This is a genomic window from Zeaxanthinibacter sp. PT1 (assembly GCF_028464225.1).
Lineage (GTDB): Bacteria > Bacteroidota > Bacteroidia > Flavobacteriales > Flavobacteriaceae > Zeaxanthinibacter.
In genome coordinates this window covers 1-55480 of record NZ_JAQPCN010000006.1, presented here as the reverse complement: position 1 = coordinate 55480, position 55480 = coordinate 1, and the positions used below count along the sequence as shown (strand labels likewise).

General features: G+C 44.9%; 65 protein-coding genes (1 of these 65 cut by a window edge). 48 read left to right on the top strand and 17 right to left on the bottom strand.

All coding sequences use genetic code 11. The features are described 5' to 3' along the window. Positions 1-394, bottom strand: the start of a protein-coding gene (locus tag PP178_RS13810; protein WP_272594944.1) for a SusC/RagA family TonB-linked outer membrane protein. It extends 2756 nt beyond the left edge of the window; the window shows 394 of its 3150 coding nt (coding positions 1-394); it begins with the start codon at positions 392-394; its stop codon lies off the left edge, out of view. A 456-nt stretch (positions 395-850) separates the two neighbouring features. On the opposite strand from PP178_RS13810, the gene rpsL reads away from it, so the two are divergent. The 38 genes from rpsL to ctlX all read left to right on the top strand — a co-directional run bounded on the left by rpsL (position 851) and on the right by ctlX (position 25637). Continuing rightward, positions 851-1225, top strand: coding sequence for a 30S ribosomal protein S12 (gene rpsL / locus PP178_RS13805; protein WP_013305196.1), 375 nt, complete (start codon positions 851-853; stop codon positions 1223-1225). 22 nt (positions 1226-1247) lie between these two features. After that, entirely contained in the window at positions 1248-1724 is a 477-nt protein-coding gene (gene rpsG, locus PP178_RS13800) for a 30S ribosomal protein S7 (RefSeq protein WP_272594942.1), read from the top strand. Positions 1725-1732: 8 nt separating this feature from the next. Beyond that, on the top strand, positions 1733-3859 hold the full coding sequence (gene fusA / locus PP178_RS13795; protein ID WP_272594941.1) for an elongation factor G: 2127 nt from the start codon (positions 1733-1735) through the stop codon (positions 3857-3859). 11 nt (positions 3860-3870) lie between these two features. Then, the gene (rpsJ, locus tag PP178_RS13790; protein WP_013073266.1) at positions 3871-4176 is read left to right on the top strand and encodes a 30S ribosomal protein S10; all 306 of its coding nucleotides are present in this window, start codon (positions 3871-3873) and stop codon (positions 4174-4176) included. Between the two features lie 167 nt (positions 4177-4343). After that, entirely contained in the window at positions 4344-4964 is a 621-nt protein-coding gene (rplC, locus tag PP178_RS13785; RefSeq protein WP_272594940.1) for a 50S ribosomal protein L3, read from the top strand. Then, complete coding sequence (gene rplD / locus PP178_RS13780) at positions 4964-5596, top strand: 50S ribosomal protein L4 (RefSeq protein WP_272594939.1); 633 nt, start codon at positions 4964-4966, stop codon at positions 5594-5596. The genes rplC and rplD overlap by 1 nt, the downstream gene beginning before the upstream one ends. Positions 5597-5600: 4 nt before the next feature. After that, positions 5601-5891 (top strand): 50S ribosomal protein L23, encoded by a 291-nt coding sequence (gene rplW, locus PP178_RS13775; protein WP_272594938.1) that lies wholly within the window; start codon positions 5601-5603, stop codon positions 5889-5891. A 9-nt stretch (positions 5892-5900) separates the two neighbouring features. Then, the gene (gene rplB, locus PP178_RS13770) at positions 5901-6725 is read left to right on the top strand and encodes a 50S ribosomal protein L2 (protein ID WP_272594937.1); all 825 of its coding nucleotides are present in this window, start codon (positions 5901-5903) and stop codon (positions 6723-6725) included. A 12-nt stretch (positions 6726-6737) separates the two neighbouring features. Beyond that, complete coding sequence (gene rpsS / locus PP178_RS13765) at positions 6738-7016, top strand: 30S ribosomal protein S19 (protein ID WP_133644603.1); 279 nt, start codon at positions 6738-6740, stop codon at positions 7014-7016. A 3-nt stretch (positions 7017-7019) separates the two neighbouring features. After that, the gene (rplV, locus tag PP178_RS13760; protein WP_272594936.1) at positions 7020-7427 is read left to right on the top strand and encodes a 50S ribosomal protein L22; all 408 of its coding nucleotides are present in this window, start codon (positions 7020-7022) and stop codon (positions 7425-7427) included. A 1-nt stretch (position 7428) separates the two neighbouring features. Then, a complete protein-coding gene (gene rpsC, locus PP178_RS13755; protein ID WP_133644605.1) occupies positions 7429-8145 on the top strand; it encodes a 30S ribosomal protein S3 in 717 nt (238 codons plus the stop codon). 19 nt (positions 8146-8164) lie between these two features. Next, a complete protein-coding gene (rplP, locus tag PP178_RS13750; RefSeq protein ID WP_272594935.1) occupies positions 8165-8587 on the top strand; it encodes a 50S ribosomal protein L16 in 423 nt (140 codons plus the stop codon). A gap of 18 nt (positions 8588-8605) precedes the next feature. After that, positions 8606-8797, top strand: a complete 192-nt coding sequence (gene rpmC, locus PP178_RS13745) for a 50S ribosomal protein L29 (protein WP_133645065.1) — start codon at positions 8606-8608, stop codon at positions 8795-8797. Between the two features lie 13 nt (positions 8798-8810). Continuing rightward, positions 8811-9068, top strand: coding sequence for a 30S ribosomal protein S17 (gene rpsQ, locus PP178_RS13740; RefSeq protein ID WP_133644607.1), 258 nt, complete (start codon positions 8811-8813; stop codon positions 9066-9068). A gap of 1 nt (position 9069) precedes the next feature. Beyond that, a complete protein-coding gene (gene rplN, locus PP178_RS13735; protein WP_129605547.1) occupies positions 9070-9438 on the top strand; it encodes a 50S ribosomal protein L14 in 369 nt (122 codons plus the stop codon). A 71-nt stretch (positions 9439-9509) separates the two neighbouring features. Then, on the top strand, positions 9510-9821 hold the full coding sequence (gene rplX / locus PP178_RS13730; RefSeq protein ID WP_133644608.1) for a 50S ribosomal protein L24: 312 nt from the start codon (positions 9510-9512) through the stop codon (positions 9819-9821). Positions 9822-9823: 2 nt separating this feature from the next. After that, the gene (gene rplE, locus PP178_RS13725) at positions 9824-10375 is read left to right on the top strand and encodes a 50S ribosomal protein L5 (protein WP_272594934.1); all 552 of its coding nucleotides are present in this window, start codon (positions 9824-9826) and stop codon (positions 10373-10375) included. A 1-nt stretch (position 10376) separates the two neighbouring features. Then, a complete protein-coding gene (rpsN, locus tag PP178_RS13720) occupies positions 10377-10646 on the top strand; it encodes a 30S ribosomal protein S14 (RefSeq protein ID WP_272594933.1) in 270 nt (89 codons plus the stop codon). A gap of 18 nt (positions 10647-10664) precedes the next feature. Continuing rightward, positions 10665-11063 (top strand): 30S ribosomal protein S8, encoded by a 399-nt coding sequence (gene rpsH / locus PP178_RS13715; protein WP_272594932.1) that lies wholly within the window; start codon positions 10665-10667, stop codon positions 11061-11063. Positions 11064-11084: 21 nt separating this feature from the next. Then, entirely contained in the window at positions 11085-11627 is a 543-nt protein-coding gene (gene rplF / locus PP178_RS13710; RefSeq protein ID WP_272594931.1) for a 50S ribosomal protein L6, read from the top strand. 10 nt (positions 11628-11637) lie between these two features. Then, complete coding sequence (rplR, locus tag PP178_RS13705; RefSeq protein ID WP_272594930.1) at positions 11638-11991, top strand: 50S ribosomal protein L18; 354 nt, start codon at positions 11638-11640, stop codon at positions 11989-11991. A gap of 8 nt (positions 11992-11999) precedes the next feature. Then, a complete protein-coding gene (gene rpsE / locus PP178_RS13700) occupies positions 12000-12524 on the top strand; it encodes a 30S ribosomal protein S5 (RefSeq protein ID WP_133644614.1) in 525 nt (174 codons plus the stop codon). A gap of 11 nt (positions 12525-12535) precedes the next feature. After that, entirely contained in the window at positions 12536-12715 is a 180-nt protein-coding gene (rpmD, locus tag PP178_RS13695; protein WP_272594929.1) for a 50S ribosomal protein L30, read from the top strand. A gap of 13 nt (positions 12716-12728) precedes the next feature. Continuing rightward, on the top strand, positions 12729-13181 hold the full coding sequence (rplO, locus tag PP178_RS13690) for a 50S ribosomal protein L15 (protein ID WP_272594928.1): 453 nt from the start codon (positions 12729-12731) through the stop codon (positions 13179-13181). Positions 13182-13192: 11 nt separating this feature from the next. Then, complete coding sequence (secY, locus tag PP178_RS13685) at positions 13193-14536, top strand: preprotein translocase subunit SecY (RefSeq protein WP_272594927.1); 1344 nt, start codon at positions 13193-13195, stop codon at positions 14534-14536. 4 nt (positions 14537-14540) lie between these two features. Continuing rightward, entirely contained in the window at positions 14541-14756 is a 216-nt protein-coding gene (infA, locus tag PP178_RS13680) for a translation initiation factor IF-1 (protein WP_088341556.1), read from the top strand. A 12-nt stretch (positions 14757-14768) separates the two neighbouring features. Further along, positions 14769-14885, top strand: coding sequence for a type B 50S ribosomal protein L36 (gene ykgO, locus PP178_RS13675; protein ID WP_013621733.1), 117 nt, complete (start codon positions 14769-14771; stop codon positions 14883-14885). Between the two features lie 2 nt (positions 14886-14887). After that, positions 14888-15262 (top strand): 30S ribosomal protein S13, encoded by a 375-nt coding sequence (gene rpsM, locus PP178_RS13670; protein ID WP_272594926.1) that lies wholly within the window; start codon positions 14888-14890, stop codon positions 15260-15262. A gap of 11 nt (positions 15263-15273) precedes the next feature. Next, positions 15274-15678, top strand: a complete 405-nt coding sequence (gene rpsK / locus PP178_RS13665) for a 30S ribosomal protein S11 (protein ID WP_133644619.1) — start codon at positions 15274-15276, stop codon at positions 15676-15678. Positions 15679-15779: 101 nt separating this feature from the next. Beyond that, complete coding sequence (rpsD, locus tag PP178_RS13660; protein ID WP_272594922.1) at positions 15780-16385, top strand: 30S ribosomal protein S4; 606 nt, start codon at positions 15780-15782, stop codon at positions 16383-16385. A gap of 18 nt (positions 16386-16403) precedes the next feature. After that, positions 16404-17396, top strand: coding sequence for a DNA-directed RNA polymerase subunit alpha (locus PP178_RS13655; protein WP_133644621.1), 993 nt, complete (start codon positions 16404-16406; stop codon positions 17394-17396). 53 nt (positions 17397-17449) lie between these two features. Beyond that, positions 17450-17953 (top strand): 50S ribosomal protein L17, encoded by a 504-nt coding sequence (gene rplQ, locus PP178_RS13650; protein ID WP_272594921.1) that lies wholly within the window; start codon positions 17450-17452, stop codon positions 17951-17953. A 95-nt stretch (positions 17954-18048) separates the two neighbouring features. Continuing rightward, positions 18049-19176 (top strand): glutamine-hydrolyzing carbamoyl-phosphate synthase small subunit, encoded by a 1128-nt coding sequence (carA, locus tag PP178_RS13645; RefSeq protein ID WP_272594920.1) that lies wholly within the window; start codon positions 18049-18051, stop codon positions 19174-19176. A 101-nt stretch (positions 19177-19277) separates the two neighbouring features. Continuing rightward, entirely contained in the window at positions 19278-20570 is a 1293-nt protein-coding gene (eno, locus tag PP178_RS13640; RefSeq protein ID WP_272594919.1) for a phosphopyruvate hydratase, read from the top strand. Positions 20571-20723: 153 nt separating this feature from the next. Further along, positions 20724-22271, top strand: a complete 1548-nt coding sequence (locus PP178_RS13635) for a glycogen synthase (RefSeq protein WP_272594918.1) — start codon at positions 20724-20726, stop codon at positions 22269-22271. A gap of 119 nt (positions 22272-22390) precedes the next feature. Further along, the gene (locus tag PP178_RS13630; RefSeq protein ID WP_272594917.1) at positions 22391-23674 is read left to right on the top strand and encodes a citrate synthase; all 1284 of its coding nucleotides are present in this window, start codon (positions 22391-22393) and stop codon (positions 23672-23674) included. 15 nt (positions 23675-23689) lie between these two features. Further along, positions 23690-24604: a dimethylarginine dimethylaminohydrolase family protein gene (locus PP178_RS13625; RefSeq protein ID WP_272594916.1), complete on the top strand. Its 915-nt coding sequence runs from the start codon at positions 23690-23692 to the stop codon at positions 24602-24604. A 97-nt stretch (positions 24605-24701) separates the two neighbouring features. Beyond that, positions 24702-25637, top strand: a complete 936-nt coding sequence (gene ctlX / locus PP178_RS13620) for a citrulline utilization hydrolase CtlX (RefSeq protein ID WP_272594915.1) — start codon at positions 24702-24704, stop codon at positions 25635-25637. A 34-nt stretch (positions 25638-25671) separates the two neighbouring features. Here the strand turns inward: ctlX and PP178_RS13615 are convergent, their stop codons facing one another. Then, entirely contained in the window at positions 25672-27120 is a 1449-nt protein-coding gene (locus tag PP178_RS13615; RefSeq protein WP_272594914.1) for an SDR family oxidoreductase, read from the bottom strand. Between the two features lie 40 nt (positions 27121-27160). Beyond that, the gene (locus tag PP178_RS13610; protein WP_272594913.1) at positions 27161-27586 is read right to left on the bottom strand and encodes a hypothetical protein; all 426 of its coding nucleotides are present in this window, start codon (positions 27584-27586) and stop codon (positions 27161-27163) included. Positions 27587-27693: 107 nt separating this feature from the next. Between PP178_RS13610 and argS the strand changes: the two genes are divergently transcribed. After that, positions 27694-29475 carry an arginine--tRNA ligase gene (gene argS, locus PP178_RS13605; RefSeq protein ID WP_272594912.1) on the top strand — a complete coding sequence of 594 codons (1782 nt, stop codon included), beginning with the start codon at positions 27694-27696 and terminating at the stop codon, positions 29473-29475. An 89-nt stretch (positions 29476-29564) separates the two neighbouring features. Here the strand turns inward: argS and PP178_RS13600 are convergent, their stop codons facing one another. The 3 genes from PP178_RS13600 to PP178_RS13590 form a co-directional block, all read right to left on the bottom strand. Then, the gene (locus PP178_RS13600; protein WP_272594911.1) at positions 29565-32123 is read right to left on the bottom strand and encodes a carboxypeptidase-like regulatory domain-containing protein; all 2559 of its coding nucleotides are present in this window, start codon (positions 32121-32123) and stop codon (positions 29565-29567) included. Then, positions 32104-33033, bottom strand: a complete 930-nt coding sequence (locus tag PP178_RS13595) for a FecR family protein (RefSeq protein ID WP_272594910.1) — start codon at positions 33031-33033, stop codon at positions 32104-32106. Before PP178_RS13595 ends, PP178_RS13600 begins: the two co-directional genes overlap by 20 nt. A gap of 219 nt (positions 33034-33252) precedes the next feature. Beyond that, the gene (locus PP178_RS13590; RefSeq protein ID WP_272594909.1) at positions 33253-33771 is read right to left on the bottom strand and encodes an RNA polymerase sigma factor; all 519 of its coding nucleotides are present in this window, start codon (positions 33769-33771) and stop codon (positions 33253-33255) included. A gap of 185 nt (positions 33772-33956) precedes the next feature. Between PP178_RS13590 and PP178_RS13585 the strand changes: the two genes are divergently transcribed. The 4 genes from PP178_RS13585 (at position 33957) to PP178_RS13570 (ending at position 40500) form a co-directional block, all read left to right on the top strand. After that, on the top strand, positions 33957-35720 hold the full coding sequence (locus tag PP178_RS13585; protein ID WP_272594908.1) for a hypothetical protein: 1764 nt from the start codon (positions 33957-33959) through the stop codon (positions 35718-35720). Positions 35721-35854: 134 nt separating this feature from the next. Then, positions 35855-37186, top strand: coding sequence for a signal recognition particle protein (gene ffh / locus PP178_RS13580; protein ID WP_272594907.1), 1332 nt, complete (start codon positions 35855-35857; stop codon positions 37184-37186). Between the two features lie 291 nt (positions 37187-37477). After that, positions 37478-38362, top strand: coding sequence for a bifunctional 5,10-methylenetetrahydrofolate dehydrogenase/5,10-methenyltetrahydrofolate cyclohydrolase (locus tag PP178_RS13575; RefSeq protein ID WP_272594906.1), 885 nt, complete (start codon positions 37478-37480; stop codon positions 38360-38362). A 95-nt stretch (positions 38363-38457) separates the two neighbouring features. Then, positions 38458-40500, top strand: a complete 2043-nt coding sequence (locus PP178_RS13570) for a M13 family metallopeptidase (RefSeq protein ID WP_272594905.1) — start codon at positions 38458-38460, stop codon at positions 40498-40500. Between the two features lie 43 nt (positions 40501-40543). Here PP178_RS13570 and PP178_RS13565 read toward each other — a convergent pair whose 3' ends face one another. The 8 genes from PP178_RS13565 to PP178_RS13530 all read right to left on the bottom strand — a co-directional run bounded on the left by PP178_RS13565 (position 40544) and on the right by PP178_RS13530 (position 47006). Continuing rightward, on the bottom strand, positions 40544-40690 hold the full coding sequence (locus tag PP178_RS13565) for a hypothetical protein (RefSeq protein ID WP_272594904.1): 147 nt from the start codon (positions 40688-40690) through the stop codon (positions 40544-40546). A gap of 403 nt (positions 40691-41093) precedes the next feature. After that, complete coding sequence (locus tag PP178_RS13560) at positions 41094-42053, bottom strand: NmrA/HSCARG family protein (protein ID WP_272594903.1); 960 nt, start codon at positions 42051-42053, stop codon at positions 41094-41096. A 97-nt stretch (positions 42054-42150) separates the two neighbouring features. Next, entirely contained in the window at positions 42151-42573 is a 423-nt protein-coding gene (locus PP178_RS13555; RefSeq protein WP_272594902.1) for a VOC family protein, read from the bottom strand. A gap of 5 nt (positions 42574-42578) precedes the next feature. Further along, positions 42579-42827 (bottom strand): DUF7218 family protein, encoded by a 249-nt coding sequence (locus PP178_RS13550; protein ID WP_272594901.1) that lies wholly within the window; start codon positions 42825-42827, stop codon positions 42579-42581. A gap of 70 nt (positions 42828-42897) precedes the next feature. Then, positions 42898-43737: an alpha/beta hydrolase gene (locus PP178_RS13545; protein ID WP_272594900.1), complete on the bottom strand. Its 840-nt coding sequence runs from the start codon at positions 43735-43737 to the stop codon at positions 42898-42900. Between the two features lie 195 nt (positions 43738-43932). Beyond that, on the bottom strand, positions 43933-44907 hold the full coding sequence (locus tag PP178_RS13540) for a YitT family protein (RefSeq protein ID WP_272594899.1): 975 nt from the start codon (positions 44905-44907) through the stop codon (positions 43933-43935). Between the two features lie 26 nt (positions 44908-44933). Beyond that, entirely contained in the window at positions 44934-45482 is a 549-nt protein-coding gene (locus PP178_RS13535; protein WP_272594898.1) for a hypothetical protein, read from the bottom strand. 6 nt (positions 45483-45488) lie between these two features. After that, positions 45489-47006, bottom strand: coding sequence for a helicase HerA-like domain-containing protein (locus PP178_RS13530; protein ID WP_272594897.1), 1518 nt, complete (start codon positions 47004-47006; stop codon positions 45489-45491). 112 nt (positions 47007-47118) lie between these two features. Here PP178_RS13530 and PP178_RS13525 point away from each other — a divergent pair, with 112 nt between their 5' ends. Further along, entirely contained in the window at positions 47119-47751 is a 633-nt protein-coding gene (locus tag PP178_RS13525) for a 7-carboxy-7-deazaguanine synthase QueE (protein WP_272595012.1), read from the top strand. 615 nt (positions 47752-48366) lie between these two features. Here the strand turns inward: PP178_RS13525 and PP178_RS13520 are convergent. Together PP178_RS13520 and PP178_RS13515 are read right to left on the bottom strand one after the other, a co-directional pair. Then, positions 48367-49194 carry a hypothetical protein gene (locus tag PP178_RS13520; protein ID WP_272594896.1) on the bottom strand — a complete coding sequence of 276 codons (828 nt, stop codon included), beginning with the start codon at positions 49192-49194 and terminating at the stop codon, positions 48367-48369. A 52-nt stretch (positions 49195-49246) separates the two neighbouring features. After that, a complete protein-coding gene (locus PP178_RS13515; protein ID WP_272594895.1) occupies positions 49247-49978 on the bottom strand; it encodes a class I SAM-dependent methyltransferase in 732 nt (243 codons plus the stop codon). Positions 49979-50117: 139 nt separating this feature from the next. Here PP178_RS13515 and PP178_RS13510 point away from each other — a divergent pair, with 139 nt between their 5' ends. Next, a complete protein-coding gene (locus PP178_RS13510; RefSeq protein WP_272594894.1) occupies positions 50118-50612 on the top strand; it encodes a YkgJ family cysteine cluster protein in 495 nt (164 codons plus the stop codon). A 42-nt stretch (positions 50613-50654) separates the two neighbouring features. After that, a complete protein-coding gene (locus PP178_RS13505) occupies positions 50655-51533 on the top strand; it encodes a sterol desaturase family protein (RefSeq protein WP_272594893.1) in 879 nt (292 codons plus the stop codon). On the opposite strand, the gene PP178_RS13500 is transcribed toward PP178_RS13505, so the two are convergent. Further along, positions 51496-52746, bottom strand: coding sequence for an exo-beta-N-acetylmuramidase NamZ family protein (locus PP178_RS13500; RefSeq protein WP_272594892.1), 1251 nt, complete (start codon positions 52744-52746; stop codon positions 51496-51498). The genes PP178_RS13505 and PP178_RS13500 overlap by 38 nt on opposite strands. Before the next feature lie 3 nt (positions 52747-52749). On the opposite strand from PP178_RS13500, the gene PP178_RS13495 reads away from it, so the two are divergent. Beyond that, complete coding sequence (locus PP178_RS13495; RefSeq protein ID WP_272594891.1) at positions 52750-53991, top strand: ABC transporter permease; 1242 nt, start codon at positions 52750-52752, stop codon at positions 53989-53991. 45 nt (positions 53992-54036) lie between these two features. Further along, positions 54037-55014, top strand: a complete 978-nt coding sequence (locus tag PP178_RS13490) for a PLP-dependent cysteine synthase family protein (RefSeq protein ID WP_272594890.1) — start codon at positions 54037-54039, stop codon at positions 55012-55014. Positions 55015-55480 lie beyond the last annotated feature (466 nt).

Here is a 55480-nt window from a genome sequence, read left to right as displayed (position 1 = left end):
CCAGTTCTTCGCCTTTTACGATGTCTGTACCGTAACCCAGGGTCCTGGTTTCCCTTTGAATACCCAGGGCGGTTACAACTACTTCTTCTAAAGCTTCGGCATCTTCTTCCATCTGAACATCAATGGTGTTTGATGCGCCTACTGTTCTTTCTACGGTCTTCTGACCCAAGTAGGTGTATCGCAGGGTCTGGCCTGTACTGGCCATGATGGTATAATTACCATCAAAATCCGTTTGTGTTCCTGTGACCGTACCTGCAACGATCACATTAACACCAGGTAAAGGCTCACCGGACTGGTCCGTGACCGTACCTGAAATCGTTTTCTCCTGGGCATAGGAGAAACTCATTACTAATGCCAGTAACGGCATTAGCATCCAAGTTAATTTAGATTTCATTTATTTGGTTTTTGAATTAGTGGGCACAAAATCTTAATAATTCGTTAATAAACCAAGTGATTTTTCACAAATTATTAGGGATTATTTAATAGGAATGGGAATCTAAAGGATGAAAATTCCCAATTCTTGACCAAAAACGTTAATAGGTTCGGAATAGATAACCGGGCTTTAGCTCAGCTGAAGGATACTAAAATCATGGAAGTAAATAAATTTAAACCATGCGCCGAAACACCCTGGTAAGGATTTTAGACTGCCGGGTAGAATCCTATTCAGGTCACCGGATTTATACCTTATATATATAGGTAAGAAAGATCTTTGGGCTAGAAGGGTGGAGCTTATTTGCAGGACTGTGTAAAAAAATGAGAAATTTAATGGCTTAGCATTTGAATTATAATGAATTATTCCTACATTTGCCAGCCCTTAAAAGAGGGGATTATATTAGACATAAATTATAGTATGCCAACAATTTCACAATTAGTACGAAAAGGAAGGGCCACAATTACCAAGAAGAGTAAATCGGCTGCTTTAGATTCGTGCCCCCAGCGAAGAGGGGTGTGTACACGTGTGTATACCACTACACCAAAGAAACCAAACTCTGCTATGCGTAAAGTAGCAAGGGTGAGGTTGACTAACGGTAAAGAGGTAAACGCGTACATCCCAGGTGAGGGACACAATCTGCAGGAGCACTCGATAGTATTGGTTAGAGGCGGAAGGGTGAAAGATTTGCCAGGAGTTAGATACCACATCGTTAGAGGTGCTTTGGATACGGCAGGAGTTGCCGGGAGAACCCAACGACGATCTAAGTACGGAGCAAAACGCCCTAAAAAGTAATTTGAACTTTTAAGTTGAAGAGATGAGAAAAAGACAGGCAAAGAAGCGGCCTCTTTTACCGGATCCAAGATTCAATGACCAGTTGGTAACTAGGTTTGTGAATATGATGATGTGGGACGGGAAAAAATCCGTAGCCTTTAAAGTGTTCTACGATGCAATGGATATCGTAGAGGAAAAAAAGACGGACGACGAGAAGTCGGCCTTGGAACATTGGAAAGAAGCGTTGTCTAACGTGATGCCTCACGTAGAAGTGCGAAGCCGCCGAGTAGGTGGTGCTACCTTCCAGATCCCGATGCAGATTCGTCCGGACAGGAAGATTTCTACTGCGATGAAATGGTTGATCCTGTATGCGCGTAAAAGAAACGAGAAATCGATGGCCCTTAGGTTGGCTAACGAGGTCCTTGCAGCTGCCAAAGAAGAAGGTGCTGCCGTTAAAAAACGTGTGGATACTCATAAGATGGCAGAAGCGAATAAAGCATTTTCCCACTTTAGATTTTAATTACTGAAATGGCAAGAGATTTAAAATATACAAGAAATATAGGGATCGCGGCACATATTGATGCCGGTAAAACGACCACTACGGAACGTATCCTTTTCTATACGGGTGTAAGCCACAAGATTGGAGAAGTTCACGATGGTGCTGCGACCATGGACTGGATGGAGCAAGAGCAGGAGCGTGGTATTACCATTACTTCAGCAGCTACTACCTGTACCTGGAACTTCCCGATGAAAAACGGACAGGTCGTAGATGAGACCAAGCCGTATAACTTTAACATTATTGATACCCCCGGTCACGTTGACTTTACCGTAGAGGTGAACCGTTCATTGCGTGTACTTGATGGGTTGGTATTTCTTTTCAGTGCGGTAGACGGGGTAGAGCCTCAGTCTGAGACTAACTGGAGACTTGCTGACAACTACAAGGTACCACGTATCGGGTTCGTTAACAAAATGGACCGCCAGGGATCTAACTTCCTGAACGTGTGTAAGCAGGTTCGCGAGATGTTGAAGTCTAACGCGGTGCCAATCGTTCTACCAATCGGTGATGAAGCGGATTTCCGTGGAATTGTTGACCTGGTAAAGAACCGTGCGATCGTATGGCATGAGGACAATTACGGATCTACTTTTGACGAGATCGATATCCCCGAGGATATGGTGGCAGAAGTTAAGGAGTACCGTGCTCACCTGATCGAGGCAGTTGCTGAATACGATGAAAACCTGATGGAGAAGTTCTTCGAAGATGAAGACTCTATCACTGAGGAGGAAGTACACGCTGCATTACGTGCTGCGGTTATGGACATGAGCATCATCCCGATGATCTGTGGTTCTTCCTTTAAAAATAAAGGGGTGCAGTTCTTATTAGACGCTGTATGCCGATACCTTCCTTCGCCTATCGATAAAGATGCGATTGTAGGTGTTAACCCAGATACTGGGAAAGAAGAAAAAAGAAATCCTGATCCTAAAGAGCCTTTCGCGGCACTTGCTTTTAAGATCGCTACAGACCCCTTTGTCGGTCGTCTTGCTTTCTTCAGGGCTTATTCCGGAAGACTTGATGCTGGTTCTTACGTGCTGAACAATCGTTCCGGGAACAAAGAGCGTATCTCAAGGATCTACCAAATGCACTCTAACAAGCAGAACGCTGTAGATTTCATCAACGCTGGTGATATCGGAGCTGCAGTAGGATTTAAAGATATTAAGACAGGAGATACCCTTACCTCTGAGAAACACCCTCTTATTTTAGAGAGTATGGATTTCCCGGACCCGGTAATCGGTATCGCTGTTGAGCCTAAAACTAAGGCTGATGTGGATAAGATGGGTATGGCTCTTGCTAAATTAGCGGAAGAGGATCCAACTTTCCAGGTTAAGACCGATGAGGCTTCAGGACAGACCATCATCTCCGGAATGGGAGAGTTGCACCTGGACATTATTGTAGACCGTATGCGTAGGGAGTTCAAGGTTGAGTTAAACCAAGGGCAGCCGCAGGTGGAATACAAGGAAGCTATCACTAGGCAGGCGAACCACAGAGAGGTTTACAAGAAGCAGACCGGTGGTCGTGGTAAATTCGCGGATATCGTCTTTACTCTTGAGCCAGCTGAAGAAGGTAAGCCAGGACTAGAATTTGTGAACACCATTAAAGGTGGTAACATTCCTAAAGAATTTGTCCCATCTGTTGAGAAAGGATTCAAGGAAGCTATGAAAAACGGGCCATTGGCCGGATTTGAAATGGACGCCATGAAGGTTACCTTGAAAGACGGATCTTTCCACCCTGTGGATTCTGACCAGTTATCATTTGAGCTGGCGGCTAAGCTAGGGTACAAAGAGGCGGCTAAAGCTGCAGGAGCAGTATTAATGGAGCCGATTATGAAATTGGAAGTACTTACCCCGGAAGAAAACATGGGTGATATTGTTGGAGACCTTAACCGTCGTCGCGGACAGGTGAACAATATGTCTGACCGTGCCGGAGCTAAGGTGATCAAGGCTGATGTTCCATTATCTGAGATGTTCGGTTACGTAACCTCGTTACGTACACTATCATCCGGTAGGGCAACTTCAACCATGGAGTTCTCTCACTACGCAGAGACCCCTTCCAATATTGCAGAAGAAGTTATTAAGGCAGCTAAAGGCGTAACCGCTTAAAATTTAGGTAGATGAGTCAAAAAATTAGAATAAAACTGAAATCTTACGATCACAACCTGGTAGACAAGTCTGCTGAGAAGATCGTGAAAACGGTAAAGACTACCGGTGCAGTGGTTACGGGACCAATTCCACTTCCAACGCACAAGAAGATCTTTACGGTGCTTCGTTCACCTCACGTGAACAAGAAGAGTAGGGAGCAATTTGAGCTTAGTTCTTACAAAAGGCTGCTCGATATTTACAGCTCCTCATCGAAGACCATCGATGCGCTGATGAAGTTAGAGCTTCCCAGTGGTGTTGAGGTCGAGATCAAAGTGTGAGGCTGACACCTGGCGAAAGACGATAGTCTTTCGGAACATGTCCTGAGCGTTTCGCGAGGGAAAAACGGTAACAAAAATAGATTCGGGGTCGAATTATTTTTGACCCTGTTTTTTTGCTTCAAAGAGAAGCAGTTTTAAATAAATGTAATCAATTAATTAATTAAAGTATGTCTGGGTTAATAGGAAGAAAAGTAGGCATGACCAGCATTTTCGACGAGAATGGAAAGAACGTTCCATGTACGGTGATCGAAGCTGGGCCATGTGTAGTTACCCAAGTCAGAACCGAAGAGGTCGACGGGTATTTTGCCCTTCAGCTTGGTTTCGATGACAAGGCAGAAAAGCGTGCTAATAATGCCGAGAAAGGGCATTATAAGAAAGCAGGCGTTTCTCCCAAGAAAAAAGTCGAGGAATTCAAGTATTTTGAAGAGGGTAGGTTTAAACTGGGAGAAACAATAAGCGTTGATCTTTTCCAGGAAGGTGATTTTGTAGACGTATGTGCTACCTCTAAAGGAAAAGGTTTCCAGGGGGTTGTAAAACGTCATGGATTCGGCGGAGTTGGACAGGCCACACATGGTCAGCACAACCGTCTACGTGCTCCAGGATCTATTGGAGCTGCATCTACACCATCTAGGGTATTTAAAGGAATGAAGATGGCCGGCCGTATGGGTGGCGAACGTGTCACTGTTCAGAACCTCAGGGTACTGAAAGTGGTTCCAGAGAAGAACCTTTTGGTTTTAAAGGGTTGTGTGCCCGGTCATAAGAACGCTTACATAACGATCGAGAAATAATGAAGGTAGCAGTTTTAGATATCAAAGGAAAAGAGACAGGGAGAAAGGTAGACCTTTCCGATGCTGTTTTCAAGATAGAGCCCAATGAGCATGCCATTTACCTGGATGTTAAGCAGTACCTGGCGCACCAGCGTCAAGGAACTCACCAGTCTAAAGAGCGTGGAGCCATTGCGGGTAGTACCAGGAAGATCAAAAAACAAAAAGGTACAGGTACCGCAAGGGCCGGTAGTATCAAGTCACCTATCTTCAGGGGTGGGGGTCGAATTTTTGGTCCAAGAAGCAAGGATTACAGCCAGAAACTGAACAAGAACGTTAAGCGTCTTGCAAGGAAATCTGCCCTTAGCATCAAAGCCCAGGAGAACTCTCTGATGGTCATCGAGGATTTCAATTTTGAAGCCCCAAAGACCAAAGATTTCATCCAGGTGCTAAAGTCCTTAGGACTGGAGGATAAAAAGTCCCTGATAGTATTGGGCGATTCAAATAATAACGTATATTTGTCGTCGCGCAATTTAACCCGCACTGAAGTTGTAACTAACTCAGAACTAAGTACTTATAAGATTCTGAATGCTCAGAACGTAGTGCTTCTGGAGGGTTCCCTGGAAGGAATAGAATCGAATCTTAGCAAATCGTAAGAAGATGAGTGTATTGATTAAGCCAATTATAACGGAAAAAATGACTGCTGAAGGCGAGTTGAACAACCGCTACGGTTTTGTTGTGAATCCCGGGGCAAACAAAATACAGATCAAGGACGCCGTGGAGGCAGCCTATGGTGTATCAGTGACCAAGGTCAGAACTATGAACTACGGTCCTCAGCGCAAAACGCGTTTCACCAAGACAGGTGTGCAGCACGGAAAGACCAATGCCTACAAGAAGGCTATTGTAGATGTTGAGGAAGGTGATGTTATTGATTTTTACAGTAATCTATAAAGACACGAAATGTCAGTTAGAAAATTAAAACCGATCACTCCGGGACAGCGTTTCAAGATAGTTAATGGCTTTGATGCCATTACTACCGACAAACCGGAGAAAAGCTTGTTAGCGCCCCTGAAGAAATCAGGAGGTAGGAACAGCAAGGGAAAGATGACCATGCGCCACAGAGGTGGTGGTCACAAGAGGAGATACCGTGTTATTGATTTTAAAAGGGATAAGCAAGGAGTTGCTGCCGAGGTAAAATCAATACAGTACGATCCAAACCGATCTGCATTTATTGCTCTTGTAGAGTATACAGACGGGGAAAAGCGATATGTGATTGCTCAGAACGGCCTTGAGGTCGGGCAGCAGATCAACGCCGGATCCGGTTCTGCTCCGGAAATCGGAAATGCACTTCCGTTAAGTGATATACCACTGGGAACGATCATTTCCTGTATCGAGTTACGTCCCGGTCAGGGAGCGGTTATGGCTCGAAGCGCCGGAACTTTCGCGCAGCTTATGGCTCGTGATGGAAAGTTTGTAACGATCAAGTTACCATCCGGGGAGACCAGGTTGATTCTTGCGAATTGTCTTGCAACTATCGGGGCTGTATCTAACTCTGATCACCAGTTGATCGTATCCGGTAAAGCGGGTAGAAGTCGCTGGTTAGGTAGGAGACCAAGAACAAGGCCGGTAGCGATGAACCCAGTTGATCACCCGATGGGTGGTGGGGAAGGTAGAGCTTCCGGAGGTCATCCAAGATCCAGAAACGGAATTCCTGCAAAAGGATTCAGGACCCGTTCCAGGACCAAGAATACCAACAGATATATCATAGAACGTAGAAAGAAATAAAAAGAATTAGAAATGGCACGTTCACTAAAAAAAGGACCTTACGTTCATTACAGCCTGGAGAATAAAGTCCAGAAAAACGTGGAAAGCGGAAAGAAGACCGTCATCAAGACCTGGTCGAGAGCTTCCATGATCACACCGGACTTTGTTGGTCAGACGATCGCGGTCCACAACGGACGACAGTTTGTTCCCGTGTATGTAACAGAGAACATGGTAGGGCACAAGTTAGGGGAGTTCTCTCCAACACGCTCTTTCAGGGGTCACGCTGGAGCTAAAAACAAAGGAAAAAAGTAAGCTATGGGAGTTCGAAAAAGACAAATGGCCGAAAGAATTAAGGCAGAGAAGCAGGAGCTTGCGTTTGCAAAACTGAACAATTGCCCTACATCGCCCAGGAAAATGCGTTTAGTCGCAGACCTGGTACGGGGTAAGGAAGTAGAGAAAGCGCTGGCTATCTTGAGATTCAGTCCTAAGGAAGCTTCCAAGAGAGTAGAAAAACTGTTGCTTTCTGCTATCGCTAACTGGCAGGCAAAGAACGAAGATGCGAACATCGAAGATGCAGAGTTGATCGTTAAGGAAATTAAAGTAGACAGTGGGCGTATGCTGAAACGTTTGCGACCTGCTCCACAGGGTAGGGCTCACAGAATAAGAAAGCGTTCCAACCACGTAACACTGGTTTTGGGATCTAACAATAATACACAAGCTTAGTATGGGACAGAAAACTAATCCGATAGGAAATCGTCTTGGGATTATCAGAGGCTGGGAGTCTAACTGGTACGGAGGAAATGATTATGGAGACAAACTGGCCGAAGACGACAAGATAAGAAAGTACGTGCATGCACGTCTGGCAAAAGCCAGTGTATCCAGGGTGATTATAGAACGTACCCTGAAACTTATCACTGTCACCATTACCACTGCGCGTCCTGGTATCATCATCGGGAAAGGCGGACAAGAGGTAGATAAGCTGAAAGAAGAGTTAAAAAAGATCACTGATAAGGAGGTACAGATCAATATTTTCGAGATCAAGAGACCGGAAGTTGACGCTAATTTAGTCGCTGCCAGTGTTGCTCGCCAGATCGAGAACAGGATCTCTTACCGACGTGCTATCAAGATGGCGATCGCTGCGGCCATGAGAATGAATGCAGAGGGCATCAAGATCCAGATCTCCGGCCGTTTAAACGGTGCAGAGATGGCGCGTTCCGAATCATATAAAGACGGGCGTATTCCGTTGTCTACTTTCAGAGCTGACATCGACTATGCTTTGCACGAAGCGCACACCACTTACGGTAGGCTTGGTATCAAAGTATGGATCATGAAAGGTGAAGTATACGGCAAGAGAGAATTGTCACCCCTGGTTGGAATGTCAAATAAAGGCCAAGGTGGGAAAGGAAAACAGGATGGCGCTAAAAAACGTCGCAGAAAGTAATTTAAAGAAGCAGTAAGAAATGTTACAGCCAAAAAGAACTAAGTTTCGTAAAGCGCAGAAAGGCCGGATGAAAGGAAATGCCGGGAGAGGGCATCAGCTTTCTAACGGTATGTTCGGTATCAAATCTATGGATACCAGCTTTGTGACCTCAAGGCAGATAGAGGCTGCCCGTATCGCCGCAACGCGATATATGAAAAGACAGGGTCAGTTATGGATCAAGATCTTCCCGGACAAGCCTATCACCAAAAAGCCTTTGGAAGTACGTATGGGTAAGGGTAAAGGTGCGCCGGAATATTTTGTAGCTACGGTAAAGCCAGGAAGGATCTTATTTGAGGTCGCCGGAGTACCAATGGACGTTGCAAAGGAAGCATTGCGACTTGCTGCACAGAAATTACCCGTGAGAACAAAGTTTGTAGTGGCTAGGGATTACGAGGCCGCATAATTTATACTGAGAATGACCATGAAACAATCAGAGATAAAAGAATTATCGGTAGAGGAACTGAGGGATAAGATGGCCGAGTTTAAGAAGCAATATGCCGAAATGAAAGTGGCCCATTCCGTAACCCCGCTGGAAAACCCGCTTCAATTAAGAAGCGCGCGAAGAACTGTAGCCCGATTGGCAACTGAATTAACTAAAAGGGAAAACCAATAATTGGTTCTGCTTTATGGAAAAAAGAAATTTAAGAAAAGAGAGAGTAGGCGTTGTAACCAGCAACAGAATGGAGAAATCAATTGTGGTTTCAGAAGTTAAGCGGGTTAAGCATCCTATGTACGGTAAATTCGTACTGCGAACAAAAAAATATGTTGCACACGATGAGACCAACGACTGCAATATTGGTGATACTGTTAAGATCATGGAGACACGTCCATTGAGTAAGACCAAATGTTGGAGACTGGTTGAAATCCTAGAAAGAGCCAAATAATATGTTACAGCAAGAATCCAGATTAAAAGTGGCCGACAACACAGGGGCTAAGGAAGTTCTTACTATCCGAGTGCTAGGTGGAACCAAGAGAAGATATGCTTCTGTTGGAGACAAAATCGTGGTATCGGTAAAAGAAGCTACCCCTAACGGGACCATTAAGAAAGGTGCGGTTTCAACAGCCGTAGTAGTTCGCACAAAGAAAGAGGTGCGCAGACCGGACGGATCATATATCCGTTTTGACGACAACGCTTGTGTGTTGTTGAACCCGACAGGGGAGATGAGGGGAACTCGTGTCTTTGGACCGGTTGCCAGGGAACTTCGCGATAAGCAGTTCATGAAGATTGTCTCATTAGCACCTGAGGTACTGTAAATAAATGTGAGGAAACCGGTAATCAGAAACCGGAGGCTTGCAACAGATAACAGATATTAAGCATCAACAAGATGAAATTAAAAATAAAAACAGGGGATACCGTAAAAGTCACAGCCGGAGACCATAAAGGTTCAGAAGGTAAAGTGGTACAGGTAGACCGTGAGAAGAACAAAGCGATTGTCGAAGGCGTCAATATGGTTTCCAAGCATGAGAAGCCCAGTGCGAAGAACCCTCAGGGGGGAATCGTAAAGAAAGAGGCGTTTATCCATATTTCTAACCTGGCGTTGGTGGATCCGAAATCAGGGGACACTACAAGGGTAGGATACGAGGTAAGGGATGGCAAGAAAGTAAGGTTTTCTAAGAAATCCAACGAAGTAATTTAGTTATGGGGTACGTTCCAAGATTAAAACAAGAGTATAAAGAGCGCGTGATCAAGGCGCTTAAGGAAGAGTTTGGGTACAGCAATGTAATGCAGGTGCCTAAATTGGAGAAGATTGTTGTGAGCAGGGGAGTTGGTGCTGCTGTGGCTGATAAGAAACTTATCGACCATGCAGTAGACGAACTAACCATGATCACCGGTCAGAAAGCGGTAGCTACCATTTCCAAGAAAGATGTCGCGGCTTTTAAACTGCGTAAGGGAATGCCTATCGGTGCCAAGGTTACGCTCAGGGGAGAAAAGATGTATGAATTCTTGGATCGTCTGGTAACTTCTGCACTTCCAAGGGTAAGGGATTTCCAGGGAATCCGCGCTACAGGATTTGACGGAAGGGGGAACTATAACCTCGGGGTGACCGAGCAGATCATTTTCCCTGAAGTGAATATCGATAAGATTAACCGTATTAACGGAATGGATATCACTTTCGTTACCACCGCGGAAACAGATAAGGAAGCAAAATCATTGTTAACCGAATTAGGTTTACCTTTTAAAAAGAACTAGTATGGCTAAAGAATCAATGAAAGCCCGTGAAAGAAAAAGGGCAAGGACAGTAGCAAAATACGCTGAGAAGCGCAAGGAGCTGAAGGAAGCGGGAGATTACGAAGCCCTACAGAAATTACCCAGAAATGCCTCCCCGGTACGTATGCACAATCGTTGCAAGCTTACGGGAAGACCTAAGGGATATATGAGAACGTTTGGTATCTCCAGAGTCATGTTTCGCGAAATGGCGAATAATGGGCTGATTCCAGGGGTTAAAAAAGCAAGTTGGTAAAAGATAAAAGGGAAGAACATGTTTACAGATCCTATAGCAGATTATTTAACAAGAGTACGGAACGCCAGTAGGGCGGGCCACAGGGTAGTAGAGATCCCTGCTTCCAATTTGAAGAAAGAGGTAACCAAGATCCTTTTTGATCAGGGGTATATCCTTAGCTACAAATTTGAAGAGGACAAGGTACAAGGTACCATCAAAATTGCCTTAAAGTATGACAAGCAGACTAAAGAGCCTGTCATCAAGAAAATACAACGTATCAGTAAGCCTGGTCTAAGAAAGTACGCATCCTCTGATGAGATGCCACGAGTATTGAACGGGTTAGGAATAGCCATAGTGTCTACCTCTCACGGGGTAATGACCAGCAAGCGTGCCAAGCAGGAGAAAGTTGGCGGCGAGGTACTGTGCTATGTTTATTAATGAGAATTAAAGGATAGAAAAATGTCTAGAATAGGGAATAATCCAATCGTAATGCCCGAGGGTACTACAGCAAACATCACGGATAACGTGATCACTGTTAAGGGAAAGCTGGGCGAATTAAGCCAGAGCTTTGACGGGGTGACTATCCGGATAGAGGACAACGAGATCATCGTTAACCGTCCTTCTGATAGTATTGAGCACAAGACTAAGCACGGACTTTACCGCTCCCTTGTTAACAACATGGTACTGGGTGTATCTGAAGGTTGGACAAAGGAATTAGAATTGGTCGGAGTTGGATACCGTGCCAGTAACCAAGGACAAAAATTGGATCTTGCCTTAGGCTTTTCCCACAATATTGTTCTGGAACTGGCCCCGGAAGTAAAGATCGAAACCACCTCTGAAAAAGGAAAGAACCCAACGATCAAACTGACGTCTCACGACAAGCAGCTTGTAGGGCAGATCGCCGCTAAAATCCGTTCCTTCCGTAAGCCAGAGCCTTACAAAGGAAAAGGGATCAAGTTCAAAGGCGAAATTTTAAGAAGAAAAGCAGGTAAATCAGCTTAATAACTGAATCATGGGATTATCAAAGACCGAGCGTAGACTACGCATCAAAAGAAGAATTAGAAAGGTATCCTTTGGAACCGCTGAGAAGCCTCGTCTGGCTGTTTTCAGGAGTAACAAGGAGATCTATGCCCAGTTGATAGACGATAACAAGGGGGTAACCCTTGCAGCTGCTTCTTCCAGGGATAAGGAAGTAAAAGCAGATGGGACCAAAATGGAAGTTGCCAACCAAGTAGGGAAGGCCATCGCTGAGAAAGCGAAGGAGGCCGGAATTGAAAAGGTTGCCTTTGACCGTGGAGGTAATTTATATCACGGAAGGGTTAAATCGTTGGCCGAAGGTGCCAGGGAAGCTGGATTAAAATTTTAATTAAAGGTATGTACGGGAAATACAAAAATGTAGAAACTGTGAAACCCGGAGGTCTTGAACTGAAAGATCGCTTGGTGGGAGTACAACGTGTAACAAAGGTAACCAAGGGTGGTAGAGCCTTCGGTTTCTCTGCGATCGTTGTTGTAGGTGATGAGAATGGTGTCGTTGGCCACGGTTTAGGAAAATCTAAGGAAGTGGCAACCGCAATTGCTAAGGCGATTGAAGACGCTAAGAAAAACCTGATCAGGATTCCCCTGAACAAGGGAACACTGCCTCACGAGCAAAAAGGGAAATTTGGTGGAGCCAGGGTATATATCCAGCCTGCATCTCACGGTACCGGGGTTATTGCCGGTGGAGCCGTACGTGCGGTACTGGAGGCAGTAGGAGTACAGGATGTACTTTCTAAGTCCCAGGGATCTTCTAACCCACACAACGTAGTAAAGGCTACCTTTGATGCGCTCTTGCAATTACGAGATGCACAGACCGTAGCACAACAACGAGGTGTCTCTTTAGAAAAAGTATTTAAAGGATAAGCGAGAATCAAATGGCAAAGATAAAAGTAACACAGGTGAAGAGTGGGATTAAAAGACCACAGAACCAGAAACGAACTTTGGAAGCCCTGGGCTTGCGAAAAATAGGTCAGGTCGTGGAACATGAAGACACGCCCGCGATTCTTGGCATGATCAATAAAGTAAAACACTTGGTTTCCACAGAGGAAGCTTAAAAAATACAGTGTGATGAAATTAAGCAATTTGAAACCAGCAAAAGGTGCTACTCATAAAGCAGGAAAAATCGTAGGTCGTGGACAAGGTTCAGGAAAAGGCGGTACTGCTACACGTGGTCATAAAGGTGCCAAATCAAGATCCGGTTACTCTAAGAAGATCGGTTTTGAAGGTGGGCAGATGCCATTACAGCGCCGAGTTCCTAAATTTGGTTTTACCAACATCAACCGCAAAGAGTACAGGGGAATTAACCTGGCTACACTTCAGCAATTGGTCGATGAGAAAGCCATTAAGGACACCGTTACCCTGGAAGACCTTATCGCCAACAACCTGGCCGGTAAGAACGACCTGGTAAAAATATTAGGAAATGGAGAATTGAAAGCTCCATTGAAAGTCACTGTTCATAAATTTACAGCTACCGCGCAAAAAGCTATCGAGGCTGCAGGTGGTGAGGCTATAAATTTATAAGAAGACAAACTATGAAGAAGTTTTTTGAGATTATATCCAATATCTGGAAGATTGATGAGCTGAGGGCAAGGATTTTGGTTACTCTGGGGCTCTTATTAGTGTACCGTTTTGGTGCGCAGATAGTTCTTCCGGGTATAGATACCTCACAATTGGCAGAGTTATCTTCCAATACTGAGCAAGGTATCCTGGGAATTCTGAATGCATTCACAGGAGGCGCCTTTGCCAATGCTTCTGTTTTCGCCTTAGGGATCATGCCCTATATTTCGGCATCTATTGTAGTGCAGTTAATGGGAATCGCGGTTCCTTACCTGCAAAAACTGGATAAAGAAGGTGAAAGCGGCAGAAAAACTAAAAACCAGATCACCCGATGGCTGACCATCGGAATCTGTATTGTACAAGCCCCGGCATACCTCTATAGCCTTAGTGCGCTAGGAGTGCCGGACAGTGCATTCTTATTGGGGAAAGGTCTTAACTTTATGGTCCCTGCGGTAATCATCCTGGTTACAGGAACCGTATTTGCCATGTGGTTAGGAGAGCGTATTACGGATAAAGGGATCGGGAATGGTATTTCTCTCCTGATTATGATCGGTATTATCGCGACCATGCCTCAATCTTTTGTCCAGGAATTTATTTCAAGGACAACAAATAACAACGGGGGACTGATGTTCATGTTGATCGAAGTTATCCTTTGGTTCCTGGTTATCCTGGCTAGTGTGTTACTGGTAATGGCCACGAGGCGTATACCGGTTCAGTATGCGAGGAGAACAGCATCCGGAGGATACGAGAAGAACGTTATCGGTTCCAGGCAGTATATCCCTTTAAAGCTCAATGCTTCCGGGGTAATGCCAATCATCTTTGCCCAGGCGATCATGTTCGCTCCCGGATTATTGGGACGTACGTTTAATGATACCGCGGTAGGTCAGTGGATGGAAGTACAGTTCCAGGATATATTTGGCCTGGCTTACAACATCTTGTTCGCCCTGCTGATTATCATATTCACCTACTTCTATACGGCCATCACCGTGCCAACGAATAAGATGGCAGATGACCTGAAAAGAAGTGGAGGATTTATCCCCGGGATCAGACCCGGTAAAGAGACTGCAAGTTTCCTGGATAAGGTGATGTCTCTGATCACCCTGCCCGGTGCAGTATTCCTGGCTTTACTCGCCGTATTACCGGCTGTAGTAGTAAAGCTGATGGACATACAACCCGGATGGGCGTTATTTTACGGTGGAACTTCCCTGCTGATCATGGTTGGGGTGGCAATAGACACTGTACAACAAGTAAACTCGTATTTGCTGAACAGGCATTACGATGGACTAATGAAAACTGGAAAAAACAGAAAAGTAGCATAATAATATGGCCAAACAAGCACCTATAGAACAAGACGGCTCTATTATAGAAGCGTTGTCAAATGCCATGTTCCGAGTGGAACTGGAAAATGGACACGTGGTTACGGCTCACATTTCCGGGAAAATGCGAATGCATTACATTAAGTTGTTACCCGGTGATAAGGTAAAACTTGAGATGAGTCCGTACGATTTAAGCAAGGCAAGAATTACATATAGATATTAAGACTTTAGAACGATGAAAGTAAGAGCATCCATTAAGAAGCGAAGCGCTGAATGCAAGATAGTACGCAGAAAGGGCAGGCTTTACGTGATTAACAAAAAGAATCCTAGATTTAAACAAAGACAAGGGTAATTATGGCAAGAATAGCAGGGGTAGATATACCAAAGCAGAAAAGAGGGGTCATCGCCCTTACCTATATTTTTGGTATCGGTAAAAGCAGGGCTCAGGAAATTCTGGAGAAAGCCGGAGTTGACGAGGACAAGACCGTATCTGATTGGTCTGATGACGAGATCGGTAGTGTTCGTGATGCAGTATCTTCTTATAAGATAGAAGGGGAGCTTCGTTCTGAAACGCAACTAAACATCAAGCGATTGATGGATATTGGTTGTTACCGTGGGATCCGTCACCGTTCTGGACTTCCATTGAGAGGACAACGTACTAAGAATAACTCTAGGACGAGGAAAGGAAAGAGAAAAACGGTTGCTAACAAGAAGAAAGCAACTAAATAATAAATAGAAGTATGGCAAAGACAGGTGCAAAAGCAGGCACAAAAGCCGCAAAAAAGCGTAAAGTAATTGTAGAGTCTACCGGGGAGGCGCATATCACTGCCTCTTTCAACAACATCATTATTTCCCTGACCAACAAGAAGGGTGATGTGATTTCCTGGTCATCTGCTGGTAAGATGGGATTCAGGGGCTCTAAGAAGAATACTCCTTACGCTGCCCAGGTTGCTTCCGAAGAGTGTGCTAAGATTGCACATGAAGCCGGACTAAGGAAAGTGAAGGTCTATGTAAAAGGACCAGGTAACGGACGTGAATCCGCTATCCGCTCTATCCACAATTCCGGGATCGAAGTTACAGAAATCATCGATGTTACTCCGCTGCCACATAATGGCTGCAGGCCTCCAAAAAGAAGGAGAGTATAATTTATATCATAACCTGAATAATTAATTTTTCACCGGGAGTGTAGTTACGATTATCGAAGGATTAGCCTTAATTCATAATCACATTCCCCAATTTATAGAAGATGGCAAGATACACAGGACCAAAAACTAAGATCGCTCGTAAATTCGGCGAAGCGATATTCGGAGACGACAAGTCTTTTGAAAAGAAAAACTACCCACCGGGACAGCACGGTAACAACCGTCGTCGTGGTAAGAAATCAGAATATGCTATCCAGTTGATGGAGAAGCAGAAAGCTAAGTATACCTACGGTATCCTTGAGCGCCAATTCCGTAACCTCTTTGCACGTGCAAACCGCAGCAAGGGAGTTACCGGTGAGGTTCTGTTACAGTTGTGCGAATCACGTCTGGACAACGCAGTATTCCGTTTTGGAATTGCAACTTCCAGGAGAGGAGCGCGGCAGTTAGTTTCTCACAGGCACATCACCGTTAATGGTGAAGTTGTGAATATTCCTTCTTACTCATTAAAAGCAGGAGACGTTGTAGGTGTTAGAGAAAAATCTAAATCCCTGCAAACTATCCAGGATGCTTTAGCTGCTAACAGCAGTGTTTACGAATGGCTGAGCTGGAATTCAGAAAAAATGCAAGGTACCTTTGTTGCGGTTCCAGAACGTATTCAGATTCCGGAGAACATCAAAGAACAATTAATCGTTGAGTTATACTCGAAATAAAACAACACAGATCTGACTATGGCATTATTTAATTTTCAGAAGCCCGACAAAGTTATAATGATTGATTCTTCCGATTTCGAAGGGAAATTTGAATTTCGCCCTTTGGAACCCGGATACGGTCTGACTGTCGGGAACGCGCTCAGAAGAGTACTGCTTTCCTCTCTGGAAGGTTTTGCTATCACTTCTGTTCGTATCGATAAAGTAGAGCACGAGTTTTCGGTCATTGAAGGTGTTGTAGAAGATGTAACCGAAATGATCCTGAACCTGAAACAGGTTCGCTTTAAAAGGCAGATCGAAGATGTGAACGAAGAAACGGTTTCCATCTCCGTAAGCGGGAAAGAACAACTTACCGCCGGTGATTTCCAGAAATTCATCTCTGGATACCAGGTGCTGAATCCTGACCTTGTAATCTGCAACATGGATCCTAAAGTCAATATCAACATGGAGTTGATCATTGAGAAAGGTAGGGGATATGTTCCTGCAGAAGAGAACAAGAAATCTAATGCGCCGATCGGTAGTATTGCTGTTGACTCTATCTTCACGCCTGTGAAGAATGTGAAATACAGCATTGAGAACTTCCGTGTAGAGCAAAAGACCGATTATGAGAAATTGGTTTTTGAGATCATGACAGACGGATCCATCCATCCTAAGGACGCCCTTACAGAGGCGGCTAAGGTGTTGATCCACCACTTCATGCTCTTCTCTGACGAGCGTATCACCTTGGAAGCAGATGAGATCGCACAGACAGAGACCTATGATGAGGAGTCACTGCACATGCGCCAGTTACTGAAGACCAAGTTGGTAGATATGGACCTTTCCGTACGTGCCCTGAACTGCCTGAAGGCAGCCGAAGTGGATACCCTGGGAGACCTTGTATCTTTCAATAAGAACGACCTGATGAAATTCAGGAACTTTGGTAAAAAGTCGCTCACAGAGTTAGAAGAGCTGGTCATTAACAAAGGCCTTAACTTCGGCATGGACCTGTCAAAGTATAAATTGGATAAAGATTAAATTTGGCCCTGAGCCCGTTATTGACGGAGTAGGGATTATTATAGAATAGAACGATGAGACACGGAAAAAAGATCAATCACTTAGGAAGACAGACAGCCCACAGAAAGGCGATGCTGGCCAACATGGCTTGTTCCCTGATTGAACACAAGAGAATTAATACCACTGTGGCCAAGGCCAAAGCGTTGAAGCAGTTCATTGAGCCCCTGATCACAAAATCAAAGGCAGAGAATAACAAGACTGCAGAAAAGGGTACCCATAATAGGCGTATCGTTTTCAGGAACCTCAGGGATAAGCACGCGGTAAGCGAGCTTTTTGATACGGTAGCCGAGAAGGTTGCGGATCGTCCGGGAGGATATACCCGAATTATTAAACTGGGTAACCGAATGGGAGATAACGCGGATATGGCCATGATAGAGCTGGTAGACTTTAACGAGCTTTACAATGCCGGGGAGACCAAGAAGAAGAAAACTACCCGTCGTAGCCGAAGCAAGAAAACAGAAACTGCTCCGGCACCGGAAGCAACAAAAGAGACTAAAACTGACGATTCAGAAGAATAGGATGTTGAGAACTTTTAAAATACGGAAAAAGGATAGGCCTAAAAGCTTATCCTTTTTTTGTGTTTCTTTGTGAAACTTTTATAGCAAGAAGACTGATGAAGTACATTACCAGGAAAAAAGCACTAGTATTATTGGCAGACGGCACCATCTTTTATGGCAAGGCCGTAGGTGAGAAGGAAGGAACCGCCTTTGGCGAAGTTTGTTTTAACACCGGGATGACCGGTTACCAGGAGATCTTCACAGACCCCTCTTATTTTGGGCAGATGATGGTGACCACAAACGCACATATCGGGAATTACGGGACCAACGAGGATGAGGTAGAGTCGGATTCTATAAAGATATCCGGACTTATTTGCAAAAATTTCAGTTACACCTATTCCCGCCCGGCTGCAGACAAAAGTTTACAGCAATTTCTCGAGGAAAACAGCATGTTCGCGATATCCGATGTGGATACACGCGCCCTGGTAGCCTATATTCGTGAACATGGGGCTATGAACGCCGTAATTTCGACCAGAGTGAACGAAATAGACGCCTTAAAAGAAGAGCTGAAACAGGTGCCAGATATGGATGGCCTGGAGTTAGCTTCAAAAGTATCTACCAAAGAGCCTTATTACGTGGGTGATGAAAATGCACCGATACGTATAGCCGCCCTGGATATTGGAATTAAAAAGAATATCCTCAGGAACCTGGTGAAAAGAGATGCCTACATCAAGGTATTCCCGTATGACACTTCTTACGAGGAGATGAAGTCGTGGAATCCCGATGGATACTTCATCTCTAACGGTCCTGGAGATCCCAAACCATTGCATAGTGCCATAGATGTTGCAAAGAACATCATTGCCGAGGATAAACCCTTGTTTGGGATATGCCTTGGACACCAGATATTAGCCCTGGCTAACGGGGTGACCACCTATAAGATGCACCACGGGCACCGGGGGATCAACCACCCTGTCCTGAACCTGGAAACCGGGAAAGGAGAGATCACTTCGCAAAACCATGGATTTTCGATCAACAGGGAGGAGACCGAGTCGCACCCTGAGCTGGAAATCACTCATGTACACCTGAATGATCATACTGTTGCCGGAATGCGAATGAAGGGGAAGCCTGTGTTCTCTGTACAGTACCACCCGGAAGCCAGTCCGGGACCGCATGATGCCGATTACCTGTTTGACCAGTTCTTTGAACTGATACAGGCAAGTGTTAGTAATAAAGCTACGGTTTAACGAATTGTTATATTCCTCGCAATAGGTTGCCTTTGAACAATTTCATCGGTAGTCTTTTGTATATTTGGAATTCACCATTTTTAAGATAAAAAAGAAAACAAATGAGTATCATAATAGACGTACATGCGCGACAAATTCTGGATTCGCGCGGGAACCCGACAGTAGAAGTAGATGTGATCACCGAGAATGGCGTAATGGGCAGGGCAGCTGTCCCTTCCGGAGCTTCTACGGGAGAACATGAAGCCGTTGAGCTTCGCGATGGCGGAAAGGCATTTATGGGCAAGGGAGTAAGCCAGGCCGTAAAAAATGTAAATGATATCATCGCTGACCAGATCCGCGGTATGTTAGTCTATGAGCAGAACCAGATAGACCAGGCAATGATAGACCTGGATGGTACCAAGAACAAATCAAAACTTGGGGCTAATGCAATTTTAGGCGTATCCCTGGCAGTGGCCAAGGCAGCAGCCAATGAGTTGGGGCAATCTCTTTACCGCTATGTCGGGGGAGTAAGTGCCAATACGCTTCCTGTCCCTATGATGAATATTATTAATGGTGGTTCCCATTCGGATGCACCGATCGCTTTCCAAGAATTCATGGTAATGCCGGTCAAGGCGAAAAATTTCTCCCATGCCATGCAAATGGGAACGGAAATCTTTCACCATCTGAAAAAAGTTCTTCACGACCGTAACCTCAGTACCGCAGTGGGTGATGAAGGAGGATTTGCACCTACCCTGGATGGAACTGAAGATGCGTTGGATACCATAGGGATAGCGGTAAAAAATGCAGGATACACTCTAGGGGATGATGTAATGATCGCCCTGGATTGTGCTGCAGCAGAGTTCTACGTAGACGGAAAATACGATTATACGAAATTTGAAGGCAGTAACGGGGCTGTACGTACTTCTGAAGAACAGGCTCAGTACCTTGCAGATCTTTGTGCTAAGTACCCTATCATCTCTATTGAAGACGGTATGGATGAAAATGACTGGGACGGCTGGAAGGCCCTTACGGATAAAGTCGGGGATAAAGTTCAATTGGTAGGTGACGACCTTTTTGTAACCAATGTGGAGCGTCTTTCCAGAGGTATTGAAAATGGAATAGCGAACTCTATCCTGATCAAAGTAAACCAAATAGGAACCCTGACAGAAACGATCGCTGCCGTGAACATGGCGAAAAATGCAGGTTATACTTCAGTGATGTCTCACCGTTCCGGGGAGACCGAGGATAATACCATTGCAGACCTGGCGGTAGCGCTGAACACCGGGCAGATAAAGACAGGATCAGCTTCCAGGAGTGATCGTATGGCCAAGTATAATCAACTTCTCCGTATAGAGGAAGAATTGGGAGATGTGGCATATTATCCCCAGGGAAATGCATTTAATATTAAAGCCTAAATTTTTAAGGCTTGCGTGAACGCAAGAATATAAATTAGCAGAAAGCCGGGGAGTTTATTCCCTGGCTTTTTTTATGTTTTCTTTACAACGCAGCTTGCCGAAAGAGTAATTAATTAAGTATCTTTTGAATCCCTTATCAATAGATAATAACCTATGAATAATTTTTTAATAGTCGCTGCTGAAAATGATGGACTTATCAAGTGTAAGGCCGGTGGAATGGGTGATGTGGTACGCGATGTGCCAAGGCAGATCTCCGAAAGAGGAGATAAAGTGCAGGTAGTGGTGCCTGCTTATTCGCGCTTGCACCAGGGAGGGAAGTTTATCATGAACCTTGATTTTCAGCTAAGGGGACAAGCCTATTCGGCAGAACTGTACGAAGTGAGTCCGAAGAAACCATTTGATAACCTGACACATTATGTGATCCACCACCCGGAAATCACAGCCGGTGAAATAGGACATATTTACCATAACGATCCTAAGGAGCCATTTTATACCGATGCTATAAAATTCATCGTCTTCTGTACTGCCGTAGCGGAAGCAGTACGCCAGGAGGTTTTTGGCACCCTGGATGTGATCCACTTACACGATTGGCATACCAGCTTATTACTTTTCCTTAAAACGTATCATCCCCAATACGAATCTTTGAAGAGGCCCAGGTTCGTATACAGTATTCACAACCTGGCCATACAGGGAATACGACCATTTGACGATAATTACTCCTCCTTGAGCAACTGGTTTCCTGAAGTTGATTACAACCGGGAAAAACTTATGGATTACCGCTACCGCGACTGTATAAACCTAATGGCCACAGGTATTCGCCTCGCCGATGCCGTGCACACAGTTTCTCCTTCCTATAAGGAAGATGTACTGAAGCCCAGCAGGCCGCCGGAATTCATAGGGGGTGAGAGCCTGGAAGAAGATCTTAAACAGGCTGATATGGAAGGCAGGTTGTTTGGTATACTGAATGGCTCTAATTACAAGAATATTCGTACGGCACAGAAAAAGAACATCTACAGGAATACCATTCGTGCTATCTTTCAATGGCTACAGGAAGAATCTAAAAAGTATAAGGCCGATTTCCTGGCGCATACCGGTGAAAAGGTAGTAGAAATACTAAACCAGCCCCCGCGGTTTGTTTGTGCCAGTGTGGCCAGGCTGACAGAGCAGAAGTTCTATTTCTTTAAGAGATCACCCCAGTTACTTGCCGATATGCTGGAAAGGCTTGATAAGGTAGGAGGGATATTTATGCTGCTTGGAACCGGTGACCCGGAATACGAACAGCTCTTCAGGGATATGAGTTACAAACATCCTAACTTCATCTTCACCAATGGTCAGTCTGAAGACCTGATTGATTCTATTTACCTGGAAGCGGATCTCTATATTATGCCAAGCCAGTTTGAACCCTGTGGGATAAGCCAAATGCTGGCCATGAGAAGCGGCACTCCCTGCCTGGTACATCATACCGGTGGACTCAAAGACACGGTAACCCACCTGGAAACCGGGTTTGTTTTTAACGGAGATACCTTTGAAGAGAAGCGGGAGAATATGCTGGAGAGCTTTGACATGGCGCTGCACCTCTTTTTCAATGACCCGGTCCGTTGGAAAAAAATCCAAGCCAATGCCAAAAAAATGCGCTTTACCTGGGAGAAATCCGTAGATGATTATTACCGCTACCTTTATGCACTCCCGGTACGCAAATAATCCGTTTTTACAGTAGGTTTGGGGGTTTGTTAATAATCCCTTAAATCCAATTTTGAATTGTTAAGATGGGTCTATTTTTCTTAAATTTACGGTCGATAAATTAAAACAGATAAAGATACATGTCAGATAAAGTTACACTGGAATACCAAGGCAAGAAGTATGATTTCCCTATCGTTGAAGGAACAGAAGATGAGAAAGGCATCGATATCAAGAAATTACGGGCCACAACAGGTATCGTAACACTTGATCCCGGTTACAAGAACACCGGTTCTTGTGAGAGTGCTATCACCTTCCTAAACGGTGAGAAAGGTATTCTGAGGTACCGTGGATATTCTATTGAAGAACTTGCTGAACATGCCTCTTTCCTTGAAGTTGCATTTTTGCTGATTTTTGGAGAACTCCCCAATAAAGAGCAGCTGGATAAATTTCACAAAGACATTAAAGCCGAGTCTCATGTAGATGAGGATATGAAAAAGATCCTGGATAGTTTTCCCAAATCGGCACACCCGATGGGCGTTCTATCCTCTTTGACATCTGCCCTGATTGCATTTAACCCCATGTCTGTAAATGTCACCTCTGAAAAAGACATGTACCATGCCATTACCAGGATACTCGCTAAATTCCCGGTACTCGTGGCCTGGACCCTGAGGAAGAAAAAAGGACTTCCGTTAGATTACGGGGACAACTCTTTAGGCTATGTAGAGAACATTCATAAAATGATGTTCAAGAAACCAAATGAAGAATACAAGAGCAATAAGATCGTAATAGAGGCCCTGGATAAACTACTCATCCTGCACGCTGACCATGAGCAGAACTGTTCTACTTCTACCGTACGTATTGTCGGATCATCCCATGCCGGGCTGTTCGCATCCCTTTCTGCCGGTATTTCTGCCTTATGGGGACCACTTCACGGCGGAGCCAACCAGGCGGTGTTAGAGATGCTGGAAGCTATCGAAGCAGACGGAGGAGATACTAAAAAATATATGGCCAAAGCCAAGGATAAAGAAGATCCTTTCAGGTTGATGGGCTTCGGACATCGTGTCTATAAGAATTTTGATCCTCGGGCCAAGATTATTAAAAAAGCGGCCGATGAAGTACTGGGAGACCTGGGAATTGAAGATCCTATCCTTGAAATAGCCAAAGGGTTAGAAAAAGAAGCTCTTGAGGATTCTTATTTCGTCGACAGGAAGTTGTATCCGAACGTGGACTTCTATTCGGGAATCATTTACCGTGCCCTCGGGATCCCTACAGATATGTTCACCGTGATGTTTGCCCTGGGTAGACTTCCCGGCTGGATAGCCCAGTGGAGAGAAATGCGCTTAAAGAACGAGCCCATCGGCAGGCCCCGACAGATCTATACCGGCGCCAACAAGCGTGCTTTTGTACCTGTAGAGAAACGATAAACTCCCTCTTAGCATATGCTACATTTAAACGTAGTTAACGAGACCGACAACTTAAAGGCGGTAGTCCTGGGCACAGCTAAAAGTCCCGGGCCTGTTCCCACCCCGGAGTCGGCTTACGATCCAAAATCGCTGGAACATATCCTGGCAGGAACCTATCCTACGGAAGAAGATATGATCCGTGAAATGGATGCCTTTGACCAGGTGCTGAAGAAGCACGGGGTCAAGGTTTACAGGCCGGAGGTTATAGAGAATTGTAACCAGATTTTCTCCAGGGATATAGCTTTTGTAATTGATGATAAACTGGTGAAAGCCAACATTCTCCCGGACAGGGAAAATGAATTCCAGGCCATCATGCATGTGCTTGATGCTATAGCTCCGGAGAATATACTGTATCCCCCGGAAGAGGTACACGTAGAAGGTGGGGATGTAATGCCCTGGAACGAATATTTATTTGTGGGCACCTACACCAAAGATGATTATCCGGATTACATTACCGCCAGGACTAATAAGGCTGCTGTAGAATACCTACAGCGTCAATTCCCGGATAAGAAAGTAAAGAGTTTTGAACTTAGAAAGTCTAATGTAGAGGCTAAGGAAAATGCTTTACACCTGGATTGCTGCTTTCAGCCGGTAGGGAAGGATAAGGCCATCTTGCATCGAAATGGATTCCTGGTGCAAGAAGAATACGACTGGTTGGTCAATTATTTTGGAGCAGAGAATATTTTTGAGATTACTAAGGACGAGATGTACCGTATGTATAGTAATGTATTCTCCATCTCACCCGAGGTCGTTGTCTCTGAAAAGAGCTTCACCCGGCTCAATGATTGGTTACGAAGCCAGGGATTCACAGTAGAAGAAATTCCGTATTCCGAGATCGCAAAACAAGAAGGCCTGTTACGCTGCAGTACACTGCCTCTCATCCGGCAATAAGCCGGAAAAACCATTACTATAAATCTTTTAGGGGGTCTGTCTGCAATCAAGTAGAAAAGGATTAAATTTGCGGGCCGAAATTTTATTGAAAGGAATTATGAAGCAGATCACTAATACCATATTAATGGTTAGACCCATTGGATTCAGGATGAATGAGCAAACCGCGGTGAATAACTATTTCCAGGAAGACCTGGCCCTGCAAAAGGAAGCTATCAACCATAAGGCGCAACGCGAATTTGATGCCTTTGTCGATCTGCTCAGGGCAAAAGGAATCCAGGTAGTGGTGATCGATGATACTCCGGATCCCGATACCCCTGATTCTATATTTCCCAATAACTGGGTTTCCTTTCACAGTGACGGAACCGTTGGTCTCTATCCCATGTTCGCTGAAAACCGCAGGTTGGAACGCCGTGAGGATGTTATGGAAAAACTGGAAGAGGAAGGTTTTGTAATCAAAGGATTTATGGATTACACTTCTGCCGAAGAAGAGGGTCTATTCCTTGAAGGTACCGGTAGTATTGTCTTAGACAGGGAGCATAAGATCGCCTATTGTGCATTGTCTGACCGGGCTGATGAGGGACTGTTTATCGAATTCTGCGAGGATTTTGAATATCTGCCCGTAATCTTTACAGCCAACCAGTCTGTAGACGGTAAAAGGATGCCTATTTATCATACCAATGTTATGATGTGCCTGGGGAACAACTTTTCGGTGATCTGCCTGGATACTATTGACGACAAGAAAGAACGTAAGAGTGTGGTTGCTCAACTGACCAATTCAGGGAAAGAGATCATCGAGATCAGCGAAGAGCAGATGCACCGCTTTGCAGGCAATATGCTGCAGGTAAAAGGGAAGAACGATCAGCCATTCCTGGTCATGAGTTCTGCGGCTTACCATAGCCTCACTCGCGAGCAGGTCAGCAGGATAGAAAAACACTGTCCTATCCTTCACAGTTCTTTAGAAACCATAGAGACCTGTGGTGGGGGAAGTGCCCGCTGTATGATGGCAGAAGTATTCCTTCCTAAGGCTGAATAAGGTAGTTAAGCCTGCCTCCCAGGCCCGGTGTTGCTTAAATGGGCTGGTAGGATTCCGGCTTGGATTTGGCGATATTATTGATCATTCCCTCAAAAATAAAGAAGTGAAAGGGCAACATGGCGTACCAGTACAGTCGGCCCCGAAGTCCCCTGGGCCTGAACGTTGCTGTCTGGTGTAGTATATTCTGATCGTCTATTCGGAATTCCAACCAGGCTTCACCGGGTAAGCGCATTTCTGCGAATAACAATAGCCGTTTATTCTTTTTATTGGCCAATAAAACCCGCCAGAAATCGAGGGAATCACCCGGAAAGATTTTATCCGGATGTGTGCGGCCTCGGCGCAGCCCTACACCACCGTTAAGTTTATCGAGCAAACCCCTGATCTGCCATAACCAATTACCGTAGTACCAACCTTTGGCGCCCCCAATCTGCCAGATATTCTGCAAGGCAGCTTCGGGATCGTCTAATTTAATTTTTTTTGCATCGGTCAGCACCCCGTATTTTGGAACTTGTATATACTTTTCCAGGTTGCGTTGAAAGCGACCGCTGACCATGCTGTCTTTCCAGCTGCTGATCACCAGGTTCTGTTCAATTTTTTTAAAAGCCATTTGGATGGCCTCTTCGTAGGTATGAGTTTCAATTCCCAGGAGCTCTTGCAGCTTGTTATCCCTGGCAACCACTTCCATTTTCATGCTGTCAACCAGGTTTACGGCTAACTTGTACGAGGTTGCGGTCACAAAGTACAACCAATAAGAAGATAGTTTCGGGGTCATCACAGGTACCGTAAAGATCCAATTCTTAAAGCCTCGGACCTTGGCGTAACGGTGAAGCATCTCTTTGTAGGTGAGTACATCCGGACCACCTATATCAAAAGACTCGTCATAACAATCTTCCCGACCAATAACTCCGGTTAAAAAGTTGATCACGTCCCTGATAGCGATAGGCTGAGTTTTGGTCAAGACCCACCTGGGGGTGATCATGACCGGTAGTTTTTCACAAAGGTCCCTGATGATTTCAAATGAAGAACTGCCAGAACCTACTATGATCCCGGCCCTGAGTACCGTGACATGATAGTCCCCCTTATACAAGATACTTTCCACGTTCTTCCTGGAGCTGAGGTGTTTGGACAGTTCCTCTTCGTTGACGATTCCGCTGAGGTAGATGACTTGCTGAATATTAGTACCGGAAACCATGGTATTAAAGTTACGGGCCGATAATGCCTCCTGTTCATCAAAATCACTTGTCGAGGAACTCATGGAGTGGATGAGGTAGTAGGCGACATCTATATCCTTTGGAATACCATCCGGCTGGGGTTCCTTTAGAAAATCAACTTCTATAATCGTTACCTTTTCCCGGGTCTCTTCATCTATGGACAGCCTGTTTTTATCCCGTACGGCACACACCATTTCGTGGCCCAGCTCCAGGAGCCGGGGTAATAATCGCATTCCGATATAACCGTTTGCGCCGGTAAGCAATATTTTCATGAAGGGATGAATTATATTTTATGACCGTGGGTGTCTCCTCTTACAGGTCTTCCAGGGCTGTGGGGGTATTTTTTGTTTTCAAATCCATAATCTTCTTAAAGAATTTCTGAATGTTAGGTTTATCTGCTTTGACTTTGATAAAATGGTGATCCATATATATGCTGTAAACAAAAGCCTCGCCTTTATATAGGGTGAGTTTGTAATAGGGAATTACAAGGGCAAAGGTCTCCAGTAAGGAGCGGAAGCGCACAATTATCCCTTTGGGTCTGAGTTCCACATTGCAGCTGTCCAGGTTGTTGTCAAGTATGAGGAGATTCCTGATTTCCAGGCTTGTTTCGGTGATCCATAATTTGGGAGAGCCAATACCGCCCATGCTCCACCTTTCCTTTAACGCAAAAGGCTTACCTACCAAGGCATCTACTTCTTCCCTGATCTTTTTATTGTTATACGATACGTTTACAAGCATAAATTCAATTCCTTTTCTAAAGATAACCAAAAGCCGGAAACCAAGGTCTTCTATGTTACAGAAGCGTAAAAAATCATTAGTTTTGCAGCCTGATTCGCCCATTATTTATGAGATTGCAAGACGTCATACAGGAGCAGGTTAAAGCCGGCCTGCAGGAAATATACGAGGTTCAATTACCATCGGTAGAATTACAGCCTACCAGGAAAGATTTTGAAGGAGATATCACCGTGGTCATCTTCCCTATGCTGAGGTATGTAAAAGGAAATTCTGAGAAGATCGGGGAACAGCTTGGTGCATACTTGCTAAAGAACGTGGCAGCGATTTCTGATTTTAACGTCATCAAGGGATTTCTGAATCTCGTTATCAGCGATGCCTATTACCTCGATTTTTTTAACGAGATACGGGGCCTTGAGGATTATGGTAAGGTTTCCCGCACGGACAGTGATGCCGTGATGGTCGAATATTCTTCTCCTAATACCAATAAGCCTTTACACCTGGGGCACATCCGGAACAATCTCTTAGGTCACTCTGTATCACTTATCCTGGAAGCAGCCGGAAAAAAAGTATATAAGACCCAGATCATAAATGACCGCGGGATCCACATTTGCAAGAGTATGCTGGCATGGAAACGGTTCGGAAACGGGGAAACCCCTGAGAGCACCGGTCTGAAAGGCGATAAGCTGGTAGGTAACTATTATGTAGCCTTCGATAAGGCATATAAACAGGAAGTTGCCGAAATGGTAGCCGCGGGTACTCCGAAGGATAAAGCAGAAAAAGAAGCTTTACTGCTTCAGGAAGCCCAGGAAATGCTTAGAAAATGGGAAGCAGGAGATCCGGAGGTTGTCCAGCTTTGGAAGACCATGAACGGATGGGTTTACGAGGGGTTTGAAGAGACCTATAAGAGCCTGGGGGTCAGTTTTGACACGCTCTATTACGAGAGTGATACCTACCTGCTTGGAAAAGATGTTGTAGAACAAGGCTTAGAGCAAGGGGTATTTTACCGGAAAGACGACGGTAGTGTCTGGATAGACCTTACCGAAGAGGGATTGGATGAGAAGATCGTTCTAAGATCTGATGGTACGGCGGTATATATGACACAGGATATAGGTACAGCCATACAACGAGTAAAAGATTTCCCGGATATTAACGGGATGGTATACACTGTTGGGAATGAACAGGACTACCATTTTAAAGTACTTTTCCTTATCCTTAAAAAATTAGGATTTAACTGGGCAGATCATCTTTATCATCTCAGTTACGGGATGGTCGACCTGCCAAGCGGGAAGATGAAAAGCCGGGAAGGAACCGTTGTTGATGCTGATGACCTGGTCCTCGAGATGAGCGAGACTGCAGGAGCTATTGCCAGTGAGCTTGGCAAGCTGGAAGATTATTCGGAAGCAGAAAAACAGCAGCTCTATCATATGATCGGGCTGGGAGCACTCAAATATTATATTCTGAAGGTAGACCCAAAAAAACGGATTTTATTTGACCCGGAAGAATCGGTGGATTTCCAGGGAAATACGGGCCCCTTTATCCAGTATACCTATGCACGGATACAGTCTATCCTTAGGAAAGCCCCTGAAAATGGTATGCAACAAGATGTATCCAGCGAATTACAGCTTCATGCTAAGGAGAAGGAACTGCTGAAATGGCTAGAAGCATTCCCGGAAGCTATTCAACAAGCTGCAGAAAATTACAGCCCGGCCCTGATCGCGAATTATACCTACGAACTCGTGAAAGAATTCAATTCGTTCTACCAGCAGGTTTCTATCCTGGGTGAGGCCGATGAAAGCATCAAGATCTTCAGGATACAGCTTGCCGATAAGGTAGCCCAGGTGATACAAACCGCGTTTAGTTTACTCGGGATTGATGTTCCTGAGCGTATGTAGCATGAAAAAGGCCGCGATCGCGGCCTTTTTCTTTTCCCGGATACCATTTTCTTTTCCGATGTATTAAGAATCGGGAATTTAAACAGTACTTAGAATTTTATCCTCGCGCTGATATTCGGGGTTAGACCTAAGGAAGCACTTTCTACCCGTTCCACTTCATCCTGCTCATTCAGCCTGTAATATACGTTGAGTAAGTTTTTTTTGTTCAGGAGGTTCAGAACAGAAGCACCTACGGATGCATCAATACCTTGGCCTATCTTGAATTCGTAGACAGCTGAAGCATCTGCCCTCAGGTAATCCGGAAGCCTGCTGCTGTTGGGTTCCTGGTACCTGATCCGGTTGGGAAAAACATTAAGGTCAATTATATTATTGCCTTCTTGAGGTTCTGTATACGGCTTACCTGTCCTGTAATGAAGCCCAAGCCCAAGCTTAAATTGATTGTAGGTATAGGTGCCGGCCAGGGTTGCTGCGTGCCGGATATCGAGATTGTTCGGAAAACGGTTCGGGTTGATGTCTTCAAAAGTGTAGGTATTCTCATTATAGGTGTAACTCACCCATGCACTGATACGGTCTGCCTGGTGATTCAACAGGAATTCTACTCCTTTTACATCGTAACTGCCTATCTCCCCGTTAAACTGATCCTGGTTCTGGAATCCCTGGGTTGCGGTACTGATCCCTTCTACTTGTTTGTAGAAAGTTTCCAGTCCCATGTACCATTTATTCTTTTCATAATTAAAGCCCAGGGAGCCTTGTTTGCTTTTGGTCACCGGCAGGCCCTGGTTATCTGAAAGTATCCAGCGTCGTTTTTCTATTCCGAGGAAGTTCTGCTCCAGGTCTATTACCTGGTTGGTGGTCTGGTTTTTAAACTCGCCCATCGCTGAGAGACGCCAGTTGGGGGTCAGCGCCATGCTTAAATTCAGCCTGGGTTCAATGATCACTTCAGAAAATGTATCCAGGTTCTCGATAAAATTAACCCGGGCCCCACCCCTGGCCATAAGGCCCCCGTTCGTTGTCTTGTATTCCAATTCAGAATAAGGCGCATGCGTTCTTATCACCCCTTTAATACTGCTGTTAAAGGGAGGCTGTGTTACCGTTGTCGTGTTGGTGATCCCTACTTCGGAAAACTGGTATCCATTATGCCAGCTAAGCTCATCAGACAGGTCGTACCAGGTGTTTACTTTTATTGAGGATTCAAGGACCCTGTTATTCTGGAACAACTGCTGTTCTTCGTCATTCGTGCTGGTTCTCGCATCGAGATTATAACGAGTGTAATAGGTGTTGATCCTGCTGTGGAAATTATCAGTCCAGTCGCTGTGCAGTACAGCCCCAAAAGATAAGTTGGTTTGGTCCAGGGTACTCTGGTTCTCCCGGTCATTTTGGTTATCCGTCTCTGTATAGGCGAGATCGTTATTGATGTGAATGAAGCTGATTCTTGCTTTGTGCAGCTCATTGATGTCGTACATCAGCTTAGCCGTAAAATCATAAAAATAAAAATCTTCCTCCTGGGTAATATCGGTATCTGCGCCGGAATCGCCTTTTACTTCTGTATCCTGGAAGGCCCTGCTGAAAAATTGCTTGTAAGTTGGGGTATCCAGGAAGTCGGTCACAGAGCGCCTGGCAGACCATTGGAAGCCCAGCTTACCGGATAATGGTACATAGGCGTAGGCATCCCCGCTGATAAGGTTAAACCCGGCACCGCCGAACGCTTTATCATCAACCCGGTCATGGGTTTCCATCAGGATAATTCCGCTGACTCCATCCCCGTATTGGGCAGAAGTTCCGTTTTTGATAAGGGTTACTTTTTTAGTGAGGTAGGGATTAAAGGCCGAGATCAGGCCAAAAAAATGACCGGACTGGTACATCTTGATGCCATCCCAAAGGATCAGGTTCTGGTCATTAGTTCCCCCGCGGATATTGATATCAGAAACTGTTTCATCAATACTCCTGATTCCGGGTAGTGCCTGCACGGACTGCAGGATATCCGGTTCACTCAGTCCCGGCAGAATCCCGAACCTATCGAGGTCTAATTCCAGGCTTCCGTCCGGCATTTCCGCAATTCCTGTGGTCAGGATATTGTAGACCACTACTTCATCCAATTGCTCGTACCTGAGGGCCATCGGAATCTGGGTACAAGGATTAGTTTGGATCAGGTAAGAGGCGTTGATATACAATGGCTTATAACCTATGTGCTGGATTCTCAAGGTAGCTCCCCTGGGGATCTGTTCCAGTTTAAATTGCCCGTCAAAATCGGTGATCATGCTAATGCTGCTCCCAAGCACTTCTACTGAAGCTCCAACGATGGAATTCTGCTCAAAGTTGTCCAGAACTGTTCCGCAGACATCGATCAACCTGCTTCTGGATAAGGTGTAATACCGGTCACTGAGTTTCTGAACTTTAAGTTGTGTCTGGTCACTTAAGCGTGCAAGAATGGTATCTAAGTTTTCGCCAATGGGTACCTGTATCACCACATCTTCGAGGTCTTCATCCACGAAGGAAAATTTAACATCGTACCGGCGCTCTAATTCCTGTAAGTAAGAAATAACAGGAATTGTTTCCCGGTTGGGTACTTCCTGAGCATTTAAGAGGAAGTGGCCTTTTACCAGGATCAGCAGTAATAAGAATAAATGTTTATGGGGTTTCCTCGGCATAGAATATAACATTCTCCCCATCCAGATCATAGGTTAGCCTGGAAGGTGAACTTATACTCTGCAACGCCAATTCTTTGTTTGTATTGCTGAATGTACCGGTAAATAATTGGTTGAGGTCCACGCCCCGGGTTTCGACTTCTATATCAAATTGCCGTTCAAATTCTTCCAAAACGTATTTTAGGGGAATACTTTTAAAGGAACTCTCCTGGTTGAGCCAGGAAGGAACATCAGCATTGGGACCTTCAACGGGAATTACTTTCCCGTTGATGGCAAGGAAGGAACTGCCTGCAGGTAATTCTTTTTCAACCCTAGCAAAATTGACGCGTACGAGGCCTTCGTAACAAGTCACCTCAAAATAATCGCCCCTTTGTTCTACGTTGAACTGGGTACCGAGAACCCAAACTTCCCCAAGATCGGTGTCAACACTGAATTTTTCTCCTTTGGCAACTTTGAAGAACGCTTCCCCTTCAAGAGATACCACGCGTTCCTTGTTCCATTTCTTTTTACTGTAAGTTATCTCCGATCCGGCATTCAGGATAATTTCTGAAGCATCGGGCAGGGTGTGGGTTGTGGATTGGGCATATAAGGTGCTTACGGTTTCATCTTGCGAATTGACAAACCAGAATGAAACTGCGATCATGAGAACTATTGCAGCGGCAATCGCCATCAGTTTCCTTAAAGGTCGCATTTGGATTACTTTCCCGGCCTTCTTGTTCTCTGAATTACGATCGGTAAGTTTCGCTTTCAGGTCGTTATAGGCAGCCGCGGGGTCATACGCCGGACCTTCCATCCGTGCACTGGCCTCGATGATGCGCTGATATGATGCATATTCGGCAGTCTCTTTAAACGCTGCCAACTCAGCCTCGCTCAGCTCGTTGTTTAACCATTTTGCCAAATAATTTTCTTTCATGATTCCTTTCTTTACACCTTAATAACAACCCAGTTACAAAATACCCTACCTGTTAGTTCGAAGTTCGAAGTTCGAAGTTTGGAGTTTGGAGTTTGGAGTTTGGGGTTTGGGGTTCCTGGTTTGCAGTTTACTGATCGCAGTTCGCAGTTCGCAGTTCCCCGAGACCCCTTCTCTGTCTCCTATGTCACTTTGTCCCTTTGTACCTATATGCCTGCCAAACTAAATCCCATCAATAGTTTCCCGCAACGTCTTCAGTGCCAGGTGCATCCTTTTTTCAATGGCTTTTACGCTTACCCCTTCCAAGTCTGCTATCTCTGCATACTTTTTGCCTTCCACCCGGTTCATCAGGAAGGTCTGCCGCTGGTTCTCCGGTAAATTGTTCAGGGCGTTGTCCAGTTTCTGCTGAAATTCCTTTTCCTCTAACAGGTATTCAGGAGATTCCTGCGTCCTGTCTTTCTCCAGCCCACTGTTGTTGTATTTCATCCTTACCTTCTCTGCTTTCAGCACGTTCAGGTAATTGTTGTTCGCAATGGTATAGACGTAAGACTTGGCCTTTTCAGGAGTGACCTTGGTACAGTGCTCCCATAACTTGACAAAAGCCTCCTGCACTACGTCATATGCCTTCTCTTCGTTCCCGTATTTATAAAAGATAGACCTGAATATTGCCTTGGAATGTGCATTGAATAGGAAGCTGAATACTTCTTCCTGGCAGACATTATCGTGATTTTCTATATTCAAAGTGGTAATAATTCTGTCTTTCTGCGTTCTATATTAATAAAGGTGATAAGTCCTGAACCCTTTAAAAACCGTACGCTCGGATTTGGTTAGTCCAAATATATTTGAAAAAAAATTAAAAATCGGGGTAGGGTAAATGTTATCACAGGTGTTTTTAATGTGAATTAGCGTTAAAAATCCAAATCGTTATGAAAAATAGAATCCATTTTGCAGTGTATACATTCTTATTGGGAATGACATTGCTATTTACAGCCTGCCAGTCCGAGTTTGAAGAATTGCCGGAAGACAACCAGCAACAAACCCTGGAGGCGAATTCTTCCACAGCCGTATTAATAGAGCGCACCGCCACTAATGACGGCTCATTTGATAATATAGTGGACCAGGCCAGCTGCCTGGCTATTCAGTTTCCTTACGAGGTAAATGTCAACGGCGAGATCATAATCATAGAATCCAGGGAAGACCTGCAGGAGATAGAAAATATCTTTGATGCCTCTGATATCGATGATGATTTCCTGGAATTAGTTTTCCCGATCACTATTACCACGGCAGCCTATGCCGATATTGTGATAAACAGCAGGGAAGCGCTCAGGGAGCTTGCAGCCGATTGTATTGAGAACGGAGAGGACGATGATATTGAATGTATCGACTTTGTTTATCCTTTAACCCTTTTCACTTTTGATCGTACCCTACAGCAAACCAGCAGGGTTACCGTGGAAAATGACAGGCAGTTACGTTTTTTCTTCAAGGACCTGGGAGAAGATGAGCTGGCTAGTTTCAATTTCCCTATTAGCCTGAAGTTATACGATGGTACAGTTATAGAGGTAAACAACAATGAGCAATTGGCTCGTTTGATAGAGGAAGCCAACGATGCCTGTGACGAGGATGATGATAACGATTACAATGATGATGATTTTACCCAGGAGAGACTGAACAAGTATTTGGTGGAATGTCCGTGGTTGGTACACGAAATGGTACGCGACCAGGTGAACCAGACTGACCAGTATTTTGAATACCTGATGAATTTCTCTGATGACGGGAAAGTGGTAGTTAAGGATCGTGTAGGGAATAACCTTATCGGCACCTGGAGTACCCGTGTCTCAGATAATAACAGGGTGTTGTTAAAGCTCGAATTTGATGTGCTTGTCGATTTTAACCTGGAATGGTTTGTATACGAGATCGGAGAAGGTACCATCAAGCTCTTTTCTGAAGGTGGAAACAAGATCATCATGAAACGTTTCTGTGATGCTCCTAACTTCGGAGAGACCCTGAGAAATATCCTGAAGGAATGTGCCTGGGTGATTAAAAAAGTAAAGAACCAGGGCGAGGAGATAGAACGCCTGTTAGGATACGAATTTAATTTCCATGCTGAAGGGTATGTCACGTTGAGCAATGGAGTAAATGTCTCTGAAGGAGAATGGGAAGTTACTACGAATAACGAGGGAATCCTGGTCCTGGCTATCGCCATGGGTGCAGAACCTGCGGTGAACTTTGAATGGCCGGTGCGCGATCTAATGAATGAGCGCTTAAAGTTCGAGGTAGAGGATATAGGTTATGAACTTATTCTTCAGAGGGTTTGTGAGGATAATGCAGGAGACGGAGATGTCTTGGAGATCAGAGAATTAATGAAGGATGGACCCTGGAGTGTGGCCAGCTTTGTGAAAAGCAATATCGATGAAGCTGATTTATTTACCCTTTACAGTTTCTCTTTCGAGGCAGAGCACATTATGGGCATGACCCTGGGTGATACCGGGAATACCGAGGCAGGCCTTTGGAGAGTATTAAGAAATAGCGAAGGGAAGCTCAAGGTGTACCTGAATGGAGGTGAGAATGAACCCTTACACGAACTTACTGATGACTGGGATTTTTACTCTGCGGATGCAGGGCGAATTGAACTGAGAAGTGAATCTGATGCCAACGGGCAGATCGCTATCCTGGTATTTGAAAGAATCTAAGATTAGCCCCAATTTTGCTGAAAAGGGTGGTTCCGGAAACGGAGCCGCCCTTTTCTTATTTAAAACTGCTTCCCATCCTTCCCACATCCGTCTGATATTCTTATTTTTGCTACTCTTGAAAACAGGATACGACGATGTTTGATAATTTAAGTGATAAGTTAGATAAAGCCCTGCATGTTCTTAAAGGACACGGGCAGATTACAGAGATCAACGTGGCAGAGACCACGAAAGAGGTTCGCCGTGCTTTATTAGATGCGGATGTCAACTTTAAGATAGCCAAGGAATTTACCAATACGGTTAAAGAAAAAGCCCTGGGGCAGAACGTGCTCACTTCATTACAGCCCGGGCAATTGATGGTGAAGATTGTCAAGGATGAACTCACCCAATTGATGGGAGGGGAATCTGAAGGAATTTCTCTCGCCGGGGATCCTGCGGTAATCCTGATGTCGGGATTACAAGGTTCCGGTAAAACCACCTTCTCAGGAAAACTCGCCAATTTTCTAAAGACGAAGAAAACCAAGAACCCGTTATTGGTCGCCTGTGATGTTTATCGCCCGGCCGCAATAGACCAGTTGCACGTGGTTGGTGAGCAGATAGGCGTTCCTGTATATTCTGATAAAGAGAATAAGAATCCTGTTTCCCTTGCGCAGGCGGGTATAGATTATGCCCGGAAGAATGGTCACAACGTTGTAATTCTTGATACCGCGGGTCGTTTGGCTGTAGATCAGCAGATGATGACGGAGATCGCCAATATCCGCGATGCAGTAAAACCGCAGGAAACGCTCTTTGTGGTAGATTCCATGACGGGACAGGATGCTGTGAATACCGCGAAAGCCTTTAATGAAGTGCTCGATTTTGACGGGGTGGTCCTGACCAAGCTGGATGGTGATACCCGTGGTGGTGCGGCATTATCTATAAAATCGGTTGTCGACAAACCCATCAAGTTTATCGGTACCGGTGAGAAGATGGACGCGATTGATGTTTTCTACCCTTCCCGTATGGCGGACCGGATCCTCGGGATGGGAGACGTAGTCTCTCTTGTAGAACGTGCACAGGAGCAGTTTGACGAAGAAGAGGCCAGGAAACTGCAAAAGAAGATCGCAAAGAACAAGTTTGGCTTTGACGATTTCCTGAACCAGATACAGCAGATTAAGAAGATGGGGAGTATGAAGGACCTGCTCGGGATGATCCCGGGTGCCGGTAAGGCTTTAAAGGGGCTCGATATTGATGATGATGCCTTTAAGCATATTGAGGCCATTATTCATTCGATGACCCCGGATGAACGATCCAATCCATCCTTATTGAATGCCAGCCGTAAAAAGCGAATCGCCAAAGGAAGCGGCAGGGAGATCAAAGAAGTGAACCAGCTGCTGAAACAATTTGACCAGATGAGCAAAATGATGAAGATGATGCAAGGCGGTGGCGGTAAAAAGATGATGCAGATGATGCAGAATATGCCGAAGTAGTTCGAGGCCTGCCACGGGCAGGTAAATTCGAGGTTCGAAGCCAACCATAGGTAGGTAAGTTCGAAACCTGCTTGGGGGAACATGCAGAAGTCAGGGGAAATAGATTTGATTTTGGACTAAAATCTGGATCAGCACCCTGCAAGCTTTTTGCAGTGGAAAACTTTAACTTGAGACCGGGGCGGGGTTAAGAACCCCGGCTTTTCAAAATAAAAGTAAAGACCAGCTTGCAAACGAACCGGTCTTAAGAATGTATAAAAGCGACCTTACTTAATAAATACTTTATCCCTTTCTATGGAAATACTAGACGGAAAAAAAATTTCTAACCAGATCAAGGAAGAAATTGCCGCTGAGGTGGCACAGATGAAAGAAAGGGGTGAGAAAGTGCCCCACCTTGCGGCAGTCATCGTGGGTAACGACGGGGCAAGCATGACATACGTGAACAGCAAGGTACGCTCCTGTGAAAAGGTCGGATTTGAATCTACCCTGATCCGCCTCCCCAGTACCACTTCTGAGCTGGAACTCCTTAAAAAGATTGACCAGCTTAACCAGGATGATGACATTGACGGATTTATCGTGCAGTTACCTTTGCCGGAACAGATAGATACCCAAAAAGTCATTATGGCTATAGATCCGGATAAAGACGTTGATGGGTTTCACCCAACGAACTTTGGAAAAATGGCCCTGGATATGAGTACCTTTATTCCTGCTACTCCATTTGGAATACTCGAGTTGCTAGAGCGGTATAACGTGGAAACCAAGGGGAAACATACGGTAGTTATCGGCCGAAGCCATATAGTAGGCCGCCCCATGAGCATACTGATGGGTAGGAAAGGATGGCCGGGGAATTCGACCGTGACCCTTACCCATAGCCATACCAAGAATATCACCCAGATCATATCCCAGGCAGATATTGTTATTTCCGCCCTTGGGGTGCCACATTTCCTGAAGGCAGAAATGGTAAAGGACGATGCCGTGGTGATCGATGTGGGAATAACCAGGGTGCCCGATGAAAGCCGGGAAAAGGGTTATTACCTGGCAGGGGATGTAGATTTTGAGAACGTCAGTAAAAAGACTTCATTTATCACGCCTGTACCCGGGGGAGTAGGTCCTATGACCATTGCAATGCTTCTTAAAAACACCCTGTTAGCAAGGGAGCAACATCGCGGTGAACTTTAAAGATATATTCCGGTTGAAATTTTAACAATCCAGCTTGTAACGGCATTCCTCAATCGCCGACTAAGCCCTGTACACCTAATCCAAAAACTAAATAAATGAAATTAAACCAAATTAAAAGCATCTCACTTGTGATTGCCGGGTTGGCAATAGTGGGTTGTAAGAATGATACACAAACTGGTGATGATAAAGAGCTGGTTTCAGGAATCTATACCGAGAACATGGATACTACGGTAGATCCCGGGGATAACTTTACAGCATATGTTAACGGGGGCTGGGTCAATAAGACCGAGATCCCCGCAGATAAATCCTCTTATGGGACCATGACCATAGTGAGAGAAGAGGCAGAAGAAAATGTAAAGAAAATCATCGAGGAAGCTGCTTCCGGCGAGTCTGAAAAGGGATCCGATGAACAGAAATTGGGAGATTTCTATAAGTCCTATATGGACCTGGATAAGCGAAATGCTTTGGGGGCCGATCCTATGGAGACCGAGTTTTCTAAAATTGAATCGATCAGTAATTATGAAGAGCTGACCCGGTATTTTGCTCATGCAAATAAAATGGGGATAGACGTTCCCCTTGGCTTCTACATATCTCCGGATTATAAGGATCCGCAGAATTACGTAGTATATGCCTCACAGTGGGGGCTTGGTCTGCCAGACAGGGAATATTACCTCAAAGATGACGAACGCTCTAAAGAGATCCGACAGAAATACCAGGAGCACATAAGCAATATGTTCCAATTGGCAGGTCTTGAGGGCGGAGAGAAAGCAGCCTCGACAATCATGAATTTAGAGACTGCCCTTGCGGAAAAACAAATGCCAAAAGAGCAGAGAAGGAACAGGGTGGCAAATTATAACATGATGACAGTAGATACGCTGAATTCCCTGATGCCTCGTTTTAACTGGAATGCTTACTTGGACGCTGCGGGACTTAAAGACCAGGATAAATTGGTAGTCCTGATGCTGGACTATACCAAATCCCTGGATCAGCTTGTGCGCAATACAGAGCTTGCCACCTGGAAAACCTACCTTAAATGGAGCGCACTTAATTCGGCCGCCCCTTATCTGAGCGAAGAAATAGACCAGGAAAAATTTGAATTCTACAGTAAAGAACTTCGCGGTACACCGGAACAAAGACCCCTCTGGAGAAGGGGTGTTTCTGTCGTTAATCGCAACCTCGGAGAATTGGTCGGAAAGGTATATGTACAGAAGCATTTTCCACCGGAAGCCAAGGAAAGGATGGAAGAACTGGTACAGAACCTTTTAAAGGCCTATGAAGCCAGTATAAAGGAATTGGACTGGATGAGTGAAGACACCAAGAAGGAAGCCCTGGATAAGTTGAGCAAATTTGACCCCAAGATCGGTTATCCGGAGGAGTGGAAGACCTACGATATTGAAGTAGCTGCAGACGACCTGATAGGGAACATCAGGAAGAGTAACGCGATGGAATACCAGCGCAATATTGATAAACTAGGTAAACCGGTAGACCGGAAAGAGTGGGGGATGACACCACAAACAGTGAATGCGTATTACAACCCGTCTAAAAACGAGATTGTTTTTCCTGCCGCTATATTACAGCCACCTTTCTTTAACCTGGAGGCTGATGATGCAGTGAACTATGGCGCTATCGGTGCCGTGATAGGGCACGAAATCGGGCATGGTTTTGATGATTCAGGAAGTACATTTGACGGAGATGGCACCATGCGTAACTGGTGGACGGAAACAGACAGGGAAGAATTCAAGAAACGTACAGATGCTCTTGTAGCCCAGTATAACGAGTTTGAAGTGCTACCCGAAGTGAATGTGAACGGTACATTTACCCTGGGTGAGAATATAGGTGACCTTGGAGGCTTAAGTATCGCATTAAAGGCATACAAAATGTCTTTGGACGGAGAAGAAGGGCCTGTATTGGATGGTTTCACAGGGGAGCAACGTGTATTCATGGGCTGGGCCCAGGGATGGATGGGAAAGTCAAGGGATGAAGCCCTGCGTGTACAGGTAAGTACAGATCCCCATTCGCCGCGTGACTTCCGTGTCAACGGGGTGGTAAGGAATATACCTGAATTTTATTCCGCTTTCAACGTGGAACAAGGCGATTCACTTTACCTGCCTCCTGAAGAAAGGGTTAAAATCTGGTAAAAAATAGTGATTTGAATTGAACCCTCTCCCTGAGAGGGTTTTTTTATGGCCTAAGCTCAAAATTCATCGCTATCCCCATGGTAGAATCTGCAGGCGTTATCACGTCCAGATCCTTACTTCCTTCATCATTGGTACACCCGGCAAAGGCCAGGATGGAACAGAGGAGTAAGATGACATAAATGATCAGCATTCGCATGACTCACTAATTTAGTAGGTATGATTACCGAGTTACTACTAATATAACGTTGAGGTTTAGGGTTTTGGTATGGTAATCTATGGATTGTAGCGAACCACAGAATCAATTGTGGTAAGACGGGCACAACTTGACAATCTAAGCCAAGATTGCTTTTTACGTGGAAAAGTAACTGTTACGAATACTAATAAATTCACTTCTCTATTTGTTGGAGTGTTCTTCCTTTGCCTGGTTTGCGGACCGGAGGAGCGTTCTGAACTTACTGAACCGCACTGAAGATATACAGGTCTCAAAGAATGATGGAATATATGAATTCGTTGGCTGTGGCAATTCTATTCAGGATTAAATAAGTGAATGGATCAAAAAAAGCCCGGTAGCAAAATCACCACCGGGCCTGTATTTAAGCGGTTTGGGTTTCCATGGGAATCTGTTCCTTATGCCGGACGAGCCATCCGTGAAATGTCTCTAATTTCGGATTTAATTTTCTGGACAATTCTAGGTCGCGGTTGCCACAGTAATCCTCTTCCAAATCCACTTTAAACTGGTACATATTTCCCAGATCATCTGCACCCGGGAAATCGAACCCTCTGTATACATCATGAGGTACGGAAACATATTTGACCTTTTCACCAAATACTTCGCTAAAGGTGTCTGCCATCTGTTTACCGGAAAGGAATTCACCGGAAATCCCTATGGTTTTCCCTTGGTATCGTTTCCCTGCCTTAAAAATTCCCAGGGCACAACGACCGATATCCTCGACACACATACTGGGCATTTTAGCTTCTTCTAAAGGCATCACCAGTGCCAGGGTACCATCGTCACCTCTTTTCGGCGCCATACCAAAATGTATAAAGTTTTCCCAGTAGAAGGATGTTCTTAAGAGTGTTACAGGAACCTTTGAGTCTTTAAAATATTTATCTGAGGCTCCTTTGGCATCAAAATGAGGGACTTTATATTTTTCCTGCAGGGTTGGCATTCGCTTATCCTCCAGGGGAACCCAGTTCCGGGTGTCCTCCAGGGTAGACCAGATAAGGTGTTGCAATCCTGCCGCTTCTGCAGCTTCGGCCATCAACTTGGCTTGTTCCATCTCGATTTCTGCGGAAAAATGATCCCAGAAAAACGTTACACAAAAGGCTCCATAAGCTCCTTTAAAAGCCTTTACGAGACTTTCCTTGTCATTGACATCGGCATGAGCAATTTCTGCTCCTCTTTCTTTCAGGGCTTTTGCTTTGTCAGATTTGGGGTCACGCGTAAGAACGCGTACACCGAATTCCTGATCAGGGTCGTTCAGGATGGCGTTGACAAGCCCGCCTCCTTGTGCACCTGTAGCCCCCACTACGGCGATAATTTTTTTTTCCATGATTGAGTTGTTTAGAATACCTATTTAAGGTAAAGAATAATCATGCGAAAATCAACGATTTTAACCTTTAAGTGTCTGGAAACGTGGAGAGTGTAAATTATTTAGCGAACAGCTGGTCCATGTCTTTAAATGCCTTGAATTCCAAGGCGTTTCCGGCAGGATCCAGGAAGAACATAGTCGCTTGTTCACCTACTTCACCTTTAAATCGGATATAAGGCTCTATAACAAACTCCATATTCCTTCCCTGCAACTTATCTGCAAAAGCCTGGAAAGTGTCCCAGGGTAGGACTACCCCGTAATGTGGAACAGGAACTTGTTTACCATCTACAGGATTTGCATGTAGTTCTTCGTTCGATTTTGGTTTATAATGAATAACAAGTTGGTGGCCAAAGAGGTTAAAATCTACCCAGTGATCACTGCTTCTTCCTTCCTCACACTCGAGGACATCGCGGTAAAAAGCGCGGCATTCATCTAAGTTGTGCACGGGAATTGCAACATGGAATGGTGTTATGCTAGTCATAGTAATTAGTGATTTCTTAATGCTTTAATTAATTCTTTCTTAGTCATTTTAGAACGACCTTCTATACCGATCTCCTTGGCTTGGTCATAGAGCTCTTCTTTGGTCCTGTCTTCGTATTTGGAGGCGTGGCCTCCCTTTGTACCGGAATCCTCTGTATTGGCTATACGAGCGGCTTTTTCTTTACTATAGCCTTTATCCCGTAGCGCTTCATATTGCTCTTCGTTCTTTACTGATGGAATATTATCTTTTGGCATCTTAGTTTTATTTTAAATATAAGAAATGCCCCAGCTCAATTTCTAAAACTATTGTTAAAGGCTAAAGAGCCTATTGCTGTAAGAAAGATATGATCTGTTCGTTCACTTCTTCCTGGTGCATGGAATGGCCCAGGCCTTCTGTCGTCACCAGCATACTGTTTTGCCAATGCCTGTGAACGCTTTCTGATGCGTGGTAAGGGGTAATGGTATCAAAGCGGTCGTGGAATAATAGCCCGGGCACCTTACTTTCTTTTACAAAACGGGCAGAAGAGAACTCTTCAATACGGACACCAAACCTGGAGGATACATAGGCTTCCAGGGATTGCATCACTTTCTCGTTGAGCGTAAGCAGGGATTTGAAGTGTGCCATAATCTCGTGGAATTCTGAGGGAGAACCGATGGTCACAATTTTTTGTATAGGAAGCCTGGGGATCCTGTAATGGGTGTAGAGAGTGGTCATACCTCCAACGGAATGGCCGATGATATATTTGGGATGGTATTTATCTACCATATAAGCGACGCATTCTGAATATAACGGAACATGAAGGTATTTGCCGGTAGAATTACCATGGCCGGGAGCATCAAAAGCAAAAATATTAAAACCCGCCTCCCTCAGGTAGTGGATGAGGTTTTTCCAACGGGAGCTGTTACTTTCCCAACCGTGAACCAGGAGAACCGTTTTACCCGGTCCCGGCCATTGGTATACTTGAATTTGATGCCCGGAAATAATCTCGGTAGTAATACTTGCCTGACTTAAAAATTCTTGCTGTTCGTCAGTAGGTCTGCCTTTCCTGACTTTTGAAAAAGTTTTAAATGCCTGCTTTGCGGCAAGATCGGGATGCACGTAAGAAAGGCTGTTAAAAAGGATGCCGTAGACCCTGGGGACGTATTTCTGAATATGTTTTTTCATAGGAAGCACTGAACGCTCAAAAATACGAAAATACAGTCCATCCAAATTTGGAATCCATATGCATGTTTTTTGCAGTCTGAAACCTTAAATTAACCGCAAGGGGAGGGGGCTTGGCCCCGTCAACGACCGTGTTGCAGCCAAGGAGTTTTCTGGGAATTATAATGAAGCTGACGTAATCATAGGAGCGAAAAATGATCAAATATTTAAGGGTCTCTTTTTAATCATACCCCCTCTCAGGTCTTTGACCAAATCCATAACGATGAATGCTTTTTTATCAATCTTATCGATTTCGGTACTCAGGCGAGCCAGTTCAAGCCTGGTGACCACGGTATATATGATTTCAGTTTCTTTCCTGCTTCCTCCATATTTGCTGTAGCCCTGTTTTCCCATATAAATGGTACATGCCCTACCCATTTTTTCGGTAAGCATTACCCGGATCGCTTCGTGTTGATCAGAAATAATGGTAACTCCGATATATTCTTCAACACCGTCAACCACGTAATTCACCGTTTTCGCCGCTACAAGGTAAGTCAGAATTGCATATAAGGCCGTTTCAACCCCCAGGAGATATGCGCCGGCAGAGAAGATGACCAGGTTGATCAATAGCAGGGAATCTCCAACGGTAATATGCCATTTCCGACTCAGGTAAATCGCCAGAACCTCCGTGCCATCAATCACTCCACCACCACGCATCGCCATTCCAATTCCCAAGCCGAGAAAGAATCCTCCGAATACGGAAATCAGCAGCTTGTCATCGGTAACTACGGGGTACGGAATAAAGTGAACCACTATAGCCAGGGCAAGAATGGATGCGATACTTTTAATAGCGAATTTTCGACCTATGCTTCTTGCGCCAAGAACTATGAACGGGAGGTTTACGATCAGCAGGAGAAGACCCAGGGGCCACCCGGAGAGTACCCGTATTAAAAGTGACAGACCAGTGGCACCTCCGTCAATAAAATCATTTGGCAATAAAAAACCCTTTAATCCAAATCCGGCAGAGGCGACTCCGATCATCAGGTATAATAATTCTTTCAGGAAATGAACCAGTTCTACCTGTTCTATACGTATTTCACTGACCAGGTCCTTTTGTGTATAGACACCCTGGTGTTTCTTCATGAGTTTTCGCTTGGCTCGTTCAAGCAGGATGGAATGTAAGAATGGGTTCATACAGTGTGTCTTTTTTTCAGGGGGCCTTATTCCCAGCCCACCATCATATACTTGATCTTAGCCGCGTCAGGGATTTGTACGGCTTCTATCTTGGCATCAGGGTTATAGCGTAAGTTTTCCGGAAGTTCTTTCCTGTCAATGGTAAAATAAACATCACTCTCTTTGATGAAAACCACAACATTGTTCCTGAAGGTAACCAGTTTTTTAATAGAATAGTTATCCCTGATATCTTTAAACGTGCTTTCCAGGCTAACACCTTCTTCCGTTCTGAATCGTGGGTCGTGGATGTTGATGTTCTCTATTGTCTTCAGGCTATCTGTGCCAGGGGTTAGTGTCAACAGGTGATCGCCCCCTTTTTCATAAACCTTGATACGGGGATCACTGATACCGAAAGCCGGAGTATCCCTGACCAGTGAATCACCGGAAAAAATACCTTCTAATTCATCAACAGCAGTAGTTTTTTGAAGGGTTCCCACATGATTTATACCGATTTCAAATTTGTTTTCTTTTTCACTCTGGCACGCTGAAAGTGCGAATAGGGCAACCATCGCTGCCGACATAGTTGTTTTGTTCATTGGAATTTAGCGGATAACTTTTTTTAATACACCCAGTACTCCACGAATAAAGGTGGCACTGGTCAATACTTTGACAATGGGGTCCTGGCGGGTGCTTCTTCGCCTGGAACTGCTGCTTCGAGGTTGCCGTTCTTTCTCTCGCTCGGCTTCTTTTTCGGCCTCTTTTTCAGCGAGCTCAATCTTTTCATTCAGGAGTTCATAGGCGCTTTCGCGGTCGATGACCTCGTTATATTTTCTTACGAGTTTGGAATTATCGATGACCTCTTCCAATTCATCAGAAGTCAGAACATCCATCCGGCTCATCGGAGCCCTCAACAGTGTAGCTGCTAGTGGAGTAGGCCTTCCTTTCTCATCAAGGGCAGAGATCAATGCCTCCCCGATACCCAGGGAGGTAAGCACTTCCTTGGTATCGTAATATTCGGAATCAGGATAGTTCTCGGCAGTAAGCTTTATGGCTTTTCGATCACGTGCGGTGAAAGCACGTAAGGCATGCTGAACTTTTAGACCCAGCTGCGCCAACACCTCGTTTGGAACGTCGGTAGGATTCTGGGTGACAAAATACAGGCCGATGCCTTTAGATCGTATCAACTTTACAATACTTTTTATCTGCTCGAGGAGTGCCTTGGAAGCTTCTTTAAAAATAAGGTGTGCCTCATCGATGAATAGAATCAGCTCTGGCCTGTCACTATCTCCCTGTTCGGGGAAACGGTCGTAGACCTCGGCCAGGAGGCTGAGCATGAAAGTGGAAAATAATTTTGGCTTGTCCTGTATATCGGTGAGCCGTATAATATTGATATAGCCTTGACCATTTTCATCAATCCGTGTCAGGTCGTCAACTTCAAAAGACTTTTCACCAAAGAAGAGGTCTGCACCTTGTTGTTCCAGTTCTATGACTTTCCTCAATATGGTACCGGTAGAGCTCGTGGAGATTCGCCCGTATTCCTTTGCAAACTCTTTCTTCCCTTCACCTGTAGCGTATTGCAGTACTTTTTTAAAATCCTTAAGATCTAATAATGGAAGTTTATGGTCGTCACAATATTTAAAGATTACAGCGACAATGCCCTCTTGGGTAACCGATAGATCGAGGATCCTGGAGAGTAGAACCGGTCCGAATTCAGATACAGTTGCTCTTAATTTAACTCCATCCTGGTCTGAAAGGGAGAGGATTTCCACGGGAAATGAACTGGCGGTAAAGGGCAACCCGATACTTTCATGCCGCTCATCGATTTTAGGATGCCCGGGACTGGGTTGCGCCAGACCGCTGAGGTCTCCTTTAAGGTCCATCAGTAATACGGGGATACCTTTTTCAGATAAGTTTTCAGCTAATACTTGAAGGGTTTTGGTCTTACCGGTTCCGGTAGCTCCGGCGATCAGGCCATGACGGTTCAGAGTTTTCAGTGGAATACGCACATGAGCGCCGGTTACAGCTTCCCCATCCAGCATGGCTGCGCCCATAATTATAGCCTCACCTTTAGTGGCATAGCCCTCTTCTATATGGGTCTTGAATGCTTCTTTGGTGGTCATTTGGTTATTTTTGATAAAAATAGGGTAATTTTTATTTGTATCGCCCATGATGCGTGCCGAAAATTAGCCTTATTTGGCCCGTAAACTATGGTTGAAACCGTATCTTTGCGCCATGGTGACAACAACGATTTTAGAGCAGGTAGATAAAGGGCTGATGCTTCCATTAATGGAGGAATTCTATACCATACAGGGAGAGGGATTCCACAAAGGGACGGCTGCTTATTTTATCCGCGTAGGAGGATGTGACGTGGGCTGCCATTGGTGTGATGTTAAAGAGAGCTGGAATGCCGAGACTCACCCGCCAACGGCCATTGAACAGATCGTAAGTAATGCGGTTAAATATTCCAAAACCATCGTGATCACGGGCGGTGAACCCCTAACCTGGGATATGGGACCTTTAACGCAGGCTCTGAAGGAGAAAGGCCTGCAAATCCACATTGAAACTTCAGGGGCATATAAGCTGACCGGTCATTGGGACTGGATATGCCTTTCCCCTAAAAAGAACAAACTTCCGGAAGGTCCGATCTATGATAAGGCCAATGAGCTTAAAGTAATTGTATACAATAAGCACGACCTGATTTTTGCCGAGGAACAGGCGGCAAAAGTCAATAATGATTGCATCCTGTACCTGCAACCAGAATGGAGTGTCAGGGACAAAGTTACCCCGATGATCGTGGATTACGTTATGGCCAACCCCAAGTGGAAAGTTTCCCTACAGACGCATAAATACCTCAATATTCCTTAATAAATAAGGTGCTTTTTTAAATATTTCCCTGGGTTCGCTCTAAGGAGGATTTAGGGTAGCCGGGATGCTATTCCCCATAGCAGGTGCCTGCCCGGTTTAGAAGTGAAGGGGTTCTTAACCCCGCCCCAGGCTTAAGTTAATGAGATCCACTGCACAATCCTTGCAGTTTTACAATTTCAGAATATTCGATTGTCCTGGCTGGGCCGTGTGAGCGGTTAATAAATCTGCTTGATGAACTGGTTATTGATAGGAACCATCTAATGCCCTGTCTGTCGGTTTTAAAAGAAAGGACAATGCCAGTAGACATAAAAGAAAAGAGAGGTCGCGTCCCCGGCGTTAGACCTGGGATATGGCGATAATTCCTTAACCTTTAAACTTTATGAAAAAATGCCTCGCGACCTCAGATTTTTCTGAAGATTGTTATAGTTCCTGAGTCGGTTTTCTCAAACTTACATTACAAAATGTAGGATGAAAAAGAAGACTAAGATAGAAAAATCAACTAGCCTGTAAAAAAATTCCTTCTTTTTTAACGTAAGGTATTTTATTTTAACATTCTGTAACCTGCTCAAATACAGGGTGATGCATTCTTTTTATTTTCCCTTTCGATGGCACTTACTACCTTCCCCCGTTAGACTGCAGGTCTAATAAGCATTCATTGTCCAACTCCGGAACGGCTGCTAACCCCTTACTTGTACGGGACTGGAGCATTTTGGACATGGCGTGTCCAAACTGTAGTTCTGCACGCATCAGGCATCCATCGGTAACACAATGACTGCCTGCATCGGGATCTTCGTGATCATTGACCATTTCTGTACCGAGGTTAACCAGCCCAAAGAGATGACCGAATTCGTGATGAAGGGTGGCTGTTTCGAGATCGGCATTTGATATAAACGCACTTCTGCCAGCCAGGTCCCTGATGGTCTGCTCAAAAATTACCATAGAAGTATTTCGGTATACTGCACCTAAAGTAACCCGACCTTCTTCTTCGTTATCACCTTCAGAAGGGGCATCGGCAAAAAAGATGTATATGGCCAGGGTGTTCCCGTTATTGTATGCTGTACGATTATCAGATTCTAAATTGGCGATCTCCTGGGTGGTATAGTTCTCTTCTCCGGGTGATGGTAACGCAAGGTATTCTATGGTGATATTCTGTTTAAATGTCCTTTCCTGCAGAAAACTGACAAAATTAGCCATGGCTTCATCGGTAGGTTTAAAGCCTTCAACATAAGCGATCTCGATCAACAGGTCATCAAATTCTGCATTGGAAAGAATTTCATTGGCCGATGCGCCGGTAGCTTTCAAGTTGGCAGTTTTATCAATTGTAGGTTCCGGGTCTACAGACTGGCTGGGTACTCCATCCTGGTTGTTCGACTTTGAGCAGGCTACGAGGAGTACGAGAGCTACCCATACCAACTTAGCGGAATTCTTAACAGATCTATGCATAATTTTCTTTTCAAAAGCCCCGATAATAAGGATAACGGGGATGTGTGCAATTTTATTCTTTCTCCAGGCTTAACCTTGCTAAATAGTCGTAATGTTCGCCATAACTTACAAGTTCACAGCTAAATCCATTATCTCCTGCCGCTTTTTGAAGCGATTTAAAATCGAGGTAAAGCCAATGAAAGGGAGCGGATTCCTGTCCTTTGTATTCCATCTTAAAAATGACTTCTCCATAGTAGATGTCATTATCCGGAACCAGGAAACCACCATCTTCATCTTCCTCGTACATATATATAATATCACTAGAGTCGATCAAGACCTGTCCGCCGGGAGCGAGCAGCGTTTTCAGCTTTTGAAAAAACTGGTCCAGCTGTTCCATTCTGCCAGCAAGCCCAATCCCGTTCATTAATAATAACAAGGTATCAAATTTTGTACCACGATAATCATCCAGCTGTTTCAGCACCCTGTTTTGTAAACCACGCAGGCGGCAAACAGCGATGGCTCCCTTGGATTGATCAAGACCGGTTACGTCTACCTCCTTATTTTGTAAATATAGTGCATGGCTACCGGCGCCACAGCCAACATCAAGTACTTTCCCCCGGCAAAGATCCAGTGCGCGTTGTTCTATGAATGGCATGTCAGAATATTCTCTGAAGAGATATTGCAGGGGCAACTCGTCTTCAATCCACTCATCATAACCATTCAATTTCATATACGTAATGAGCTGCTCGCTGGTTTTCCCTTTGAAGTGATCTCTGAGAGCGATTCCTAGGACATCCTTATTCATGAATTCATTTTGTGGGCTCAAAACTACCTATTTATTTCTTTGGGTAATCATAATGTTAAGTTGTAATGTGGTTACTTTGCAATCACTAAGATTACCGTGATACTTCCCGGAATCTGCCTGGAATCTAAAGAATAGGACCATGGAAGAGCAGCTCAGGCAACTACCTGCAAAAGCGAAGGAAAAGCGTAAGGAAAATGCTAAATTCCTTTCTAAACTAAAGAAGAAACCACCAAAAGACCTGGATAAAGTAATGGTGGAACTTCATACGGATGAATTTAATAGAACTGATTGCCTGGATTGTGCTAATTGCTGCAAAACCACAGGCCCGCTTTTCACGAATATGGATATTGAGCGAATAGCCAAACATCTGCGAATGAAACCGGGTAATTTTGTGGATACCTATCTCAGGATAGATGAAGACGGGGATCATGTACTGCAACGAGTACCCTGTACATTTCTCGGCCCGGATAATAAGTGCTTTATCTATGATGTGCGACCAAAAGCCTGCCGTGAATATCCACATACCGATCGAAAGAAGTTCCACCAGATCGGGAAACTGACCTTGCAGAATGTCGCTATCTGTCCTGCAGCTTTTAATATTGTCGAGAAAATGAAGGCCAACATTAAAATCTGATCTCATTTGGAAGAAAATGCCCGGATAGAGTATCTTTAGGTAATGGAAATGGTGCTACAATATTTTGAAACAATACCCTCCACACATCGCAGCCTGCTCCTGGTAATGGGAATTACGCTTTTCTGGTTGTTAGAAGGGGCGGTACCCCTGGTAAGGTTTGGATATAGAAAATGGCGCCATGCGCTGCCCAATTTCTTCTTTACGATCACCACTATAATCATCAATTTTGCCCTGGCCTTTTTGCTTCTCAAAACCAGTGACTGGGTGGCGAACAATGAATTCGGTGTCATAAATTGGCTTCCCTCTATGCCACTCTGGCTTTACGTAATTCTGGGTGTAATGTTGTTGGATCTCGTTGGAGCCTACCTGCCTCATTTGCTGGAACATAAGATCAGGCCATTATGGATGATCCACCTGGTACATCATACAGATCACGAGGTGGATACTACTACAGCAAACCGGCATCATCCTTTAGAAAGTATGATCCGTTTTGTCTTTACTTTGGCGGGGGTTTTTCTAATAGGAACCCCGATCGGGATCATCATGTTGTATCAATCCCTTTCACTGGTGGCTACACAGTTTGGTCATGCCAACATACGATTGCCCAGGAAAGTGGATGAGGCATTGAGTTGGATTATAGTATCACCCGATATGCATAAGGTTCATCATCACTACCAATTGCCTTATACGGATTCTAATTACGGAAATATCTTTTCTGTCTGGGACCGGCTCTTCGGTACCTTTATGGTCTTACACCCTTCAGATATCACTTACGGGGTGGATACCTTCCCGGACCGGAAACAGAATGAAAGTATCTGGGGGTTGTTGAAACAACCGTTTCATAAATACCGAAGACCGACTACAACGGGTTTAAAAGACTCGCTTAATCGTACAAAAGATATTTTTTCCGGATCTGCTTAAACTTATCCAGGTCGGCCTGCCAGCTTTTCCTGATATCCTCCTCGGTAGTTCCCGAGCTGATCTGTTTTTGCAAAAGCTCTGTCCCGGCGTGCTTGGTGAAACCATCGGTTAAAAAAACCTTCCCCTTATCCGTGGCATGGGTATAGGCATCGATCAACCATTGCAGGCTGACCCTGTCAGGGTTCGGTTCGTCGGAAAGATCTTTACCAAAACATTGTTTCCCGCTGTGTTTGGGATATTTAGATCCAAAATTAGGTTGAGGAGTATACTTAAAATCATATTGTGTGCTGTCCAGGAAAGGAGCCCCGTAACGCTGGAATTGGAATTCGGTTCCCCGGCCGGCATTAATATCCGTTCCTTCAAACAGTCCTAAGCTGGGATAGAGGGCAATCGACTTATCGTTCGGCAGGTTTGGTGAAGGTCGTATCGGCAGGTGATAAGGAGTGCTATGGGTGTAATTCTCAAGCGGAATTACGGTAAGATCGGCTTGAATTCCTTCCGTCAGCCAGCCTTCTTCGTTGATCATTTTTGCATATTCTCCTATGGTCATACCATAAACCAAGGGGATGGTTGTCATCCCAAGAAAGCTGGTATATTCTTTTTCCATGGTTGGACCGTCTACGTAGTGTGCATTTGGGTTGGGCCTGTCCAGGACTACCACAGGAATATTTGCTTCAGCAGCGGCCTCCATGACCAGTTGAAGCGTAGCTATATAGGTGTAGAACCGCACCCCGACGTCCTGGATGTCAAAAACGACGATCTCTATGCCCTGCAGTTGCTCCTGGGTCGGTTTTTTGTTCTTGCCATATAAGGAGATAAGTGGCAGACCTGTTGTGGCATCGATACCGTCTTTTACTTTTTCGCCGGCGTCGGCTTCTCCACGAAAGCCATGTTCAGGGGCAAACACCTTTTTGATAGGTACTCCCAGCGATAGCAGGGAGTCTACAAGGTGAGTATGGGAGTGCAAACTATCTTCAACAGCAGAATTCTTAAAAATGACAGAGGTCTGGTTAGCTACGACCGCTGTGTTTTTGCCTTTTAATAAAGGGAGATAGCTATCCGTCCTGTTGGCGGCGACCACCACAGCAGGGGGCTGTGCCAGGCCGGGTTCTGATATCCCGGGGTCGCTAACAGCCTTACCGCGGTTTCCACAGGATAACATGACTAAAAGCCACAAGAAAAACGTATTTTTGAAACCGGAAAAAAGACCCATCTGTTGAATTTAGAATATTTTATTGCCAAGCGCCTGATCAGGGGCACGGCGCATAAAATTAGTATTTCGGCTCCAATAATAAAAATAGCAATTACTGCTATTGCTTTGGGGTTGATCATGATGTTGGTGGCAATAGCCACCGGGGTAGGACTAAAGTATAAGATCAGGGAAAAAGTGGCCGCCTTTAATGGTCATATACAGATCTATAACTATGACAACAACCTTTCGGATGTGTCTGTCACCCCTGTCAGTATACAGCAGGATTTTTACCCGGAATTCCGAATAGTCGATGGAGTGACCCACATACAGGCGGTTGCCACTAAAGGAGGGATTATACGGACAGAAAATACTTTTGAGGGGATAATTGCCAAGGGAGTAGGCGGGGATTATGACTGGACGGCCTTCCGGGAATACCTGGTAGAGGGCAGGTTGCCGGAATACAATGGTAAACTGAATAACGAGGTTCTCATGTCCCGGGTAATGGCGAATAAATTGCAATTGCGTACCGGGGATACTTTTTTTGCCTTTTTCTTAAAGGAAGACGACCCGGCCAAAACCCCTAACCAACGTAAGTTTGAGATTGTAGGATTGTACGATAGTGGGTTCGAAGAATTTGATACTACCTATCTAATGACCGATCTACGCCATATACAGCGCATGAACGGTTGGGAATCGGACCAGGTTGGCAATTTTGAGGTATTCCTGGACGACTTTGATACAATAGACGAAAAGAGTGCCGAGATCTATGGAAAAACCTTATCCGATTTGGATACACAGACCATAAAGACCAAGTACTATAAGATATTTGAATGGATCGGGCTATTCGATTTTAACATTGGGGTCATCATTGGGATCATGATCATCGTAGCCGGGTTTAATATGATAACTGCCCTGCTGGTTCTTATCCTGGAGCGCACGCAGATGATTGGGATTCTCAAGGCTTTGGGTAGCAGTAATTGGAGTATCCGTAAGGTGTTCCTGTACAATGCTGCATACCTAATCCTAATCGGGATGTTCTGGGGTAATCTTATCGGGTTGGGATTCCTCTGGTTACAACATCGTTTTAAGTTCCTGAAATTTCCAAACCCCCAGGAATATTATATTGAATACATCCCGGTTCACCTGGATCTGTTCACCGTGTTGGTCCTTAATGTAGGGGTGCTTATACTCTGCCTGGTCATGCTTTTAGTGCCTTCTTATATCATCACGAGGATACAACCGGTTAAGGCTATAAAATTTGAGTAAACAGTAAAACCGAAATTAATTTAAACATCAATATAGAATTCTTTTATGCAATACGCAGAAAACATACTTGGGACTATCGGGGATACGCCAATGGTTAAAATCAATAAGCTGACGGCAGATCTGCCGTGCCTGGTCCTGGCCAAATATGAAACGTTTAACCCGGGAAATTCTGTAAAAGACAGGATGGCTTTACAGATGATTGAAGATGCGGAAAAAGACGGACGCCTTAAGCCCGGGGGTACTATAATTGAAGGAACTTCCGGAAATACCGGGATGGGTCTTGCCCTGGCAGCGATAATGAAAGGTTATAAGATGATCTGTGTGATCAGCGATAAGCAATCCAAGGAAAAGATCGATATCCTGAAGGCGATGGGAAGCGAAGTTCATGTCTGCCCTACAGATGTTGAACCGGATGATCCCCGGAGCTATTATTCTACGGCACGGAGGTTAGGAGAGGAAATTCCTAACGCCTGGTATGTGAACCAGTACGACAATCTTTCCAATACTAAAGCGCATTATAAAAGTACAGGTCCTGAGATCTGGGAGCAGACCGAGGGCAAGGTTACCCATTTCGTAGTAGGCGTAGGTACAGGAGGAACGATCTCCGGGGTTGGAAAATACCTGAAGGAAAAGAACCCGGATGTAAAAGTATGGGGTGTAGACGCCTATGGTTCCGTGTTTAAGAAATACAAGGAGACCGGTATTTTTGATAAGAATGAAATCTATCCTTACCAGGTTGAAGGGATAGGGGAAGATATCCTTCCCAAGAATGTGGATTTTGATGTTATCGACGGGTTCACAAAGGTCACAGATAAAGATGCTGCAGTCTATACCCGTAGATTGGCCAGGGAAGAAGGGATGTTTTTAGGGAATTCAGCCGGTGCTGCTATTAAAGGAGTGTTGCAATTAGGAGAACATTTTGGTCCTGACGATGTTGTGGTGGTATTGTTCCATGATCACGGCAGCAGATATGTCGGGAAGATTTTTAACGATGAGTGGATGAAGGAGCAGGGATGGCTGTAATCAATAAATTCTGCGTGCAGAATTTATTGATGGTTTGAGGTTTGAGGTACGAAGGGCGCCTTCGGCTGTTCGCAGCCTGCCAGGGGCAGGCAAGTTTGCGGTTCGCAGTTCGCAATTCCCAGTTCTCAGTTCCCAGTTTACTGGGATAAAACCTTGCTTGTCCAGTAGAATATACTTTCATTTTTTTTGTTCACTTACTGCGAGGTTCTTGCAGTATGGTTCGCTAATTTTTGAGCGGGGCGGGGTTAAGAACCCCGGGTTGGAAGTCGACAGTGTGCAGACAGCCCATAATCTTGTCCTAGAACTGTTCCTACATTCCCTATGTCCCTATGTCCCCCTGTACCTTTGTAACCCCTTAAGCCAATTTAGCCTTGTTCCTTTTAGTAGAGAAAGCCAATTCTTTTTTGATTCTTGAATTCTTGAACTTGTGAAGGCGAGCAACACTGTTCTCGTTTTTAACAGCTAA

What these genes read in the sequence shown, in the direction of transcription:
- rpsL (WP_013305196.1), top strand. Translation starts at nt 851, where the DNA reads ATGCCAACAATTTCACAATTAGTACGAAAAGGAAGGGCCACAATTACC.
- rpsG (WP_272594942.1), top strand. Translation starts at nt 1,248, where the DNA reads ATGAGAAAAAGACAGGCAAAGAAGCGGCCTCTTTTACCGGATCCAAGA.
- fusA (WP_272594941.1), top strand. Translation starts at nt 1,733, where the DNA reads ATGGCAAGAGATTTAAAATATACAAGAAATATAGGGATCGCGGCACAT.
- rpsJ (WP_013073266.1), top strand. Translation starts at nt 3,871, where the DNA reads ATGAGTCAAAAAATTAGAATAAAACTGAAATCTTACGATCACAACCTG.
- rplC (WP_272594940.1), top strand. Translation starts at nt 4,344, where the DNA reads ATGTCTGGGTTAATAGGAAGAAAAGTAGGCATGACCAGCATTTTCGAC.
- rplD (WP_272594939.1), top strand. Translation starts at nt 4,964, where the DNA reads ATGAAGGTAGCAGTTTTAGATATCAAAGGAAAAGAGACAGGGAGAAAG.
- rplW (WP_272594938.1), top strand. Translation starts at nt 5,601, where the DNA reads ATGAGTGTATTGATTAAGCCAATTATAACGGAAAAAATGACTGCTGAA.
- rplB (WP_272594937.1), top strand. Translation starts at nt 5,901, where the DNA reads ATGTCAGTTAGAAAATTAAAACCGATCACTCCGGGACAGCGTTTCAAG.
- rpsS (WP_133644603.1), top strand. Translation starts at nt 6,738, where the DNA reads ATGGCACGTTCACTAAAAAAAGGACCTTACGTTCATTACAGCCTGGAG.
- rplV (WP_272594936.1), top strand. Translation starts at nt 7,020, where the DNA reads ATGGGAGTTCGAAAAAGACAAATGGCCGAAAGAATTAAGGCAGAGAAG.
- rpsC (WP_133644605.1), top strand. Translation starts at nt 7,429, where the DNA reads ATGGGACAGAAAACTAATCCGATAGGAAATCGTCTTGGGATTATCAGA.
- rplP (WP_272594935.1), top strand. Translation starts at nt 8,165, where the DNA reads ATGTTACAGCCAAAAAGAACTAAGTTTCGTAAAGCGCAGAAAGGCCGG.
- rpmC (WP_133645065.1), top strand. Translation starts at nt 8,606, where the DNA reads ATGAAACAATCAGAGATAAAAGAATTATCGGTAGAGGAACTGAGGGAT.
- rpsQ (WP_133644607.1), top strand. Translation starts at nt 8,811, where the DNA reads ATGGAAAAAAGAAATTTAAGAAAAGAGAGAGTAGGCGTTGTAACCAGC.
- rplN (WP_129605547.1), top strand. Translation starts at nt 9,070, where the DNA reads ATGTTACAGCAAGAATCCAGATTAAAAGTGGCCGACAACACAGGGGCT.
- rplX (WP_133644608.1), top strand. Translation starts at nt 9,510, where the DNA reads ATGAAATTAAAAATAAAAACAGGGGATACCGTAAAAGTCACAGCCGGA.
- rplE (WP_272594934.1), top strand. Translation starts at nt 9,824, where the DNA reads ATGGGGTACGTTCCAAGATTAAAACAAGAGTATAAAGAGCGCGTGATC.
- rpsN (WP_272594933.1), top strand. Translation starts at nt 10,377, where the DNA reads ATGGCTAAAGAATCAATGAAAGCCCGTGAAAGAAAAAGGGCAAGGACA.
- rpsH (WP_272594932.1), top strand. Translation starts at nt 10,665, where the DNA reads ATGTTTACAGATCCTATAGCAGATTATTTAACAAGAGTACGGAACGCC.
- rplF (WP_272594931.1), top strand. Translation starts at nt 11,085, where the DNA reads ATGTCTAGAATAGGGAATAATCCAATCGTAATGCCCGAGGGTACTACA.
- rplR (WP_272594930.1), top strand. Translation starts at nt 11,638, where the DNA reads ATGGGATTATCAAAGACCGAGCGTAGACTACGCATCAAAAGAAGAATT.
- rpsE (WP_133644614.1), top strand. Translation starts at nt 12,000, where the DNA reads ATGTACGGGAAATACAAAAATGTAGAAACTGTGAAACCCGGAGGTCTT.
- rpmD (WP_272594929.1), top strand. Translation starts at nt 12,536, where the DNA reads ATGGCAAAGATAAAAGTAACACAGGTGAAGAGTGGGATTAAAAGACCA.
- rplO (WP_272594928.1), top strand. Translation starts at nt 12,729, where the DNA reads ATGAAATTAAGCAATTTGAAACCAGCAAAAGGTGCTACTCATAAAGCA.
- secY (WP_272594927.1), top strand. Translation starts at nt 13,193, where the DNA reads ATGAAGAAGTTTTTTGAGATTATATCCAATATCTGGAAGATTGATGAG.
- infA (WP_088341556.1), top strand. Translation starts at nt 14,541, where the DNA reads ATGGCCAAACAAGCACCTATAGAACAAGACGGCTCTATTATAGAAGCG.
- ykgO (WP_013621733.1), top strand. Translation starts at nt 14,769, where the DNA reads ATGAAAGTAAGAGCATCCATTAAGAAGCGAAGCGCTGAATGCAAGATA.
- rpsM (WP_272594926.1), top strand. Translation starts at nt 14,888, where the DNA reads ATGGCAAGAATAGCAGGGGTAGATATACCAAAGCAGAAAAGAGGGGTC.
- rpsK (WP_133644619.1), top strand. Translation starts at nt 15,274, where the DNA reads ATGGCAAAGACAGGTGCAAAAGCAGGCACAAAAGCCGCAAAAAAGCGT.
- rpsD (WP_272594922.1), top strand. Translation starts at nt 15,780, where the DNA reads ATGGCAAGATACACAGGACCAAAAACTAAGATCGCTCGTAAATTCGGC.
- PP178_RS13655 (WP_133644621.1), top strand. Translation starts at nt 16,404, where the DNA reads ATGGCATTATTTAATTTTCAGAAGCCCGACAAAGTTATAATGATTGAT.
- rplQ (WP_272594921.1), top strand. Translation starts at nt 17,450, where the DNA reads ATGAGACACGGAAAAAAGATCAATCACTTAGGAAGACAGACAGCCCAC.
- carA (WP_272594920.1), top strand. Translation starts at nt 18,049, where the DNA reads ATGAAGTACATTACCAGGAAAAAAGCACTAGTATTATTGGCAGACGGC.
- eno (WP_272594919.1), top strand. Translation starts at nt 19,278, where the DNA reads ATGAGTATCATAATAGACGTACATGCGCGACAAATTCTGGATTCGCGC.
- PP178_RS13635 (WP_272594918.1), top strand. Translation starts at nt 20,724, where the DNA reads ATGAATAATTTTTTAATAGTCGCTGCTGAAAATGATGGACTTATCAAG.
- PP178_RS13630 (WP_272594917.1), top strand. Translation starts at nt 22,391, where the DNA reads ATGTCAGATAAAGTTACACTGGAATACCAAGGCAAGAAGTATGATTTC.
- PP178_RS13625 (WP_272594916.1), top strand. Translation starts at nt 23,690, where the DNA reads ATGCTACATTTAAACGTAGTTAACGAGACCGACAACTTAAAGGCGGTA.
- ctlX (WP_272594915.1), top strand. Translation starts at nt 24,702, where the DNA reads ATGAAGCAGATCACTAATACCATATTAATGGTTAGACCCATTGGATTC.
- PP178_RS13615 (WP_272594914.1), bottom strand. Translation starts at nt 27,120, where the DNA reads ATGAAAATATTGCTTACCGGCGCAAACGGTTATATCGGAATGCGATTA.
- PP178_RS13610 (WP_272594913.1), bottom strand. Translation starts at nt 27,586, where the DNA reads ATGCTTGTAAACGTATCGTATAACAATAAAAAGATCAGGGAAGAAGTA.
- argS (WP_272594912.1), top strand. Translation starts at nt 27,694, where the DNA reads ATGAGATTGCAAGACGTCATACAGGAGCAGGTTAAAGCCGGCCTGCAG.
- PP178_RS13600 (WP_272594911.1), bottom strand. Translation starts at nt 32,123, where the DNA reads ATGCCGAGGAAACCCCATAAACATTTATTCTTATTACTGCTGATCCTG.
- PP178_RS13595 (WP_272594910.1), bottom strand. Translation starts at nt 33,033, where the DNA reads ATGAAAGAAAATTATTTGGCAAAATGGTTAAACAACGAGCTGAGCGAG.
- PP178_RS13585 (WP_272594908.1), top strand. Translation starts at nt 33,957, where the DNA reads ATGAAAAATAGAATCCATTTTGCAGTGTATACATTCTTATTGGGAATG.
- ffh (WP_272594907.1), top strand. Translation starts at nt 35,855, where the DNA reads ATGTTTGATAATTTAAGTGATAAGTTAGATAAAGCCCTGCATGTTCTT.
- PP178_RS13575 (WP_272594906.1), top strand. Translation starts at nt 37,478, where the DNA reads ATGGAAATACTAGACGGAAAAAAAATTTCTAACCAGATCAAGGAAGAA.
- PP178_RS13570 (WP_272594905.1), top strand. Translation starts at nt 38,458, where the DNA reads ATGAAATTAAACCAAATTAAAAGCATCTCACTTGTGATTGCCGGGTTG.
- PP178_RS13565 (WP_272594904.1), bottom strand. Translation starts at nt 40,690, where the DNA reads ATGCTGATCATTTATGTCATCTTACTCCTCTGTTCCATCCTGGCCTTT.
- PP178_RS13560 (WP_272594903.1), bottom strand. Translation starts at nt 42,053, where the DNA reads ATGGAAAAAAAAATTATCGCCGTAGTGGGGGCTACAGGTGCACAAGGA.
- PP178_RS13555 (WP_272594902.1), bottom strand. Translation starts at nt 42,573, where the DNA reads ATGACTAGCATAACACCATTCCATGTTGCAATTCCCGTGCACAACTTA.
- PP178_RS13550 (WP_272594901.1), bottom strand. Translation starts at nt 42,827, where the DNA reads ATGCCAAAAGATAATATTCCATCAGTAAAGAACGAAGAGCAATATGAA.
- PP178_RS13545 (WP_272594900.1), bottom strand. Translation starts at nt 43,737, where the DNA reads ATGAAAAAACATATTCAGAAATACGTCCCCAGGGTCTACGGCATCCTT.
- PP178_RS13540 (WP_272594899.1), bottom strand. Translation starts at nt 44,907, where the DNA reads ATGAACCCATTCTTACATTCCATCCTGCTTGAACGAGCCAAGCGAAAA.
- PP178_RS13535 (WP_272594898.1), bottom strand. Translation starts at nt 45,482, where the DNA reads ATGAACAAAACAACTATGTCGGCAGCGATGGTTGCCCTATTCGCACTT.
- PP178_RS13530 (WP_272594897.1), bottom strand. Translation starts at nt 47,006, where the DNA reads ATGACCACCAAAGAAGCATTCAAGACCCATATAGAAGAGGGCTATGCC.
- PP178_RS13525 (WP_272595012.1), top strand. Translation starts at nt 47,119, where the DNA reads ATGGTGACAACAACGATTTTAGAGCAGGTAGATAAAGGGCTGATGCTT.
- PP178_RS13520 (WP_272594896.1), bottom strand. Translation starts at nt 49,194, where the DNA reads ATGCATAGATCTGTTAAGAATTCCGCTAAGTTGGTATGGGTAGCTCTC.
- PP178_RS13515 (WP_272594895.1), bottom strand. Translation starts at nt 49,978, where the DNA reads ATGAATAAGGATGTCCTAGGAATCGCTCTCAGAGATCACTTCAAAGGG.
- PP178_RS13510 (WP_272594894.1), top strand. Translation starts at nt 50,118, where the DNA reads ATGGAAGAGCAGCTCAGGCAACTACCTGCAAAAGCGAAGGAAAAGCGT.
- PP178_RS13505 (WP_272594893.1), top strand. Translation starts at nt 50,655, where the DNA reads ATGGAAATGGTGCTACAATATTTTGAAACAATACCCTCCACACATCGC.
- PP178_RS13500 (WP_272594892.1), bottom strand. Translation starts at nt 52,746, where the DNA reads ATGGGTCTTTTTTCCGGTTTCAAAAATACGTTTTTCTTGTGGCTTTTA.
- PP178_RS13490 (WP_272594890.1), top strand. Translation starts at nt 54,037, where the DNA reads ATGCAATACGCAGAAAACATACTTGGGACTATCGGGGATACGCCAATG.